This window comes from Actinosynnema sp. NPDC091369 (assembly GCF_044757065.1).
GTDB lineage: Bacteria > Actinomycetota > Actinomycetes > Mycobacteriales > Pseudonocardiaceae > Actinosynnema.
The window spans coordinates 560,716-616,853 of record NZ_JBIVUG010000006.1 but is presented as its reverse complement, the minus strand read 5'-3'; the positions used below and the strand labels follow the sequence as shown (position 1 = coordinate 616,853).

Here is a 56,138-nt window from a genome sequence, read left to right as displayed (position 1 = left end):
TAGGAGGAGATGTGGCCCGCGATCCCGACACCATCCAGCGCGAGATCGAGCAGGCTCGCAACGCGCTGGCCGTGACCCTCGACGAACTGGGGACGAGGGCGAATCCCCAGCGCTTCGTCGAGTCCGGCAAGGAGAGCGTGCGCGCGAAGCTCGACGAACCCAAGATCCGGTACTCGCTGATCGCGGTGGCCGTGCTCGTCGGGTTCGCCTTGCTGCGCAAGCTGTTCCGCTGACCGCGCCCTACTGCCCCTTGGCGACGAGGGGCACCAGCACCTGGTCCACCACGCGGTCGACGAACGGCAGGTCCAGCGGGTCACCGGTGAGCATCAGCCGGTAGATCAGGGCCGCGCCCGCGATCTCGACGGCCATGCCGCGCGGCGCGTCCTGGCGCAGTTCGCCGCGCTCTTCGGCGCGCTCCAGGATGCGCCGCAGCACGTCCCGCTGCGCGGTCAGGAACGTCTCGCGGAACGCCGAGGCGAGCTCCGGCTCGTGCGGCAGCTCGCCGACGAGCGCCTGCGCCGCCTTGCCGATCGGGCCGGACAGGAACGCGGCGAACGCGCTCAGGAACTCCCGCAGGTCGCCGGCGAGCGAACCGGTGTCCGGCTCGGCCAGGTTCTGCTGCGCCAGCTGCGTGCACGTGTCGATCACCAGGTCGAGCTTGGACTCCCACCGCCGGTAGATCGTCGCCTTGCCCGCACGGGCGCGCGCCGCGACGGCGTCCATCGTCAGCGCGCGGTACCCGACTTCGGCCATCACCTCCAGCGCGGCCTGCCGCAACGCGTCGTCCCGGCTGGCGTCCCTGGGTCTGCCCCGCTGCGGGGTCCGAGCGGCCCCGCTGTACACCGGTGTGGCCATTTCGCGCTCCTGTCGCCTTTGGCCGGACATCCTAGGCCGGGTGAGCCCGGAATCCGGTGTTGATCACCGGCCCGCGCGCCGCGCCGCTTCGGGTTCACCCCGCGGCCGGCGGCACGAGGCCCGCGCGGGTGTGCAGGTACGCCACCGAGAACGCGAGCGCGTCGCCGTCGAGCAGGTGCACGACGGCGCGCGCGGAGCGCCCGATGGCGATCTCCTCCACCAGTTGGTCGGCCGCCAGCCGGGCCGCGATCAGGCCCGGTGCGGTCGCGTCGAGTTCCTTGCCCGCGGCGCGCACGGTGACCGCCCAATCGTCGCCGGTGCGCCGGTAGTTCGCGGTGATGGGGAGTGTGGACATGCCTGGCCTTCCGTCGGTCGTGTGCTCATCTGACCGGCGTTTGGGTGTGAACGCGCGTCGTCCCCTTCTATCGAGTGAGAGACCCCGATGAGGTCGCGACGCCCCCATGCGCCACCCGATCGTGTAGTCGAAAACGCGACACACACCGTGCATGACCCGTAACGCGCCGCCACTGGGCGCCGATAGCCCATTTGGAGTAAGTCCCTTGGTCTGAGAGGTCGTCATGAGCCGTCGAGTGGTCGTTGTTGTGTGCCTGGCGCTGGGTCTGGCGGTCGCGCCCGGGGTGGCGTTGGCGGACCCCTCGTGGCACGTGCCGGACGGGTGGGGCGACCAGGGACGGGGCGACGTGTGCCGGCACCGCGGCGACCCGCCGTGCCACACCACGACCACCAACCCCACGACGACGTCGACCGGCGGCTGGTCCACCAGCGTGACCACGACGACGACCGCCGTGTCCGGCACGTCCGCGACCTCGACCTCGACCTCGACCACCACGACGGCGGTCGCCGGCACCACGACCGCGTCGACCACCACGACGTCCGCGGCGGGCACCACCGTCCCGAAGACGACCACGGCCGCCCTGGCGGTGACGACCACCGTGCCGCCGCGCGTGGTGTCGGCGTCCTCGGGGCAGGTGTTGGCCGACACGGGCGCCGCGCCGCTGTGGACCGGTGTGGGTGGCCTGGCCGCGCTGCTCGCGGGGGCGTCGCTGCTGCTGGTCAGCCGCCGCCGTCGCGCGTGACCGCCCGGCTCGCGCCGCTCAGGACGTGAGCCGGCTCGCCACGCCCCGCCACACGACGTCCATGACGTAGGCCGTCGCGAGCGCGGGCCCCACCTCGGGCCTGCGCTCGCACCACAGCGCCAGTCGTTCGGTCGAGCCGACCACGATCTCGGCGAACGCCTCGGCCTCGACCGCGTCGACGTCGGAGTCGAAGCTGCCGATCACGGCCGCGATCAGGTCGGTCTGCTGCCGCCGGATGCCCTCGACCTCCTCGACGGCCGAGGGCACGGTGATCGCCGCCTCCTGTCGCAGCAGCGACCACGACTGCTTGTGCTCGCCGATGAACTCGAAGAACGCCATCAGGCCGCGCCGCAGGATCTCCTCGGGTCCGTCCGCGCCGGTGATCGCCTGCTGCGTGCGCTCGAGCAGTTCCGTGCGCGCGCGGTGGATGCAGCCGATGAGCAGACCTTCCTTGGAGCCGAAGTACTCGTAGAGCATCGGCTTGGACACCCCGACCCGTTCGGCGATCTCGTCCATCGACGCCGCCAGGTAGCCGCGCTCGGCGAAGACGCCCTCGGCGATGTCGAGCATCTGCGCCTTGCGCTGGGCCTTGGGCATCCGCCTGCGGCGCGGCTCGGTCGTGGTCACGAAGTCGAGACTACCGGAGGTAACTTACTTCGAGTAACCTACTGAAGAGTACGTAGGCGGACTTGGAGGAGACGGGCATGCACCGAGAGGTCAAAGTCCTGGTCATCGGCACGGGCTTCTCCGGCCTGGGCATGGCGATCGAGCTGAAGCGCACCGGGGAACGCGACTTCGTGGTGCTGGAGAAGGCGGGCGACCTCGGCGGCACGTGGCGGGACAACTCCTACCCCGGCTGCGCGTGCGACGTCCCGTCCCACATGTACTCGTTCTCGTTCGAGCTGAACCCGCGCTGGTCGCGCATGTTCGCCCGGCAGCCGGAGATCTGGGACTACCTCAAGCGGGTGGCCGAGAAGTACCGGCTGCGCGACCACATCCGGTTCAACACCAAGGTCAGCGGTGCGCGGTGGGACGCCGACGACAAGGTCTGGCACGTCGCCACCGAGCACGGCGACACCTACACGGCCAAGGCCGTGGTCGCGGGTGTCGGCGCGCTGCACATCCCGAACGTCCCGACCCTGCCGGGCATCGAGAACTTCACCGGCAAGGCGTTCCACTCGGCCGAGTGGGACCACGACTACGACCTGCGCGGCAAGAAGGTCGCCGTGGTCGGCACGGGCGCGAGCGCCATCCAGTTCGTGCCGCGGATCGTGGACGAGGTCGGCGGCCTGACCCTGTTCCAGCGCACGCCGCCGTGGATCATGCCGAAGATGGACCGGTCCATCCGGACGTGGGAGCAGAAGCTGTTCCGGGCGCTGCCGTTCACCCAGCGCCTGTACCGCGACTTCGTGTACTGGACGCGGGAGTCGAGCGCGCTCGGCTTCGCCGTGAACCCGAAGATCATGGAGTTCGCGCAGAACATCGCCAAGCGGCACATGCGCAGCCAGGTGCCCGACGAGGCGCTGCGGGCGAAGCTGACGCCCGACTACACCATGGGCTGCAAGCGGGTGCTGATCAGCAACGACTACTACCCGGCGTTGAGCAGGCCGAACGTCGAGCTGGTGACCGACGGCATCGCCGAGGTGCGGGCGAACAGCGTCGTGGACGCGGCGGGCGTCGAGCACGAGGTCGACGTGATCATCTACGGCACGGGGTTCCACGTGGTCGACTCGTTCGACTACCTGGACATCACCGGCAAGGGCGGCGTCGACCTGGCCAAGCAGTGGCGCGAGAAGGGCATCGAAACCTACTACGGCATCACGGTCTCGGGCTTCCCGAACCTGTTCTTCCTGCTCGGCCCGAACACCGGCCTGGGGCACAACTCGGTGGTGTTCATGATCGAGTCGCAGATCCGGTACGTCCGCCAGTGCCTGGAGCTGCTGGACCGCCACCAGGCCGACGAGCTGGACGTGCGGCCGGACGTGCAGGCGCGGTTCAACCGGCAGTTGCAGCGCAAGCTGAGCAAGGGCGTGTGGACCGAGGGCGGCTGCAAGAGCTGGTACCTCGACGCCCAGGGCATCAACCGCACGGTGTGGCCGGGCTTCACGTGGCGCTACTGGATGCGCACCAAGACCGTCCGCGCCGAGGACTACACCCTGACCCGCGCCCGCCGCACCCGCGTCCCCGCCTGACCGGAACGCGGAACTCGCGGTACCCGAGCGTTCGACTCACGGGCGCTGAGCGTTCGACTCGCGCGGGCCGAACGTAGGACTCTCGCGAGAGTCGAACGCTCAGGCCCCGAGAGTCGAACGCTCAGGACCCCTGAGTTCTGCGTTCAGGACAGGGGGACGCCGGCGGCCTTGGCGCGTTCGGCGCGCAGGCGGGTCACGTCGGGCAGGTCGAGCGGGCCGAGCTTGGCGCCCGTGGCCCACTCGATCAGCAGGTCGGCGATCTGCGGGTTGCGCGGCAGCACGGGACCGTGCAGGTAGGTGCACAGGATCCGGCCCTGGACCGCGCCCTCCACCGAACCGTCGTTGCCGGTGCCCACCTTGACGTGCGCCAACGGCCGCGCCGACGGGCCCAGCACGGTGCGGCCCTGGTGGTTCTCGAACCCGGTCAGCAGGCCCTCGAACAGCCCGTCGGCCGGCGTCGCGATGACCTCGCCGATGGCCCGGCTGCCGCCCGCGTGCGACGTCGAGTCGATCAGCCCGAGACCGGGGTGGGTCACCTGGTCGGCCCGGGTGAACGACTCGCCGAAGATCTGGATCCCCGCGCACACCCCGAGGATCACCGCGCCGCGCGCCGCCGCCCGCTGCATGCCCGGGTGCTCGCGCAGGTGCCGCACGGCCAACGTCTGCGCCGTGTCCTCACCGCCGCCGACCACGTAGATGTCGCACGACTCCGGCACCGGCTCGCCGAACCGGATGTTGACGATCTCGGCGGAGATGCCCCGCCACGTCATCCGCTTCTCCAGCACGACCGCGTTGCCGAAGTCGCCGTACGTGCCCAGCAGGTCGGGCAGCACGAGCGCGATCTGGACCTTGCTGGTGGTCACTGGGCGGCCCTCGCGTTCAGGTCGCGGAATGCGGTGTAGTTGGCGATCACCTCGACCGGCCCCGGCGGCATGGCGTCGATCGCCAGCAGCGGGTCCGGCACGATCGTGTGCTCGACCTCGGCGTACGTCAGCCGCACGGCCAGGTCGGTGGCCCGTTCCCCGGACGCGATCACCTGACGGCCGCGCAGCCGCTCGAACGGCACGTCCCACAGCCACGACAGGTCGCGCCCGTCGGCCTCGTGCGCGTTGATCACGAGCACCGCGGGGTGGTCCGCCTCGCGCACCACGGTCAGCGTCTCGCTCCACCCGGCCGGGTTCTTCGACAGCAGCAGCCGCGCCCGGTGCCCGGACCGCTGGATCGTGCGGTACCGGCCCGCCACGTTGGACACCGCGCGCAACCGCTGCACGGCCTCCTCCACCGGCACGCCGAGCGCGACGGCGGCGGCCGTGGCCATCACCGCGTTGGCCTGGTTGAACTTGCCGGGCAGCCGCAGCGAGAGCTGCACCTTCACGCCGTTCGGCGTCACCAGGTACCCGTCGCCGGTCACCCACTGCGGCCGCGGCCGGGCCAGGTCGCACCCGGTGCAGTGCCAGTGCTCGCCCTCCCAGCGGATCGGGTCGCCGCAGCGCGGGCACGAGGCGGCGTCGTTGTGCCAGCCCGTCCCGGTCGCCACCCAGACCACGTCCGCCGAGTCGCGGGCCGCCGACGTGACCATGATGTCGTCGCAGTTGGCCACCACGACCCCGGTCACCGACGCCAGCGCCGTGCGCAGCGACCGCTCGATCGTGCGCACCTCGCCGACCCGGTCGAGCTGGTCGCGGCTGAGGTTGAGCAGCACGGCCACCGCGGGCGACGCGGCCCGCACGACCTCGGGGAAGTACCCCTCGTCGACCTCCAGCACCGCGTACGGCGCGTCGGGCTGCTTGGACAGCGCGGTCACGTGCCCGTCGGGCATGTTCGCGCCACCGTGGTTGGTGGCGACCTCGCCCAGGAACGACACGGCCCGGCTGAGCATCATCGTGCTGGTGGTCTTGCCGTTCGTGCCGGTCACCAGCGCGACCGAGCGGCCGGAGGTCAAGTGCGCCAGCGCCTGCGGGTCGAGCTTGAGCGCGACCCGGCCGCCGATCATGCCGCCCGCGCCGAGACCCATCTTCTGCGACAGCTTGGAACTCATGTTGCCCAGTCGCACGGCCGCGGCGGTGCGCAGCGGCAGGCGGGCTGGGTCTGCACCTGGAGTGTTCGGCAACCGACTTCCCGGATCTGTCAGGGGAGGGAGATCCCCCGATGCTACCGGGGCCCTTGGTGGTCGAGCTCCCGCAGGGTCCGGATCAGGTCCACCGTGCTGAGCTGGCACAACTGGGCCATGTACTCCAGCGCGGGCAGGTCGAGGTGCACCTCGGGCGGTTGGCCGGGCACCAGGTGCGCGAGCCTGCCCTGCGCCCAGCGGCGCAGCGGCATCAGTTGCGGTCGCGTGTCGGCGACGACCGTGGCCAGGTCGACCGAGAGGTGCCCGGCGGGCGTGTCACCGAACACGCGTTCGTGCACCCGTGCGAGCACCTGGTGCGCGGGCACGCCCAGCGCGACGCAGATCTCCACCAACCTGGTCACCGAGCACTGGCGGGTGCCCAGTTCGTACGTCGCCAGCGTCTGCAGCGAGATGTCGCTCTGCAGCCGGCGGTTGAGCTCCTTGCGGGTCCATCCGCGCTGCTTGCGAAGGCTGCGGAGCTCATCACCGAGCACGCGCTGGTACGCCGCTGTGTCGATCTGCACCGTCGATCCTCCAGTCCGCCGGGGCCCCGACAGACCCCACGCAGATGGAAAGCGCGACCGGACGGTTGCTTACGCGGGTTGTCCGAATTATCGCCCGATCGGGCTAGAGGAGTGGTACTGACAGTAGCGTTTCAACGCCTCAACGCGTTGGTGACGCCGGTTTCGCGCGGCCCGAGGAAGCGCGGGTCGGGCTTGGCGACGAGCCCGTCCCACATCGCCTTGCCCGCCGCGAACACCTCCCGGAAGTGCCCGTAGGACGTGGTCGCGAACCGGTCGGACGTGTCGTGGCCCACGCCGAACGCCTCGATGCCCGCCGAGCGGCACAGCGCCACGGCGCGCGGCAGGTGGAACTCCTGCGTGACCACGGTCGCCCGCTCCACGCCGAAGATCCGCTTGGCCCGCGTGCACGAGTCCCAGGTGTCCAGGCCCGCGTAGTCGGCCACCACGTGGTCCGCCGGCACGCCGCGGTCGACCAGGTACGTGCGCATCGCGGTCGGCTCGTCGTAGTCGGTGGTGCTGTTGTCGCCGCTGACCAGCAGCACCTCGACCTTGCCGCGCCGGTACAGGTCGGCGGCCACGTCGAGCCGGCCCGCCAGGAACGCCGTCGGCGTGCCCGACCTGGTCAGGCCCGCGCCGAGGACCAGCGCCACCGGCGCGTCCGGCACGTCGGCCGCGCCGTGCCGGTAGGGGGCGCTGCTGGTCTGCACCCACACCCACGGTGTGGCCGCGAGCACGGCGAGCAGGCCGAGCGCGATCAGCACCCGCTTCCAGCGGATGCGCTTGACGAGGTCACCCACGACTGCCCCCCGGGATCGGACGTCTCAGCCGGACGTCTCAGTTGACGCAGCGCACCCCGTCCGCCGTGATGGGCGGCTCGGTCGTGGTGGTGTCCGGCTGCTGCTGCCGCGCGCCGTCCAGGCCGACGAGCGGCCGACCGGCGAGGTTCTGCGCGCCCGGCCCGGCGTAGTCCGCGCCCACGAACACGCGCACGTGACCGGCCGGGATGTCGGGGTCCTCTTCCAGTTCGAGCCCGCCCAGAGCGGTCGAGACGGCTTCCGCGCCCGCCTCGCCGCCCACGCCGTAGCGGACCACCGACGCGTCCATGGGGGAGGCGTTGGCCGCGCCGCCGTCCACGAACCGCTCGGCGACGAGCGTTTGGAGCACCCGCGCGGCCAGGCCGGGCGTGCCGGAGGCGTTGCGCACCTCGACGGTCACCGTGGCGTTGTCGACCGCGGGCGTGCCGGCGGCGGTCGCGTTCGGGTCGGCGCTGAGGGTCTTGAAGAACCTCTTCACCTCGCGCTCGTTGATCTCGACCGCCATGCCGTCCTCGGGCGTGGCCAGCTCGGGGTTGCCGGTCGGGATCGTCTCGAACTTGAGGTTCCCGCCGGTCAGGTCCTTCATCTGGGTGGCGAACCGCAGCACGTCCCAGTCCTTGTCCAGCACGATGGACTTGGTCAGCGCGTCGATCAGCGAGCGCAGCTTGCCGGGGTCGGACAGCGTGCCCGCGGACAGGATCTGCTTGGCCAGGCCGGCCATGAACACCTGCTGGCGCACGATGCGGTCGAGGTCGCCGCGCAGCAGCCCGTAGCGCTGCCGGACGAACGCCAGCGCCTCGCGACCCTGGATCTTCTGCGGGCCGGCGGCGAAGTTCGCGCCGGACATGTCGTCGCGGGTGGCCTGGTTGAGGCACACGTCCACGCCGCCGACGGCCTTGGTGATCTCGTAGAAGCCGACCAGGTTGATCTCGGCGTAGTGGTCGATGGTGACGCCGGTGAGGTCCTCGATGGTGGTGATGAGGTTCTTGGCCGCGCCCTGCCTGGACCGGACCTCCAGCTGCGCCGGGTCGGTGACGCCCTCGCGCTCGAGCTTGGCGACGGCCTCGTTCTTGCCGTAGCCGTACGCCGAGTTGATCTTGTGCCGACCGTAGCCGCCCGCGATCTGCACGTAGGAGTCGCGCGGGAACGACACCGCGACCGCCTTGCCGCCGTCGTTCGGCACGTGCATCAGGATCAGCGTGTCGGTGTTCAGTCCGCCGTCGTTCTCGTTGCCCGCGTGCAGCTCGTTCAGGATCTCCTGGGGCAGCGGGTTGCCCTTGGAGTCCGTGCGGCTGTCCATGCCGACCATCAGGATGTCGACCGAGCCGTCGGCGGGCTTCTCGCCGCCGCCCGCGTCGCTGATCACGTCGGTGGTGGAGATCTCGTTGAGCAGCGTGTTCAGGTTCGCCCACGCGTAGCCGGTGCCCAGTAGCACGGCCACCGAGAACAGCGCGAGCAGCGACCGGCCGAAGATCGCGCCACCGGACGCGGGACGTGACGGCGGGCGGCGGCGTGGCGGACCGGTGCGGCCGGCCGGCGGGCGCGGGCGTTGACCGGTGGGTCGGGACGCGGGGGCGACGCGCTGGGGCGCGGCGGGGCGTCGGCCCTCGGCCCTGCGGTCGTCGGCGGCCCTGCGGTCGTCGGTGCGACGGGGGCGGCCGGGCTCGGAGCCCGCGCGCTCACCGGCGCGCGGCGGGTTCGGGCGGGGCCGTTCGCCGGACGGGGGGTCGACCGGGCGGTTCGGCCGCTCACCGGGCGCGCGGCGCTCGCCGGTGGGGCGCTCGGGGCCGCGTCGGGGCGCGTCGAACCGGCCCCCGGGCTCGGAGCGCCGCGGCGGCTCTGGGGCGCGCGGCGGCTGACCTGCGGAAGGACTCCGAGGGGGAACGGGTCGCCTGCGAAACCCGTCGGGTTCGCCTGGCCTCGGCGGCCGGTTGTCCACTCCCACTCCTCCCAAGTACCCGGGTACGTCCCAGTGGACGCATGGCAGGCGGCCCGGGTTGCCACCAGCGTCGCACAGCGGCGTCGCAGGACGTGGTGATACCGGGCCGAGGGCGGTCTGACCAGCTCGGTTACCCGATTGTAAGTTCGGCGGCGTCCCGTTCGTAGACTGCTGCCGTGCTGACCATGCAGGATGCGCTGCTCGCGCTCACCAGGTACTGGACCGAACGGGGCTGCGTCGTCGTGCAGCCGTACAACACCGAGGTCGGCGCCGGCACCTTGAACCCCGCCACCGTGCTGCGGGTGCTGGGTCCCGAGCCCTGGCGCGTGTCCTACGTCGAGCCGAGCGTGCGGCCCGACGACGCGCGGTACGGCGAGAACCCGAACCGGTTGCAGACCCACACCCAGTTCCAGGTCATCCTCAAGCCCGACCCGGGCAACCCCCAGGAGCTGTACCTGGGCAGCCTCGAAGCGCTGGGCATCGACGTCCGGGCGCACGACGTGCGGTTCGTGGAGGACAATTGGGCCTCGCCCGCGCTCGGCGCGTGGGGCCTGGGCTGGGAGGTGTGGCTGGACGGCTTGGAGATCACCCAGTTCACCTACTTCCAGCAGGCCGGCGGCATGTCGCTGGACCCGGTGTCGGTCGAGATCACGTACGGCATCGAGCGCATCATGATGGCCCTTCAGGGGGTCGGCCACTTCAAGGACATCGCGTACGCGCCCGGCATCTCCTACGGCGAGGCGTTCGGCCAGGCCGAGTACGAGATGAGCCGCTACTACCTCGACGACGCCGACGTGGAGGCGAACAAGCGGCTGTTCGAGGAGTACGCCGCCGAGGCGCGCCGGATGCTCGACGCGCGGCTGCCGGTGCCCGCGCACAACTACGTGCTCAAGTGCTCGCACGCGTTCAACGTGCTCGACGCGCGTGGCGCGATCAGCACCACCGAGCGGGCCCGCGCGTTCGGCCGGATGCGCGGCCTGGCCCGCGAGGTCGCCCAGCTGTGGGCGTCCCGCCGCGAGGAGCTCGGCCACCCGCTCGGCGTGGCGGAGGTCCCCGCCGCGGCCGCGCTGCCTGCGGAGTTCGCCGAGGTCGAGGCGCCGAGCACGCTGCTGTTCGAGATCGGCACGGAGGAGCTGCCGCCCGCCGAGGTCACCCGCACCGTCGAGGCGGTCGGCAAGGCCGTCGCGGACAAGCTGGGGGCGACCAGGCTGGCGCACGGGGCGGTCGAGGTGCACGGCACGCCGCGCCGGATCGTGGTGCTGGTGCCCGACGTCGCGCCGCGCGAGCCGGACGCGGAGAAGACCGTGCGCGGCCCCCGGGTGTCCGCCGCGTTCGACGCCGACGGCAACCCGACCAAGGCCGTGCAGGGCTTCGCCCGCGGCCAGGGCGTGGACGTGGACGCGCTCGGCCGCGTCACGGAGAACGGCGTCGAGCACGTCGCCCTGGTGCGCACCGACCCCGGTCGCGGCGCGGTGCGGGTGCTCAGCGGGCTGCTCGCCGAGGTGGTGTCCGAGCTGCGCGCCGAGAAGAACATGAAGTGGAACGACCCGAAGCTGTCGTTCACCCGCCCGATCCGCTGGCTGCTGGCCCTGCTGGGCACGACGCCGGTGCCGGTCGCGGTGTCCTCCCTGGCCGCCGAGCCGAAGACCCGCGTGCACCGCACCGCCGCCGAGCCGGTGGTCGAGGTGTCCACGGCGGACGGTTACCTGGAGTTCCTGGCCGGGCACGGCATCGACGCCTCCGCGCAACGCCGCCGTGACGCCATCGTGGCGCGCGCCGAGGAGCTGGCCGCGTCCGTGGGCGGGGTGGTGGACTTCGAGGGCGTGCTGGACGAGGTGACGAACCTGGTCGAGCGGCCGACGCCGATCCTCGGCTCGTTCGAGGAGCGCTACCTGGAGCTGCCCGCCCAGATCCTCACCACCGTGATGCGCAAGCACCAGCGGTACCTGCCCGTGCGGGCGCAGGACGGCTCGCTGCTGCCGCACTTCGTGGCCGTGGCCAACGGCGAGGTGGACGCGGACCTGGTCCGCGCGGGCAACGAGGCCGTGCTGCGGGCCCGGTACGAGGACGCGGCGTTCTTCTGGCGCGCCGACCTGCGCACGCCGCTGGAGGACATGAAGGCCGGGCTGGAAAAGCTCACGTTCGCCGACAAGCTCGGCTCGATGGCCGACCGGGCGGGCCGGATCGCGGCGCTCGCGCGGCGGCTCGCCGGGGAGGTGAGCACGGGCGAGGTCGGGCCTGAAGAGGTGAGCACCGCCGACGGGACCCTGGCGCGGGCGGGCGAGCTGGCCAAGTTCGACCTGGGCTCGCAGATGGTGATCGAGCTGTCCAGCCTGGCCGGCGTGATGGCCCGCGAGTACGCCGAGCGGGCGGGGGAGACCCCGGCGGTCGCTCAGGCGCTGTACGAGATGGAGCTGCCGCGCTCGGCCGGTGACGCGCTGCCGTCGTCCACGCCCGGCGCGCTGCTGTCCCTGGCCGACCGGTTCGACCTGCTGGCAGGGCTGTTCGGCATCGGGGCCAACCCGACCGGCAGCTCCGACCCGTTCGGGCTGCGGCGGGCGGCGCTGGGCGCGGTGAGCGTGCTGCGGGCGTTCCCGGACCTGAAGGCCATCACGCTGACGAAGGCGCTGGCGCTGGCCGCCCAGGAGCTGGAGGTGTCGGCGGAGGCGCTGGACGCGGCGCGCGAGTTCGCCGTGCGGCGGTACGAGCAGCAGCTGCTGGACGCCGGGCACGACCACCGGTTCGTCAACGCCGTGCTGCCGCTGGCCGACGCGCCCGCGGTGGCCGACACGACGTTGGCCGAGCTGACCGCGCTGGCGGGCGACGAGGGCTTCGCCGCGCTGGTGGCCGCGTTGCAGCGGGTGCGGCGGATCGTGCCCGCGGACACCGTCGGCGGGTACGACCCGCAGGCGCTGGTGGAGCCCGCCGAGGTGGCGCTGCACAAGGCGCTGGCCGACGTGCCGCCCGGCGTCACGGGCCTGGCCGCCTTTGCCGCCGCCGCGACCGGGTTGACCGGGCCGGTGAACACGTTCTTCGACGAGGTGCTGGTGATGGCCGAGGACGCCGACGTGCGGCGGGCCCGGCTGGGGCTGCTGGCCGCGATCCGCGACCTGGCCGCGCCGGTGCTGGACTGGCAGGCCCTGGGCACCGCGCTGGGCTGAGCCGTTCGCGTACGACGATCCCCCGCCCACCGGTTCGCCGGGAGGCGGGGGATCGTCGTAGCTGCCTACATGTCGCGGTTGTCGTCCAGGTTGGTGCTGGAGACGGCGACGGTGTGGTCCGGCGTGGCCTGATCGGCGGCGGCGGACCCGGCGCCCAAGGCGAGCAACGCCGCGGCGGCCACGGCCACCAGCGCTGCGGGGATGATTCTCACGCTGCTACTCCTCACACACCCGGCCAGGGTTCGGCACGCGACACCATCGCACACAATTCACCGCAACGGGAAGTCCCCTTTGGTGGCTGCCGAATCCGTGACCAATCGGGTGCGGAGCGTGATATATACCCACTGTAACGGTCCGACCAGCAGGTTCGATGTTCCGGGAAGGTCAACTGACCGAATGGCGCGGACCATTCGGAGCTGCGGGGTTGCTACGTCTTGACGAACCGCCGCCCGGGGGGTTGGAATTCCGCGACATTCCGTATTCACGCCGTCCGCGGCGGATGTGCCCGCGCAAGGGGTTGGCGAATGCGAAGGCTAGTCACGGCCGTGTCCTGCGGTCTCCTCGTCCTGCTCGCCGCCGCGTGCGGCACGTCGGACGACCCGCTCGCGCCGACCGGCGGTCGGGCGGCCAGGCCCGTCGTCGGGGTGATCCTGCCGGACCGCTCGTCGTCGGACCGGTGGGAGGAGCAGGACCGGCCGCTGCTGCTCCAGGCGCTGAACTTCGCGGGCGTCGAGGGGCTGATCGAGAACGCGGACGGTGACGAGGCCAAGTTCGCGAGCATCGCCGATGAGATGATCGCCCGCGGGGTGAAGGTGCTGATGACGACGCCGCTGAGCCCCGAGGGCGGCGCGGCGGTCGAGCGCAAGGCCCAGGACGCGGGCATCCCGGTCATCAACTACGACCGGATCAGCCTGGGCGGCCAGGCCGAGTACTACGTCTCGTTCGACAACCTCAACGTCGGCGAGTTGCAGGCCGAGGGCCTGCTGAGGTGCCTGGGCGAGAAGCCGGGTGCGCGGATCATGGAGCTCCAGGGCGCGCCGACGGACAACAACGCCACGCTCTTCTTCGACGGCCAGCGCCGCAAGCTCGGCCCCAAGTACGACACCGGGGCGTTGCGGCTGGTCGACAGCAAGGCCATCGACAAGTGGGACCCGCTGCTCGGCAAGGCCGCGTTCGAGCAGATGCTGTCGGCCAACGGCGGCTCGGTGGACGGCGTGGTCGCGGCCAACGACGGGCTCGCGGGCGCGGCCATCGAGGTGCTCAAGGCCAAGGGCCTGGCCGGTCGGGTGCCGGTGACCGGGCAGGACGCCACGGTGGAGGGCCTGCGCGCGATCCTGCGCGGCGAGCAGTGCATGACGGTCTACAAGCCGATCCGGGACGAGGCCGAGGCGGCGGCGCGGTTGGCGATCGCGGTGGCGCGCGGCGACCACAGCGGCGCGGACGACCTGGCCACCGGCAACACCCGCGACCTGGTGGCGAAGCGGGACGTGAAGTCGGTGCTGCTGGGCGCGGACCTGATCACCCGCGACAACGTGCGCGCGCTGGTGGCCGAGAGCGTGGTCAAGCCGGCCGACCTGTGCGCGGGCGACACCGCGGACGACTGCGCGGAGCTGGGCATCCTGACCAGCTAGGCGGCGCTGCCGGGGCCGGGCAGCACGTCGACGTCGGTCGGCCCCATCGGCTCGCCGCACTCCGAGCAGCGCAGCTCCACGTGCGCGACCCGGCCGCAGGCGTGGTGGCGGTAGAGCACCGGCGGGCCGGCCTCACCCGCGGTCCAGCGGTCGCCCCAGCGCACCATCACCATCAGCAGCTCGACCAGCTCCACGCCCTTCGGCGTGAGCGCGTACTCGTGGCGGGGCGGCCTGGCCGAGTACTCGCGGCGTTCCAGCACGTCCTGCTCGACCAGCCACTTCAACCGCTCGGCGAGCACCTTGCGGGAGATGCCGAGGTCGTCCTGGAGCTGGTCGAAGCGGGAGATGCCCACGTAGACGTCCCGAAGGATCAGCGGCGACCACGGCTCGCCGACGACGTCCATGGTGCGCGCGATCGAGCAGGCCATGTCGCCGAACCGGGTCCGCTGCACGGGGTCCAGCCTACCGCTAGAGGGTTCCCTCAGGGAACTATCTGCGCTACGGTCAGTTCCCTCAGGGAACTTGGAGGTGCGTTATGGCTCGACCGCCCGTCGTCACACCGCAGGAGTGGCAGGCAGCCCGCGACGACCTGCTGGTCAAGGAGAAGGAACTCACCCACGCGCTGGACGCGCTGGCCGCCCGGCGCCGCCGGCTGCCGATGGTGCGGCTGGGCGCCGACCACGAGTTCACCGCGCCGGACGGCGCGGTGGTCGGCCTCGCGGACCTGTTCGCGGGCCGCCGGCAGCTCGTCGCCTACCACCACATGCTCGCCCCGGGCGACGACCACCTGTGCGCGGGCTGCTGCTCGTTCACCGACAACCTCGCCGACCAGGTCCACCTCAACGCCCGCGACACCACGCTGATCCTGATGTCACGCGCGCCGCAGCACGAGATCGCCCCCGTGCGCGAGCGGATGGGCTGGACCGTGCCCTGGTACTCGTCCCGGCAGGCGTTCTACGACGAGCTGGGCCTGGGCGGCGGCTTCGGGCTGAGCGTCTTCCTGCGCGACGGCGACGAGGTGTTCCGCACGTACTTCACCAGCGGCCGCGGCGTGGACCGGCTGCGGATGGACTTCACCCTGCTCGACCTGACCCCGTACGGCCGCCAGGAGCGCTGGGAGGACTCGCCCGAGGGCTGGCCGCAGACCCCGACCATGGCGTGGCTGCGCCTGCGCGACGAGTACTGAGGAGGTCCCGGTGGACCGCGCCCTGACCCAGGCCGAACGCGACGAGTTCCTCGCCCGGCCGCACGTCGCCGTGCTGAGCGTCGCCGCCGGCGACCGACCGCCCCTGACCGTGCCCGTGTTCTACGCCTACCGGGACGGCCGCATCACGTTCTTCACCGGCACGCAGGGCCGCACGGCCCGCAAGACCCGCCTGCTCGAACGGGCGGGCGCGTTCAGCCTGAACGTGCAGCAACCGGCCTACCCGTACCGGTACGTGACCGCGGAGTGCGTCGTCGAACGCGCCGACCGCGCGCCGTCGGCCGACGACGTGCACGCCGTGGCGAGCCGGTACATGCCCGAAGCGGACGCGCGGGCGTTCGCCGAGTCGGAGACCACCGACCCGTCGGGCACGTTCGTCCTGTTCAGCGGCCGTCCGGTGCGGTGGCTGACCAACGACTTCGGGGAGCCGGGGGACTGAGCCCGGGTGTCATGCCTCCTCGTCGTGCCGCCCGGAGATGAACTCCTGCACCCGGATCTTCACCCGGATGAGCGGCTGGCGGATGCGGGCCTCCCGGCGGTAAGCCCGGCGCAGCTTGCGCGAGCCCTCGGTGTACCGCCAGCGGGCCCACGGCGAGCCCGGACGGGCCAGCCGCACCGCGCCGATCTCCGGCAGCACCGGCACCAGCAGCCCGAGCAGCCCGGTCCACACCTTGCCCTTGAGCAGCGCCACGATGGCGAACCCCAGGTTGACCAGGATGATCAGCACGCGCAGGGCCACGCCCTCGCCGTAGAACTCCTCGTAGCCCAGCGGTCGCGCGCCGATCAGCAGCAGGCCGGTCATGCCGATGGCGAGGAACACCGCGTCCACCGACAGCCGGCCGTCCTTGGTCCAGTACACGTCCCGCAGGTGCAGGATCAACGCGAACTCGTCGAGCACCAGGGCCGCGCCCGCGCCGAGCAACGCGGCTGCGGCAACCCGCACCCCGTGCATGTCGTCCGGCACGGCCAGCCCGATCACACCGCCGAGCAGCATGAACACCGCGCCGAACACCACGTGGTGGATGTGGGTGCCACCGGGGGTGATGTTGCCCGGCCACCAGCGGACGTTCGCCCGGATCAGGCGCACGCTGATGCGGATGAGGACGAAGGTCAGCACCAGGCCGAGGAAGAAGAACAGCAACCGGGACTGGGGCAGGTGGAGCGGGTACACCCCACCATCTTCACCCGCCGGGGTTACTTGAAGGTGATGCCGCCCTGGATGTCGCCGGCCTGCACGACGTTGCCGCTGACGGTGCCGGAGATGTTGTTGGTCACCCGGCCCGTCTGCGTCACGGCGTGGTGGGCCCGCAGTTCGGCCCCGAAGGCGGGATCGGCCCGCACGGCCCGGTCCAACGTCTCGCTCAACTCCGTGACCTGCGGGGAGTCCGGGGCCGCGCCCTCGGCCGCGGTGAGCGCCGCGGTGGCCACGGGATCGTCCGCGAACTTCACCCGGACCAGCTCGTACAGCCCGGCGACGGCCCGCGAGGCGAGCGAAGCGGCGATGGTGACCAGCATCGGTTCAGGCATCGGGGACCCCCTGTGATCGCGACCTCGCCCACGGTAGCAGTGCGACTCGCCGCATTCTTCCGCTCGACTGGCGGCGGGATCTCGTGGTTGACTGTCTTCGGTCGTACCTTTCTGTGTTCGTGTTCCACCACGCTCGCGGAACGGAGTTGCGGGCGCCGAACTTTCCTCGCCAGGAAGGGCCGGGGCCCTAGCTGACCCGGTGGTCGCAAGCGCGATCCGGCACCTGTTAGAGGAGAAGTAGCAAGATGGCAGTTCAGGGCACCGTCAAGTGGTTCAACGCGGAGAAGGGCTTCGGCTTCATCTCCCCGGACAACGGTGGCGCCGACGTGTTCGTGCACTACTCGGAGATCCAGAGCAACGGCTACCGCACCCTGGAAGAGAACCAGCGGGTGGAGTTCGAGATCGGCCAGGGCCAGAAGGGCCCGCAGGCGCAGACGGTTCGACCGCTCTGACCTAATCCGGGTCACCACCAGGACCTGGATCTTTTCGGGCCGCCACCCCTCGCAGCAGCGGGGGTGGCGGCCCGAATCGCGTGCTCAGGCCCTCAGCGCGGCCGGCCGGTCGACCTGGCCGCCGTAGACCCGCTTGCCGACCAGCCGGGCGTCGTCGAACACGAAGAACGCCGTCGTGCGCACCCGGTAGGCCCGCCCGGTGGGCTCCTCGCCGCCCAGGTGGGTGCCCCGCAGCTCCAGCTCCACGATCACCGCGTCGTCGGCGTGGTGCAGCTCCACGAGCGTGCTGCGCTGGTCCGGGAACGCGTCGCGGACGCGGGCGTAGTACCCGGCCACCTCGGCCCGGCCGTCGAACACCTGCCCGGTCGCCACGATCTCGCACCGCGGGTGGTCGAACGCGCCGACGGCGGTGTCGAACTCCTGCTCGTTCTCCGACTCCAGGTGCTCCAGCACGATCGCCTCGCGAAGGGCCCGGAGTGCCTTGGACGCGGTCATGCGCGCACGAAACACGCACGCGCACCCACCAGTCAAGACGCGGTGGACGACCGGGTATCCGCGATTCCACACCCGTTCACCCGTCGGGCGGTGCGCGTGACCGCCCACTCGGAGTCAGGGTGATTGGTGCCATTGCCGGTGCGGTCGGCCGCGCTCACCCGTTCACCTGCGGCTTTCCCGGCGGAGCGGCGGTGAATGCGCCACCACCCCGCCGGGATCGGCTCACGGGCGCATTTCGTAGGCGCCGGACAGCGCCGCCACCTCGTTCCAGACGCGGTCGAACCGGTCCCGGTCGACCACGGGCTTGCGGACCTGCTCGACCGCCCACGCCTGCTGCGCCTCGGTGGACGACGCCTTGCCGTGCAGGGCGACCGCGTAGGCCGAGAAGTCGCGCACCAGCACGTCGAACACCTGGTCCAGCACGTCGGCGTCCAGCCGGGTGATACGGGCCTGCTCCAGCACGAGTTGGCCGTAGACGACCAGCGTGAACAGGTGGCCGAGGTTGAGCAGGAAGTCCAGGTCCTCCCGCTGGTCGTCGTCCGGCGCGGCCGTGGTCAGCAGCGTGCGCAGGGCCTGGGCCTGCTCGTGGAAGCGGGCGACGTTCGGCACGTGGGCGTGCTCGCGGTAGGCGGTCTCCCAGTCGTGGAACCGGATCCGCCCGAGGCCGCGGGCCGGTCCCTGGCGCCAGAAGAACGCGTCGTCCGCCGGGTCGTGCCGGGTGGGGACCTCGGCGTAGTCGGCGGGCTGGAACAGGTAGTTCGGCATGAACTTGAGCACGAGCGCCAGGTTGACGTGGACCGTGCCCTCCAGCTTCGGCAGCGCGCGGATGTCGCGGGCGGCCATGGAGAAGTAGGTGTCCTTCTCGAAGCCCTTGGCCGCGATCACGTCCCAGAGCAGGTCGACCACCCGTTCGCCCTCGCTGGTGACCTTCATCTTGGTGATGGGGTTGAACAGCAGGTAGCGGCGGTCCTCGGGGGAGGCGCTGCGGAAGTAGTCCACCGAGCGGTCGGAGAACAGCTTCATGGCGACCAGCCGGGCGTAGGCGTCCACGAAGTTCTGCCGGACGTGCGGGAAGTCGGTGACCCTCTTGCCGTACAGGACCCGGTTGTGGGCGTGCGTGACGGCCTCGTAGAACGCGTGCTCGTTGATGCCGATCGAGGCCGTGCACAGGTTGAACTTGCCCACGTTGACCGTGTTGAGGGCGGCGCTGAAGGCTTCCGCGCCGGTGTGCAGGACGTCGTCCGCGCCGACCGGGTAGTCGTGCAGGCGGAACTCGCTGACGAACATCTGCGAGTCGACCACGTTCTTGACCAGCTCGAACTTCTCGTGCTGGGAGTCGACGGCGAAGAACACGTACCCGTCCGGGCCCTCGACGTCGGCGCGGCGGCCGAACACCGACACCATGCCGGCCACGTTGCCGTTGCCGATGTAGTACTTGCCGCCGGACGCGGTGAAGCCGGTGGCGGTGGGCGTGAGGACCATGTCGGTGGAGTAGACGTCGGCGCCGTGCTCCTTCTCCGACAGCCCGAAGGCGAAGACCGCGCCCCGGTCGAGCAGCTCGGCGGCCTTCGCACGGGCCGCCGCGTTGTCGCTCATCCAGATCGGGCCCAGGCCGAGCACGGTGACCTGCCAGGCGTACCAGTACTGGAGGCCGTAGAAGCCGAGGACCTCGCTCAGCGCGGCGTTGCGGGCGGCGTCCCAGCGCTTGTCGCCGTTGCCGCCCGCCTCGGCGGCGGGCGTGCAGAAGGTCGCGAACAGCTTCTCCCGCGCGACGAAGTCCAGGAACTCGGTGTACCAGACCTTCGCCTGGTCGTCGGCGATCAGGCGGCGCTTGCCGCGCTCCTCGAACCAGTCGACGGTCGCGCGCAGCAGGCGGCGGCTCTCCGCGTCCAGGTGGCCGAAGTCGTGGGTGTTCGGGTCGAACAGCACCGGGGTTCTCCCTTCGTCGCCGCCGCACGCTACCAGTCGGTAACTTGTGCGGCCGTCCGGCCGGGGCGCGAGTGTCGGACCCCCGGCGTAGTGTGCTGCGCGTCACAAACCGAGGAGTGGACCATGCACCTGCTCGCCATCGGCACGCGCAAGGGCCTGTGGCTCGCGACCAGCGAGGACCGCACGTCCTGGAGCCTCAGCGGACCGCACCACCCGATGACCGAGGTCTACGCGATCGCGATCGACCACCGCCGCGACCGGCCGCGGCTCCTGGTGGGCACCAGCAGCTCCCACTTCGGCCCGACCGTGGTGACCAGCGACGACCTCGGCGCGACCTGGGACGAGCCGGACCACGCGCCGATCGCGTTCCCCGCCGACACCGCGCTGGAACGGGTCTGGCAGCTCGCGCTGACCCCCGACCCGGAGGTCGTGTACGCGGGCACGCAGCCGTCCGCGCTGTTCCGCTCGGAGGACGGAGGCCGGACGTACGCGCTGGTGGAGGGCCTGTGGAAGCACCCGCACCGGGAGCAGTGGGGCGCGGGGTTCGGCGGGCAGGCCGTCCACACCGTGCTGCCCGACCCGGCCGACCCGCTGAAGCTGACCGTGGCGATGTCCACCGGCGGGGTGTACCGGACGTTCGACGGCGGGTCGTCGTGGGAGGCGAGCAACAGCGGCATCAAGGCGTACTTCCTGCCCGACCCGTACCCGGAGTTCGGCCAGTGCGTGCACAAGGTGAGCCGGCACCCGGCCCAACCGGAGCGGCTGTTCCTGCAGAACCACCACGGCGTGTACCGGTCGGACGACGCGGGGGCCACGTGGACGTCCATCGCCGACGGCCTGCCCGCCGACTTCGGGTTCCCCGTGGTCAGCCACCCGCACCGGCCGGACGTGATCTACACCTTCCCGCTGACCGCGGACGGCGAGCGGTTCCCGCCCGGCGGCCGGTGCGCGGTGTACCGCTCGTCCGACGGCGGGTCGTCGTGGGAGGCGTTGCGCGGCGGTCTGCCGGACGGCTTCTGGACGGCCGTGATGCGGGACGCGATGTGCACGGACGCGGCCGAGCCGGCGGGCGTCTACTTCGGGTCGCGCTCGGGCGAGGTGTACGCGAGCGCGGACGAGGGGGAGAACTGGCAGCGCGTCGCGGAGCACCTGCCCGACGTGGTGTGCGTGCGCGCGGCGGAGGTGTGACGTGCGGGTGCTCGTGCTGATCCCCGGGCCGTTGCGGCAGACGGCGGGCAACCAGGCCAGGCTGGAGGTCGACCTGCCCGAGCCCGCCACGCTGGGGGCGCTGCTCGACCACCTGGCCGAGCGCTACCCGTTGCTGGACCGGCGGTTGCGCGACGAACGGGCCGGTCTGCGCCGTTACGTGAACTTCTACGTCGACGGCGAGGAGTGCCGCCGGCTGTCCGGTGCCGACACGTCGCTGGGCCCGGACGCGGAGGTCCGCATCCTGCCGTCGGTCGCGGGAGGCTGACGGGTCACTCGGCCAGCCGCCGGTAGAGCGGGCGCAGCGCCTCGGTGACCGGGACGCCGTCCACGACGAGCGGGTCGAGCTGGTCGAGCAGCGCGTCCGGTCGCCGGGTCGTCGGCTCGGCCACGTCGGGCACCACCTCGGCCACCGGCGGCCGTGACCAGAAGGTCTCGAACGACTCCTCCGGTGCTTCCCGGGTCGTTTCGGGCTCCTCCGGCGGGATGGGCGCGCGCAGGTCGCGCAGCCGGTCCAGCAGGTCCTCGCGGGAGCGCCCGCGCCAGGCCAGGATCTCGAACGGGTCGGTGTCGAACGACTCGGCGAGCAGGTAGCAGGTGGCGGCGAGGTGCTTGCACGGCACCTCCCAGTCCGGGCACGTGCAGTCCATGTGCAGCTCGCGCATGGTGCTGGGGAACAGGGTGAGGCCGAGGTCGGCGAACACGTCCTCGATCTCCGGCGGCATCTCGCCCGCCAGCAGCTTGGCCGCGAAGATCGCCCGGTCGGCCAGCGCGTGCTCGATGCGCCGCCAGTCGTCGTCGTCGAACTTCCGCACCCCGATCCGCGCCCGGTACGGCTCCGGCCGCGTCCCGGTCACCAGGGCCACCACCAGGCTGGTCGACAGCGACAGGCTCATCACCTGGCCCGTGCGGGCGTAGGCGCGACCGCGGGCGAGTCGCGCGGCCATGCCGAACGACTCCAGCACCTCCAGGAACCGGCGCGACCACCACGTCTGCGCGACGTCACCCCGCTTGCTGCGCAACGTGAGCCCGCCCTCGACCCGGATCGGCCGCGACGGTGGGCGGTACCCGTGCCAGTCAGTCACCGACGGCCTCCCCGGACAGGGCGAACAGCTCGCGCAGCTCGCCGGTGGACAGCTCGGTCAGCCAGTCCTCGCCCGCGCCGACCACGAGCTGCGCCAACCCGCGCTTCTCCTCGATCATCCGGTCGATCCGCTCCTCCAGCGTGCCGACGGTGACGAACTTGCGCACCTGGACGTGGTGGCGCTGGCCGATGCGGAACGCCCGGTCGGTGGCCTGGTCCTCCACCGCCGGGTTCCACCAGCGGTCCAGGTGGACGACGTGGTTCGCGGCGGTGAGGTTGAGGCCCGTGCCACCGGCCTTCAGCGACAGCACGAAGATCGACGGGCCGTCCTGCTCCTGGAACCGCCGCACCATCTCGTCGCGCTGCCGCTTCGACGTGCCGCCGTGCAGGTAGAGGACTTCGGTGTCGAAGCGCGCGGCCAGGTGGGGCACGACCAGGGAGCCGAACGCGGTGAACTGGGTGAAGCACAACGCCTTGTCGCCGTCGGCCAGGGCTTCGTCCAGCACCTCCTCCAGCCGGGCGAGCTTGCCCGAGCGGCCGGCGACGCGCGAGCCGTCACCGAGGAGCTGCGCCGGGTGGTTGCAGACCTGCTTGAGGCGGGACATCGTGGCCAGGACCAGGCCCTTGCGCTTGACGCCCTCCGCTTCGGCGATCTTGGCCAGCATGTCGTCCACCACGGCCTGGTAGAGCGTGGCCTGTTCGGCGGTCAGCGTGCAGAGCTGCTTGACCTCGATCTTGTCCGGCAGGTCGGTGATGATCCGCGGGTCGGTCTTGAGGCGGCGCAGCACGAACGGGCCGGTGATGCGGCGCAGGCGGACGGCGGCGTCCTCGTCGTGGTGGCGTTCGATCGGGACGGAGAAGCGGGCGCGGAACGTGTTGATGGTGCCCAGGACGCCGGGGTTGACGAAGTCCATGATCGACCACAGCTCGGCCAGCCGGTTCTCCACCGGCGTGCCGGTCAGGGCGACCCGGTGCCGTGCGGGCAGCGCGCGGACCACCTTGGACTGGCGGGTGGCGCTGTTCTTGATGTTCTGCGCCTCGTCCAGCACGACCCGGTCCCAGCTGGTCCCGGCGAGCTTCCCGGCGTCGCGCGCGACGACCGCGTAGGTGGTGACGACCAGGTCGCAGTCGGTGTCCAGGGCCCGGTCGGCGCCGTGGTAGACCCGCACCTCCAGGCCGGGGGTGAAGCGGGCGGCTTCCCGCTGCCAGTTGCCGACCACCGACATCGGGCAGACCAGCAACGTCGGCAGCCGCTTGCCGTGCGCGCGGTTGTGCGCTTCCAGGGCCAGCAGCTGGACCGTCTTGCCGAGGCCCATGTCGTCGGCCAGGCACGCGCCGAGGCCCAGTCGGTCGAGGAACGCGAGCCAGGCCAGGCCGCGTTGCTGGTAGGGACGCAGGTCGGCGACCAGGCCGGGCGGCTGGGCGACCGGTTCCAGGTGGTGCTCGACCTCGCCGGACAGCAGGTCGCCGAGCCAGCCGGTGGCGCTGACGCCGTTGAGGGGGAGGGGCAGGTCGGCGTCCTCGGGGTGCAGGCCGGAGTGCAGCAGCACCTGCGCGGCCGTCATCTGCCCGCCGCCGCGCTTGAGGAACGCGAGGCCGGCGGCGAGGCGTTTCGGGTCGACGTGCACCCACTGGCCGCGGACCCGCACCAGCGGCACCTTGGCCTCGGCGAGGGACTGCAGCTCGGCCTCGGTCAGCCGTTCGTCGCCGACGGCCAGCTCCCACTTGTAGTCGACCAGGACCTTGAGCCCGAGCTCGCTCTCCTTGGCCACCTGCCCGGCCGTGCCGCGACTGGCTGCCGTGAGCCGGAGCCCGAGCCGTTGGGGCTGACGCCACCAGGAGGGCAGCATCACGCCGAAGCCCGCCTCCGCCAGCACCGCCGCGTGCTGGAGGAAGTCGTACGCGCCTTCGACGTCCAGCTCCAGCTCCACCGGCCGCTTCGCGGCGAGCGCCCGGTCCAGCGCCGGGTACAGCCGCCCCGCCCGACCCAGGTCGCCGAGCAGCACGTCCTCGGGCCGCCCGACCCACCGCCGCAACACCGCGTCCTGCTTGTGCCACAGCTGTTCGGCGGTCACCACCACACTGGGCTCGTCCACCGCCTGCAACAGGAACTCGACCCGCCACCCGTCCTTGGTCATGCCGCCCTGATCGGGTGAGCTGAGCCGGAAGCACGTGCGCACCGGGTTCTGCCGAAGGCCACCGGCCCGCCACGCCGCCAGCTTCGCCCGCAACGCCCCCGCGTCCCCCACCGCCCGCGGCTCACCGACCAACGCGTCCAACCACCGCCCGACCACCCCCTCCCCGCCGGGGCTCCCCTCGGGCAACGCGGCCCGGACCTTCCGGTCGACCGCGCGATCCAACACCTCTTCGACCAGATCCCCCGCCTCGCCGGTTGCCCGGAAGGACTGCGGCGCACTGGCCCGCAACGCCGCGTACCGCAACGCGTCGACACCGGACAAAGCCGCCCGCCACCGGGCAACCCCGTCCCCGTCGATCCCCGGCAGGACCCGCCCCCGCCGCACCACCTCGTCCGCGAACCCGAGCACGTCACCCCAGAACTTCCCGGACGCCCCCACCCGACAATCCGGCAACCCCTCCAACGCCACCCCATCAACCCACACCACGGGAACGACCCATTCCCGCCACCGAACCACCCCACGCCCACGCCCCTCCCGAACCAACTCAGGAGACTGCACGGGCCCACCGGCCCAAGACGGCAACCGAACCGCGACCTCGCCAACCACACCCCCGACCAACCGCCTCAACACCTCGCCCTCAACCGCGAACGGATGCCGAACCGCCCTCCTCGGCAACCGCCCCTCAACCCTCCCGGGCAACCCCGCCCCCTCCGCCCAAACCCCAACCCGCCCACCACCAACACCGACCGCATGCAGCACCAACACCCCAGCACTATGCGCCCCACCATCACCAACCCCGAAACCCACCCCCACCAAACCCCCCTTCCTCCCGAGCCCTCACCCACCGACCCGCGACAAACCAAACCCACCACCCGCCAACCCACCACCAACCTCAACCGGCCCCACACACCTGCGCCCACCCGAACCCTGCCCACTGACCCGGACAGCCTGCCCAACCAGTCCACTCAAGGCAGCCCGCCCGGGCCCGGCTCAACACAACCCAACCGGACTGCCCAACCTGACCCGACTGACCTGACCCACCTGGCCCGGCCGACCCTCGACCGCCCTAAGCCAGCCCGGACCGCCCAACCGCACCCGGCCCTGCCCGGTCCAAGCCAGCCAGTCGGTCCACGCCAACCCGGCAGGCCCCGCTCGTTCCAGCCAGCCCGGCCCATCCCAATCCAGTCCGACAAAGCCCAGGCTGGGCCGCTCAACTGAGGCCGATTGAGCCGCGCGGAGCGAAGCCGTTCGGTCGGGTTTGTGCAGCCCGACCCTTCCGACGCCGGCCGCCCGGCCGTCTCCGCCGCGCGGGCCGAGCCGTCGGGGTGCGCCGAAGCAGGCCGACCGCGCCCCGTTCAATCCCGCCCGCTCCCCCTCGCAAGCCTTGCGCGCGAGCCGGCGAGCGGTGGGGCAGGCCGGACGGGGTGGGACCGGGCGGCCTGCCGGGGGTCACTGGGGTTGGTGGGACCTCCTGCGGGCCAGGGTGGTGACGCCGACGGCGGCCAAGCCCACCTGCAGCGCCAGTTCGATCCAGTCGATGCCCGAGGTGTCCGAGACGCCCAGGATCGACGCGGCGAACGTGCCCACCAGGGCCGCCGCGATGCCGACCACGAGCGTCATCACCATCGAGATCTTCTGCCTGCCCGGCACGACCAGCCGTCCCAGGCCACCGACGATCACGCCGATGACCAGCGCCGAGATGAGCCCGGTGATCTCCACGAGAGGTCCTTTCCTCGCCCTACGCGTCCACCACGAGCATCACTCGACGCCCTCACCCCCCGAATCGGGTTTGCCCCTGACCCGGCCCTGATCCCGACCCTGAACCCGGAACACCGCCGCGCCCTCCTCCGACAGGGCCCGGCCCGGCACGTCCGGGTCGCACCCCACCTTCGCCAGCCGTGACCGGATCGAGGTGGGGGAGCGTTCCAGGCGTTTCGCGATCGACCGGATCAGGTCGGCGGTCGGGGTGTCGGGGGTGGCGGCCAGCCAGTCGGCGCGCAGGCCGTCGTCCAGGTCCGGGGTCCACGGTTGGTTGGCGTTCGCCGGGCGGTCGCGCGGGGAGAGCGCGGACGGTGCGCTGAGCCGGCCCAACGCCTCCAGCACCTGCGCCAGCAGCTTGCCGATCTTCGCGCCGGCCTCGGCCGGCATCCGGATCGTGCCCTCGGCCACCATGGCGCCGGCAGCGTCCACACCGGCCAGGTCGACGGAGAGGTCCGGGTCGGCGGTGGCCACCACCTGGTAGGTCGTGGAGCCGATGCGGACCGCGTTCTCGTACGTGGTTGTCGTCATGGTGATGACGCTAGCGAAGGGGTCCGACAATTCCGGGCCCATTCCTGGGAACGCGAGCGGATCAGGGGCAGAGCGGGCACGTCGGCGCGGTCGGCTCCGCGCCCGTCAGGTACGGCTTGAGGTGTTCGGCGATGGCCCGCGCCAACGACGGCGGCACGGCGTTGCCGATCTGCCGCGCCACCTCGATCTTCGACCCGCACCACTCGAACGAGTCCGGGAACGACTGCAGGCGCGCTGCCTCCAGGTGCGTGATCGGGCGGTCGACCCGGTGGCCGTCCTCGCCCGGCTCCCACTGCGGGTGCAGGTAGCGGCCCTTCTCCGGCTTGTAGAACTCGGTGCGGATGGTCAGCGACGGCTCGTCCCACCGCATCCGACCCATCACGTCGGTCGTGCCGGTCTTCTTCTCCCGCCAACACCGGGGCAGCAGCTCCGGCGGCAGGTTGAACCGGCCACCGCCCGGCGGGATGTGCCGGTACCGCTCCAGCGACAACGGCGTGGGGTTGCGGCCGATGTGCAAGTCCGGGCTCTTGAACGGACCGGGCAGCTCACGCCCGAAGAACTCCACCACCGAGTTCGGCAACGACGTCGTCACCGGCCGCTCCGGCAGGCCGCGCAGCACGTCGCCCACCGTGTGCCACCGCCCGCGCGGGTGCGTCGCGGCCGGCAACGGGATGCGCCCGATCCGCGAGCCGATCACGATCGTCCGCCGCCGCCGCTGCGGGACGCCGAAATCCGCCGCGAGCAGGATGCCGTGACTCAGCTCGTAGCCCTCGGTCTCCGCCTGCAGCAGCGCGAACTCCGTCGACGCCAGGAACCGGTCGACGTTCTCGATCACGAACACCGACGGCCGGGCCTGCCGCACGAACCGCAGGTACTCCCGCCACAGCGAGTTGCGCGGGTCGTTGACGTCCTTCGAGCCCAGGTTCGAGAAACCCTGGCACGGCGGACCGCCCACGATCACGTCCACCTCGGGGATCGCGCTGTCCGGCACGGCCGCGATGTCCGACCAGCGGATGTGGTCCTCGCCGAAGTTCGCCGCGTACGTGGCCGCCGCGTGCAGGTCCCACTCGACCGCCATGACGGGCCGGTAGCCGCCCGCCGCGGCGAACCCGGAGGTCATGCCGCCGCAGCCGGCGAACAGGTCGATCATGGACAGCACGGGCTCAGGCTAGCCGACCGCGCCGCGCGAGCACCGCCGTCCGCACCCGACTCGCCGCGACGGTCGGGTCCTCGTGCTCCCAGACCCGCACCGCGAGCCACCCCGCGTCGGCCAGCACCTGGTCGGTGTTGGCGTCACGCGCCTGGTTCGCCTCGATCTTCGTCCGCCAGAACTCCCCGTTCCGCTTGGGCCAGGTGCCGTGCTCCGGGCAGCCGTGCCAGAAGCACCCGTCCACGAACACCGCCACCTTGGCCGGCCCGAACACCACGTCCGCCTCACGCCGCACCGCCCGCACCGGCCGCTGGTGCACCCGGTAGCGCAGCCCCAGCCGGTGCAGCTCACGCCGCAACGCCACCTCGATGCCCGTGTCCCGGGACCGCTGCTTGCTCATCCGGGCGCGGACGTCGTCCGTCGTCTCCAGGTTCGGCACCCGGCCATGATGACCCATCCGCACGCCTCGCAAACGTCCACCACGGCAGAGCCCGACGATCGGCGCGAAGCCCTCCTCACGCCGGGTGCAGCACGTCCCGCAGCCTCCGCGCCGCACGGTCCAGCTGTGCTCGCGCCGGCAGCACGGCCGCACCGACCTGCGTGAACCCGGTGACCCCCAGGTCGGCGAAGAAGAACGGCGGCATCGCGTGCACCAGCAGCTCCTCCGACCGCTGCCGCCCGCCGCGCGGGTTGAGGATCAGCCGCTCCACCCACGCGTCCACCTTGAACACGGTGTCCGCCAACGGGTGCACCCGCACGTCCAACCCGTGCCCGCGCAGCACCGCGACCACGTACACGTCCCGCAGGAACCCCAGGAACTCGGACACGACCCGGTTGCGCAAGGCGGCCCGCCCCTCCGGCCCCACCTCGGCGATCACCTCGCGGGCCGGCGTCCACAACATCCCCCGCGCCTTCTCGTCGGCCTCGCAGAACTCGCGGAACTCCGGCCAGCCCGGTAATCGGCCCAGCGCCTCGACCACGTGGTGGGCGACGTGCGCGAACGCGAAGTCGGGCCGCCAACCCCGGATCTGCGGAACGTCGGTCGGACCCGGCCGCGGCGCGCTCCGGCACGCGGCCTCGACCTCGTCGGCGGTGACCCGGTGCACGGCCACGGACTCGTGCGCCATCACGTGCGCCACGACGTGCTTGCGCCCGCTGTACCAGTGGTTGAAGTGGAACCGGGTCTCCTGCGTGACGTTGAACAGCCTGCGCACTTCCATCGCGGTGGTCATGACGCGGAGAGTACGGACGACCACCGACAGTTCCGGCGACACCGCAGGTCAGGTGATCGACAGGTTCGCCCGGTCGGCCGCCGAGCGGCCCGCGTCCCACCCCGCCGCGCTGCGCACCGGCGTCGACTTGGCGACGGTCCGGCTGAACATCGAGCCGAAGTACTCCTCCACCGCCTTCTTGCGCTCCGCCAGCACGGGCAGCAGCCGGTCGTCGTCGGCGGGCACCTCGTTCGCCGCGCGCAACCGCTCACCGATCCGGTGCGCGTACGACAGCAGGAACGACTTGCGGAACGCCGCGGACCGGGCCTCGTCGCCCTTGCGCGCTTTGTCGCCCGCCGCGACCATTGCCCGCGTCGCCTGGACCAGCAACGACGCCGACAGCAGCTCCACGATCTCCAGGTCGAGCTCCTCGCCGACCAGCGCCACGAACCCCAGGTCGTACACCACGGCCCGGCAGCGGTTGGCCTCCGCGACCACGTGCACGACGTGCGCCTTGCCGTCGAAGTACCGCTTGTCCAACCACAGCCGGCGTGACGTCGTCGTCGGCGCCTCCAAGGGCATCCGCTCCAACGCGTGCCGCGTCACGAGCTCCTGCGCCTTGGTCGACAGCGCCTCCGCCTCGTCCGGGAACGCGGTCGACTCGGCCTTCGCCAGCAGCCCCCGCACCCGGTTGAGGATCTTCGGGTCGACGTGGTGGTGGTCGATCGCGGCCAGCGGCGTCCCCGGCTTCGGCACGATCACCGGCAGCGGGGGCAACGTGATCAGCACCGCCAGCACGGCCACCGCGGCGGCCACGGCGTCGTCGCGCAGCTCGATGTGCCTGGTCGCCCACTGGTCGAGGTGCGGCTGGTCGGCATCCCACCACACCGTCGCCTCGATCTCCGCCAACTGCTCCCGCCAGCGCGGGTGCAACGCGGGGTAGCGGGACGCCTCCAGTGCCAGCGAGTCGACCAGGAACGACAGCGCGCGCTCGTCCTCGTTACGCCTCACGACCTCGTACACGTCGTAAGGCAGCCAGCCGTGCTCCCACAGGTGGTCGAACGCACGCCGCAACACCGCCTGCACCGCGTCGTCCACTTCGGCCGGTGGGAGGGAGGAGGTGCGCGGCAGCCGGGCCCGGCGATTCGCCGCGGCCCGCCACAACGCTTCGCGCAGGGAGTCCACGACCGCTGATTGTCCCCTTTCGGGTGTGGTGTCGCCGCAGCCGGTGCGCGTTGCGCTCCACACGGGCCCGGACGTGCCAGCCTCGCGCGGTGAGCCGGAAGACGCAGGTCCCCAAACGGCGGCCGATCGTGGTGGTGCACCGTCCACTGGGGACGCCGCTGACCGCGGCCCAACACCTGGTCGTCCACCGCTGCCGCGCCCTGCCGCAACTGCTCGACCCGCTGGAGGCCGAGCTGACCGTCAGCAGCGCCGTCGCCGACCTCTGCCCGGACGAGGAGTTCTGGGCGGGCCTGATCGAGCACGCCGTGTCGCTGCCCAGCCGCCGCAACCACGCCCTGCTGCGCGTCCTGGCCGCCGTGCTGACCGGCCGCCCGCGCGAGTGGGCGGCCAACGCCGTGACCCCCGCGGGCCCCGCCCTGACCGTCGGCGGCGCCTGGATCTGCGACCGCTCGATCGACGCCGGCTACCTGGCCCTGATCTGCACGTACGCCTTCGCCACCGCCGAGCACGCCATGGTGTTCCTGATCGACGAGCTGTCCGGCGGCGAAGTCCGCACGGCCTTCGTGACCCGCGACGTCACCACCGCCCGCGCCCGCCTGTCCGACCAGGGCCCGCTGACCCCGATAGGAGCCGAGGCGGCCCACTGGCTGCTGGCCAAGTCCTACCACCGCCTGGACCGCAACGCCGACGCCGCCGTCGACGCCGAAGTCCGACGGACCCGTTTGCTGGCGAGCCGGCGAATAGCGCTCGCGTTCGGATGAATGACAGGTCGAATCGTTTGATTCACGTCACGCGGGCGTTGGTCTGATCGGGTTCGGAATCCCTCGGCTGGAATACTTGCGAACGCCTCGCCTCTCGTACGGTGTGTGACGTGGGTCCGAGTGACACGCCTTGGGATCGTCCGCCATCCCATTCAGGCGAAGCGCAAAACAGGTGGCACAACGTGCACAACACGTTGTCCTCTCCGACGCCCGGCGGTGCCGTGCAGGCGGGGGTGGTGCACGGAGGCGTCACGTTCCACGCGGCACCACCCGGTTCACCGATCGTGCCTCGCCAACTGTTGGCCGCTCCGGCCCACTTCACCGATCGCTCCGCCGAGTTGGCGGCTCTGGACGAGGCGCTGACCACGAGTTGGCGCGAGGGAACCCGGATGTTCGTGCTGCTGAGTGGTCCGGGCGGCGTGGGCAAGACGGCGCTCGCGCTGCACTGGGCGCACGGCGTGCTCGACCGTTTCACCGACGGTCAGCTCTACGTCGATCTCGCGGGTTTCAGCGGATCGAGTCCGGTCTTACCGGAGGACGCTCTCGGAATGTTGCTGCGCAGCCTCGGTGTTCCGGCTCGCGAGGTGCCGATCGGCGTCGCCGAGCAGGCCACCCTCTACCGCTCGCTGACCGCGGGCAAGAAGCTGCTGGTCCTGCTCGACAACGCGTTCTCGGCGGCCCAAGTGCGATGGCTCGCGCCGAATTCGCCGTTCAGCGCCGTCCTCGTGACGAGCCGCACCAGGCTGACGGGCCTGCTGCCGGACGGCGCGCAGCTGATCGGCGTCGGTTCGCTCGACAAGCTGTCGTCAGTGCGGCTGTTGGCGAAGTTGGTGGGCGGGCGCCGGGTCGGCGCCGAGCCCGAGCGGGCCGAGGTGCTGGCCGGGTTGTGCGGCGGCTTGCCCATCGCGCTCCAGGTGGCCGCGGCCCGGCTGGCCGGGAGACCCGAGTGGTCGGTGCGCAAGGTGGTCGCCGAGCTGAGCGACGACCGCAACCGCTTGTCGGTGCTCTCGGCGCCGGAGTTGTCCGTGCGGACGACGTTCGACCTGTCCTACCGCGCGCTTCGACCCACCGCCGCCGCGCTCTACCGCCGACTGGCGCTGCACCCCGGCCAGGAGTTCGGCGCTCCGGTGGCGCTGTCGGTGTCGGAGGAGCGCGTCTCGTCCGGCGTCCTGGAGGAACTAGTGGACGCCAACCTCGTCGAGCTCGTCGGGGAGAGCAGGTACCGCTTCCACGACCTGCTGCGGCTGCACGCCCGCGGCAAAGCCGACTCCGAGGAAGGGGCACGGGCCGAAGAGCGGATGGTCGAGTGGTACCTCCGGGTTGCCATGGCCGCCGACCTCGTCATCACGCCGCACCGGCGTAGACAGGACTACCGATTCGCCGCACAGCCGGAGGAGGTGCCGGAGTTCACCGACCGCGAGTCGGCGTTGGCGTGGCTGGAGGAGGAGCGGCAGAACCTGATCGCCTGCGGCCGCGTCGCCCAGGAACGTGAGTGGTGGGCGCTGGCCTGGCACCTGTCCGATGTGCTCTGGCCCCTGTTCCTGCACCACAAGCACTACCGCGACCGCTTGGAGAGCGACCGGCGCGGTGTCGACGCGGCGCGCCGGTGGGGGAACAAGGTCGCCGAAGCCGACATGCTCAAACGACTGGGCATGGTGTGCACCACCCTGGGCAGGTTCGAGGAGGCTGAGGAGCACCTGCTGGCCTCGTCCGCCCTCGCCGAGGAGGTCGGTGACCGGCGCGGCTTCGCCGACGCGGAGGAGGCTTTGGTGCTGCTGGAAGTGGCCGATGGCCGGCTCGCCGAGTCGGTCGGCTTGTTCGAGCAGCTGATCCGCGTCAACCGCGACTGGGGTGCCCAACGCAGCCTCGGTCTCACGCTGACGAACCTCGGCCGGGTGCTGGCCGAGCTCGGCCGGACCGACGAGGCGTTGGCGGCGTTGGGAGAAGCCGGCACGCGGTTCCGGGAGCTGGACCCACCGGATCCGTACAACGAGGCACGGGTCGTCCTGGCCGAAGCGGCGGCACACCTGCGCGCCTCCCACCTGCCGATGGCCGAACTGACGGCGCGTCGCGCGCTGGCGGCGTTGAGCGCGCTCGGCTCGAAACAGGGCATGGCGGAAGCCCACCAGATGCTCGCCGTAGCGGCCGACCGGCAAGGAAGCCGGGAACAGGCGGAGGAGCATTGGGCGCAGGCGCTGCGGCTCTACACGGACATCGGTTCCTCAAGGGCGGTCGACATAGCGCGACCTGGTGACGGCCGTCAGTGCTGAGGCGTCGGAACCGGTGGCACGGCGCGGTGGCGGAGCGGTTCCGGGAGGTCCAGGAGGCGGTACGCGGTTCGACGCAGTTCTCCCGCGGCCGAGCCGGCCCTGGACGTCAGCCGTTCCCGGACGGCCCCGGTCAGATCCGGGTTCGACCGTTCGAGCTGTGGCCGGATCGGCGCACCGAGGTCCAGTCGCGGCGCGGAGCGGCGCAGCAGGTCCTGCGCCGAACCGGCTGCGATCGCGACGCCCTTCGGCCCGTCGACCAGCACCACCGGCCGTCCGACGGCCGCGGCGTAGACACCGACCGACCCGTGGTCGGCCACCACGTGGTCGGAGGCGATGAGCACCGCGCGCCAGTCCACGTGCGGTCCGATGACGACCAGCCCGGCGTCACGGCAGTCCGCGAGCCACGCGTCGACCTGCCGCGAGCCGTGGGCCGACCACACCGCCGGGTGGATCAGCGCGATGACCCGGAAACCCTGAGGCACCAGTTCGCGGAGCAGTGGTGGCACGACGTCCTCGAACCGGGCGAACAGCGAGTCCGGACCCCAGGTCGAGCTGACCACGACGGTCGGCTGGTCGGGCCGCACGCCCAGTGCGGCGCGGTACCTCTCGCGGTGCGGGAGGCTCGCGACCAACCTGTCGTAGCACAGGTCGCCCGCGACGACGGCGACGTCCTGCGCCGACGGGCACTGCCGGCGCAGCACTTCCCGTTCGTCGTCGTGGGCCAGCACGAGCGCATTCGGCAACACGCGGCCGTCGTGGGTGAGCCGTTGTGCGTCCAGTCCGTAAACCACCGGCTCACCGCCTGTGTCGAACGATTTGCCGTAACCGGCGCCGTGCGGCATCACCATCAACGGGGCGTGCAGTTCGTGAAGACGGCCGTAGGCCGCTGTGATCGCCAGGTCGAACCGTTCGCGGGTGGCCTGCTCCCACGGCACCTCGATGCCGCCGGTCGAGCGCAGGAAATCGGCCACGCCGTTGCCGAACACGTCCGGCGCCCGGCTGAAGACGACCTGGACCCGAGGGTCGGCCTCCACCAGTTCGACCACCTCCAGCAACCGCTGACCACTGGTGACGGTGTGCACGACGGCGAGGACGGATCGACAACCGGTGCGACTGACCCACTGCGGGGCGTCGAGCCCGATCGGCACTCGCGGCCACTCCGGACGTGTCATGCGATTGCGCTCCCCGGTTCGGCAAGAAAGAGGACCGGTGGCCTGAAGAGTGTTAGCGACATGCGCGATAAACAGCGAGAGGGCCACCGGAATGGTGACCCTCTCGCTGTGTTGTGCGCCGCCAGGGACTCGAACCCCGAACCCGCTGATTAAGAGTCAGCTGCTCTGCCAGTTGAGCTAGCGGCGCTCGGACTTCCTTGCTCTGTCCGACGCGGAGAACATTAGCACAGCGTCTCTCCCAGCTCCCAATCGCCTGGTCAGGGCAGGTGTGCCGCCCTGGTGCAGGGGGAACTTCGCCTTGGTAACGATCCAGCATCTCGGGCAACATCGTCAACCCTCCAGGCGTCACCTTGTCAGGGGACGCCGACAGGCTCTTGTCGCGGGCTGTCAAGGCGTTCTGGGGATGAAGCGGAGGACGGGGATGTACCGCAAGCGGGGGGCGCGCAGAGCGCTGGGGATCGTCGCGATGGGGTTGGTTGCGACGTTGATCACAAGTTGTTCGTCGGGATCCGCCTCGACCGACGGCGGCGCCGGGGCCGGTGAGACCTCCGCCACGTCGGCCGCTCCGCCGCCCAAGCCCGTGTCGTTGAGCACCGGCCCCGCGGACGCGGCGGTGGACGTGGCGCCCGGCGTGCCGGTCGTGGCCACGGCCACCGACGGCAAGATCACGGCGGTCTCGCTGACCAACCCCGAGGGCAAGGCGGTGGCCGGCCAGGTGAGCCCGGACGGTCTCCAGTGGACCAACACCGAGCCGCTGGGCTACGAGAAGATCTACACGCTGGCCGTGACCGGCGAGGGCGCGGACGGCAAGCCCGTCACCAAGACCTCGACCTTCACCACCGTCAAGCCGCGCACGCAGACGCTCCTCGCGGAGGTCTTCCCGTTCGACGGCATGACGGTCGGCATCGGCCAGCCGGTGCACTTCCGGTTCGACGAGCCGGTCACCGACAAGGCCGCCGCCGAGGCGATGCTCTCCATCACCACGGAGCCGCGCGTCGAGGGCGCCTTCTACTGGTTCGACGACCAGAAGGTGCACTGGCGCCCGAAGGCTTACTGGACGCCCGGCACCAAGGCGACCATCAGCGCCAGGATCTACGGCAAGCACCTCGGCAACGGCGTGTACGGCCAGGAGGACCACGTGTCCACCTTCACGATCGGCGACGCGGTGGTGCACGAGGCCGACGGCCAGTCGCACCAGGTGATCACCAAGATCAACGGCCAGGTGGCGCGCACCATGCCGACTTCCATGGGCGACGCGCAGAACACCACCCCCACGGGCGTCTACGTCACCATGGAGAAGCACGACCACATGGTGATGGACTCCCGCACCTACGGCCTGTCCCTGGACGCGGGCGGTTACGTCACGCCGGTCGACTGGGCCGTCCGGATGTCCAACTCCGGCATCTTCTTCCACGGTGCGCCGTGGTCGATCGGCGACCAGGGCAGGCGCAACGTCAGCCACGGCTGCCTGAACCTCTCGCCGGAGAACGCCCGGTGGGTCTACGACATCTCCAAGCCCGGCGACATCGTGGTCGTGACGAACTCCGGCGGCCCGGTGCTGGAGCCGACCGACGGCTACGGCGACTGGCAGATCCCGTGGGAGGAATGGGTCAAGGGCGGCGCGAAGTAGCGCTCACAGGTCCGTGACGCGACCCGCCGCCACCACCAGGCGGCGGGTCGTGCGCACCGCGTCCAGCATCCGCCGGTCGTGCGTGACCAGCAGCAACGTGCCGGTGTAGGAGTCGAGCGCGGACTCCAGCTGCTCGATCGCGGGCAGGTCGAGGTGGTTGGTCGGCTCGTCGAGCACCAGCAGGTTCACCCCGCGCGCCTGCAACAGCGCCAACGCGGCACGCGTGCGCTCACCGGGGGACAGCGACGCCGCCGTCCGCAGCACGTGCGCCGCCTTCAGCCCGAACTTCGCCAGCAACGTGCGCACGTCGGCGGGCACCAGGTCCGGCACGGCCGCCCCGAACGCCTCCAGCAGCGGCTCGTCGCCCAGGAACAGCCCGCGCGCCTGGTCGATCTCGCCCACGACCACGCCCGACCCCAGCGACGACGACCCGGACGTCAGCGGCACGCGGCCGAGCAGCGCGGCCAGCAACGTCGACTTGCCCGACCCGTTGGCCCCGGTGATGGCGATCCGGTCCGCCCAGTCCACCTGGAGGTCGACCGGCCCCAGCGTGAACGACCCCCGCGTCACGACCGCCGCCCGCAGCACGGCCACCACCGCGCCGGACCGGGGCGCGGCGGCGATCTCCATCCGCAGCTCCCACTCCTTGCGCGGCTCCTCGACCACGTCGAGCCGTTCGATCAGGCGCTCGGTCTGCCGGGCCTTCGCGGCCTGCTTCTCGGTCGCCTCGCTGCGGAACTTGCGCCCGATCTTGTCGTTGTCGGGCGCCTTGCGGCGGGCGTTCTTCACGCCCTTCTCCATCCACGCCCGCTGCGCCCGAGCGCGCTCCTCCAGCGACGCGCGCGTGGTCGCGAACTCCTCGTACTCCTCACGCGCGTGCCTGCGGGCGATCTCCCGCTCCTCCAGGTACGACTCGTAGCCGCCGCCGTAGGTCCGCACCTGCTGCTGCGCCAGGTCCAGCTCCACCACCCGCGTCACCGTGCGGGCCAGGAACTCGCGGTCGTGCGACACCACCACGACGCCCGCGCGCAGCCCCGTCACGAACCGCTCCAGCCGGGCCAGGCCGTCCATGTCGAGGTCGTTGGTCGGCTCGTCGAGCAGGAACACGTCGTACCTGCTCAGCAGCAGCGACGCCATGCTCGCGCGGGCCGCCTGGCCGCCGGACAGGGCCGTCATGGGCAGGTCGAGCGACACGTCGAGGCCGAGGTCGGCCGCCACCTCCAGGGACCGCTCCTCGAGGTCCGCGCCGCCGAGCGCGAGCCAGCGCTCCAGCGCGTCGGAGTAACCGTCGTCACCCTCGCCCGCGGTCAACGCCTCGGTCGCCCGGTCCAGCTCGGCCTGCGCCGCCGCCACGCCCGTGCGGCGGGCCAGGAACGCCCGCACGGTCTCGTCCGGCCGCCGGTCCGGCTCCTGGGGCAGGTGGCCGACGGTCGCGGTGGTGGGGGAGAGGCGGATCACACCCTGCTCGGCGGGCAGCAGCCCGGCGAGCGTCCGCAGCAGCGTCGACTTGCCCGCGCCGTTGGCCCCGACCAGGCCGACCACGTCACCGGGTGCGACGACCAGGTCCAACCCCGAGAACAGCACGCGGTCGCCGTGCCCGGCGGCCAGTTCTTTCGCGACGAGTGTGGCGCTCACGACGACTCCAGGGCAAAAGAAGACGCCCCTCGACGGCGTCGAGGGGCGTTCCGCTTGGGGTGAGTGACGGGACTTGAACCCGCGACACCTGGGATCACAACCCAGTGCTCTGCCAGCTGAGCTACACCCACCAAGACCGGTTGACCCGGCGCGTGAAGCATACAGTGCCCTACCGCCGGGTCTGAAATCGACCCTATTTCTCCCCGTCCGCGGCCAGCAGCTCGGCGGCCACGGCCTGCGCCTGCTCCGACGTCGGCCCTGGTTGCGGCACGAACGCGGTGCGCCGGTAGTAGGCCAGCTCGCGGATCGACTCCTTGATGTCGGCCAGCGCCCGGTGGGCCAGGCCCTTGCCCGGCTGCGCGTAGTAGATGCGCGGGTACCACCGCCGGCACAGCTCCTTGATCGACGACACGTCGACCATCCGGTAGTGCAGGTGGGCGTCCAGCTCCGGCATGTCGCGGGCGATGAACCCGCGGTCGGTGGCGATCGAGTTGCCCGCCAGGGGAGCGGTGCGCGGGTCCGGCACCCACTCCTTGATGTAGGCCAGCACCTGGGCCTCGGCGTCGGCCAGCGTCACGGTGGACCGCCGGACCTCCTCGGTGAGCCCGGACTTGGCGTGCATCTGCATGACGACGTCGGGCATCGAGTCGAGCGCGGTGTCGTCGGCGTGGATCACCACGTCGACCCCCTCGCCGAGCACGTTCAGCTCCGCGTCGGTCACCAGCGCCGCGATCTCGATCAAGGCGTCCTTGTCCAGGTCGAGACCTGTCATCTCGCAGTCGATCCACACCAAGCGATCCATCACCCGCGCGAGCCTAGTCGCCCGGTCCGGCCGGCCCCGCGTCGCTTCGGGTGGCGGCCCCTTCCAATCTCATTACGCTCAGGGCGATGACGGCCCAGAACGACATCGCTGCCGGTTACGCCTCCGAGGGCGCGGCCATCGAACTCGGCGCAGTGCTCGTGGGCGGCGAGGTGGAGCCGACCGCGCACGTGCGGCTCCCGCTGGCCACGATGAACCGGCACGGCCTGGTGGCGGGCGCCACCGGCACGGGCAAGACGAAGACGTTGCAGCTGATGGCGGAGCAGCTGTCGGCGGCGGGCGTGCCGGTGGTGATGGCGGACGTGAAGGGCGACCTGTCGGGTCTGTCCCGGCCGGGCGAGCCCGGCGAGCGGATCACCGCGCGTGCCGCCGAGACGGGTGACGACTGGCAGCCGGCGGCGTGCCCGGTGCAGTTCCTGTCCCTGGGCACGGGCGGCGCGGCGGTGCCGGTGCGGGCGACCGTGACCAGCTTCGGGCCGATCCTGCTGGCGAAGGTGCTCGGGCTCAACGACACGCAGGAGTCCACCCTCGGGTTGATCTTCCACTGGGCCGACTCGCGCGGCCTGCCGCTGCTGGACATCAAGGACCTGCGGTCGGTGATCGGGCACCTCACGTCCGACGAGGGCAAGGCGGACCTGAAGGGCCTGGGCGGGGTGTCGTCGGCGACGGCGGGGGTGATCCTGCGGTCGCTGGTGAACCTGGAGGCGCAGGGCGGCGACACGTTCTTCGGCGAGCCGGAGCTGGACCCGCGCGACCTGATGCGCACCGTCGGGGGACGCGGCGTGGTGACGTTGCTGGAGCTGGCCGAGTTGCAGGCCAGGCCCGCGCTGTTCTCGACGTTCCTGATGTGGTTGCTGGCCGAGCTGTTCGAGGTGCTGCCCGAGGAGGGTGACCTGGACCAGCCGAAGCTGGTGTTCTTCTTCGACGAGGCGCACCTGCTGTTCGCCGACGCGTCCAAGGCGTTCCTGGAGCGGATCACGCAGACGGTGAAGCTGATCCGGTCCAAGGGCGTCGGCGTGTTCTTCTGCACGCAGCTGCCGACCGACGTGCCGAACGCGGTGCTGTCGCAGTTGGGCGCACGGGTGCAGCACGCGCTGCGGGCGTTCACGCCGGAGGACCAGGCGGCGTTGGCGAAGGCGGTGAAGACGTACCCGACCACGCCGCACTACGAGCTGGACGAGGCGTTGACGTCGTTGGGCATCGGCGAGGCGGTCGTGACGGTGCTGAGCGAGAAGGGCGCGCCGACACCGGTCGCGTGGACGAGGTTGCGCGCGCCGCGGTCCTTGATGGACACGATCGGGGTGGACGCGATCAAGCAGGCCGCGGGGGCGTCCGAGCTGCACGGCAAGTACGCGGAGACGGTGGACCGCGAGTCGGCCTACGAGAAGTTGACGGCCAAGGTGGCGCCCCCTCCCGCGCCGGAGGAGGCGTCACCCCGGGAGCCCGAACCCCGGGAGCCGGAACGCCGGGCCGAGCGCGAGGAGCCCGGTGTCGTGGCCCAGGTGCTCGGCAACTCGGCGGTGAAGTCGTTCCTGCGCTCAGCCGCCAGTGCGCTGGGCCGTGAGATCACCCGAGGTCTCTTCGGGACCTCCCGCAAGCGCCGGTGAGCGCTTGACCTTCATGGACAGGAAGGCCGCGCCGATGCTGAGCAGCCCGGCGACGTACCAGGCCGGCGCGTAGTTGCCGAAGTGGTCGCGGGTGAGACCGGCGGCCGTGGCGGCGACGGCCGCGCCGATCTGGTGCGAGGCGAAGACCCAGCCGAACACGACCGGGGCCGACAGGCCGAACACCTGGCGGCACAGGGCGACCGTCGGCGGGACGGTGGCGACCCAGTCCAGGCCGTAGAAGATGATGAACACGAGCATCGACGGGTGCACCGAGTCGTGGAACAGCTGCGGCAGGACCAGCAGCGACCCACCGCGCAGGGCGTAGTACACGGCGAGCAGGATCCGCGAGTCGACGCGGTCGGTGAGCCAGCCCGACAGGACCGTGCCGACGATGTCGAAGATCCCGACCAGGGCGAGCAGCCCGGCGGCGGTGGTGGTGGGCATGCCGTGGTCGTGCGCGGCGGGGATGAAGTGGGTGCCGACCAGGCCGTTCGTGGTCGCGCCGCAGATCGCGAAGCCCGCCGCCAGGAACCAGAACGGTCCGGTGCGCGCGGCGGTGGTCAGCGCGCCGACGGCCCGGCGGGCCGCGCCGCCCGTCGACGGCGGCACGGGCACGACCTCGTCACCGCCGTACGGCGGGACGCCCAGGTCGGCGGGGTGGTCGCGCAGGAACAGCAGCACCAGCGGCACCACCGCGAGGGCCGCCACCGACACCACGAGGGACGCGGTCCGCCACCCCGACGACTCCGACAGCGCCGCCACCACCGGCAGGAACACGAGCTGGCCGGTGGCGCCGCCCGCGCTGAGGATGCCGGTGACCAGGCCGCGGTGCTTGACGAACCAGCGGCCGGTGATCGTCGCCACGAACGCCAGCGCCATCGAGCCGGTGCCCAGGCCGACCAGCACGCCCCAGAACAGCACCAGCTGCCAGGCCGCGGTCATGAACACGGTCAGCCCGCTGCCCACCGCGACCAGCGTCAACGCCGAGGCCACGACCTTGCGCACGCCCAGCCGCTCCATCAGGGCGGCGGCGAACGGCGCGGTCAGGCCGAACAACATCAGGTTGACCGACACGGCGAAGCCGACCGTGGCGGTGGACCAGCCGAACTCGCGTTGCAGCGGTTCGATCAACGCGCCCGGGGTGGCCCGGAACGCCGCGGCCCCGACCAGCGCGATGAAACCCACGCCCGCGACCACCCATGCCCAGTTCTGCCTGCTGCGAATCACGCGATCAAGCGTCACCGATCCGGTCCCGATCAGGAAGTGGCTCGATGGCCATCATGTGCAAGAATCCGGCCATGGATCGCCGTCACCTGGTCGCCGTGCTCGCGCTGGACGAGGTGGTGTCGTTCGACCTCGGCACGCCGACCCAGGTCTTCCACTCCGCCCGCGACGGGCACGGGCGGCGGTACTACCGGGTGCGGGTGTGCACGCCCGGCGCCCGACCGGTGCGCAGCTCGGCCGGGTTCACCATCACCCCCGACCACGGGCTGGAGCTGCTCGCCGAGGCCGACACGGTCATCGCGGTGGGGGTGAGCCACGGCGCCCGGGTGCTGGAGGACGGCACGCTGGACGAGCCGGTGCGCGCGGCGCTCCGGGCGGCGGCGAGCCGGGGCGCGCGGGTCCTGTCGATCTGCACGGGCGCGTTCGTGCTGGCCGCGGCCGGTCTGCTGGACGGCCGCGTGGCCACCACGCACTGGGCGCACGCGGACAACTTCCGCCGCCTGTTCCCGGCCGTCGACCTGGACCCGGACGTGCTGTTCGTGGACGGCGGCGACGTGCTCACCTCGGCGGGCGTGGCCGCGGGCGTCGACCTGTGCCTGCACCTCGTGCGGCAGGACCACGGCAGCGAGGCGGCGAACATGGCCGCGCGCCGCTGCGTGGTGCCGGCGTGGCGGCCGGGCGGTCAGTCGCAGTTCATCGTGCGGCCGATCCCGGACCACGCCGACACGTCCACCGAGCCGGCCCGCGCGTGGGCGCTGGAGCACCTGAGCGAGCCGCTGGACCTGCGCGCGCTGGCCGCGCACGCCCGGATGAGCGTCCGCACGTTCACCCGCCGGTTCCGCGAGGAGGTCGGCGTGAGCCCCGGGAAGTGGATCACGCAGCAGCGCGTCGAACGGGCGCGACACCTGCTGGAGACCACGGACCTGGCCGTCGACCAGGTGGCCCGGCACGCGGGCTTCGGCACGGGCGCGGCGCTGCGGCAGCAGATGAGCGCGACGCTCGGCGTGTCGCCCAGCGCCTACCGCACCACGTTCCGCTCAGTCGGCTAGCTCCAGGAACGGCCGCAGCAGGTCCGGCACCGCCTCGGCGGCCAGCGCCAGGCCGTCGGCCTCGGCCACGTCGACCACGTGGTACGCGCCGTCGCCCGCCGCGGTGGTGGCGGTGATGGTGACCAGGCCCGCGCGGCGCTGGAAGAACGAGCGGGACACGCGCCAGCCGATGATGCCGGTGCGTTGCAGCGCCACGGTTTCCCGCACCGCCGAGCCCGCGCGGGCGAGCAGGTACCGGTCGGTCAGCGCGTGGCCGAGCGAGCGGTACCGGTCCCAGCCCAGGGCCGCCGAGAACGGCACCAGCACCAGCACGACCTGCCACGTCCAGCTCGGCGCCGGCCAGGCCAGCACCGCCGCGAGCACGAGCAGCGGCACGACGGCGCGCACCATCCGGCGGCGCAGGGCGGCCATCGGGTGCCGCTGCAACGGCGTTCGCGTCGGCGGTTCGCCGGTGCGCAGCACTTCCGCCGACACCCGGTGCGCCTCGGCGACCGGAGCGGGCGGCAGCAGCAGGTTGCTCTCGCCCTTGCGCCCCAGACCGGTCGTCACGGTCTTGGCGTGCGCGCCCCGCCCGGCGCGCAGCAGCAGCGGCTCGACCAGCTCGACGCCGCGAAGTCGTTGCTCGGCAACGGAAACCGAGCGGGTGGTGAGCAGGCCGCGGCGCACCCGGACCGTGTCGTCCGGCTCGCGCGTGAGCCGGTAACCGTGGAACTGCACCACGTACACCAGCACCGAGCCGAGCGTGGCGACCAGCAGCACGACACCGGCGAACACCGCGATGGTCAGCCCGAGCGGCTGCCCGGCGACCCAGTGCGCGGCCTCGGTCATCGGCTCCAGCACCTCGATGTCGAGCTCCCGCGCGAAGTTCACCACGAACCCGAACAACGCGCCGGCGGCCACCAGGCCGGACAACGTCAGCGGCGCGTACCGCAGCCACTGGTTGTCCCACTTGGACAGCTCCGCGCTCGGCCGCTCCTCGGCCTGCTCGGCCGGCGCGGCGGGGGCCTTGGCGATGGTGAGCAGCAGCACGCGCAGCCGTTCCGCCTCGGCCGACGACACCGCGTCCAGCGTCAGGCCGTCCTCGCCGGGCTGGTCGCGCTGCCCCGTGCCGACCCGGATCGCGGACAGCCCGAACAGCCGGTGCCCGAGCTTCGCGGTCAGGTCGACGGTGCGGATGCGGTCGCGCGGCACGGCCAGGCGCTTGCGCACCAGCAGCCCGGTGTGCATCTCGACCTGCTCGGAGGTGATCCGGTACCGGGTGGTGATCCAGCGCAGCAGGCCGAACAGCACGATCGCGACGATCACGCCGACGCTGGCCAGGATGCGCCACGTCTCGCCCTTGCCCAGCACGAGCAGGCCGACGAACACCGGCACCAGGCCCAGCAGCTCGTTCAGCGGCCGGACGACGAGCATGCGCACGTCCAGCCGGTGCCAGTCCACGACCGGCTCGGCGTACTCCGGCGCGGCGGGCAGCTCGGTGGTCACGTGGCATCACCCGGCGTGGCCTGGGTGGTGGTGGTCAGCTCGTCGGCCAGCCGCACCGCGTCGCCGTGCTCCAGCCCCTCGATGAGCACGGGCCCGGCGGCCGAGGCGGTGGTGACGGTGACCGTGGACAGGCCGAGCAGCTGTTGCAGCGGGCCGCGCTTGGTGTCCACGGTCTGGATGCGCGAGACCGGCGCGATCCGCCACTCCTGGTTCAGCCAGCCCGCCAGCGTGTAGACCGCGTCCGGGGTGGCCTCCCAGCGGTGCACCCGGTAGCGCCAGCGCGGCATGACCAGGGTGTGCGCCGTGCCCAGCACGAGGGTCGCGATGGCGGCGGTGACCTGCCACGGCGTCGAGGTGAAGACCAGCACGACCACTTGCGGCACCAGCAGCACCGCCCAGCCGATCAGGGCGTGCAGGGTCCAGAGGGTGATCGACTTGCGGCTCACCCGGTGCCGCGGCGCACGCAGGCGCAACACTTCGCTGCTCACGCCGTCCACTGTGCCTCAAGGCCGAGCCCGCGTGCGCGCGAACCCGGCCGGGTCACCGACCGGTCAGGGTTGGGGTGAGTACGGCGCCTGGAAGACCCGGGCGTCGGCGGCGCTCTCGCCCAGCACGGCCACCGCGGTGGGCACACCGACGACGACCGCGAGACCGGCGCAGACGGCGAGCGCAGCCATGATCTTGTGCAGGGAGTGCACAACCATCGTCGAACTCCGTTCGATCGTAGCGGCTTTGTCGGCAGGGGGGAGCCGGACCAGATCCGCGGGTGACGCCCGGAAGCGTCCAAGCGGAGCATGGCACACAGGTGTCGTCACGGTCATCACCCACTTCTGCCTCTGCCCGCTGGGCAATACCCCCGGAGCGGTCGCCCCGATCGTCGGGGACATCCCACCACCACCGGTAACGAGCCGGAAAGGCGGAAGTGACTCAGTCGACCACCGCGCGTGGGCGCGTCTCGTCGTCCAGGTCGACCCACCACACCGCCGCGCCCGCCCGGTCGCGCACGTCGATGGTCCGGTAGATGCGCTGGAGGTGGTTCTGCACGGTCTTCGGCGACAACGACAGCTCGGCCGCGATGGCTGCGGTGCTCTCACCTGCGGCGACGCGCCGCAGCACCTCGATGCCGCGCCGGGTCAGCCCGGCCCGCAGCGCCCGCGCGATGCGCCGGTTGTCCTGTTCCGCGGTGGCCGAGCTGCGCAGCGGGTCCGGCGCGGACCGGCCGTCGCGGCGCAGCCCGAACGTGCGCTCGGCCAACTGGTCGACCAGCCGGGCGGACAGGTCGTGCTCCCGCATCCGCAGCAGGTCCCGGCCTTCCTGGAGCTCCCACAACCGGTACTGCTCCAATTGAGACCGGGCGTGTCGCAACGCCGGTTCCAGCTTCCCGACCCGCTCGTAGGCCACGCTCAGCGCGCCGTGCGCCCGGACCGCGACCTCACGGGCCAGCACGCCCATCGCCAGCTCCGCCGCCCGGGTGAGCTGCCGCACCTGGTCGTCGCACCGGCCGCGGGCGCCGCTGATCCGGGCCCGCGCCATCAGCAGCTCGGCCCGCAGCACGGGCCGGTCCTGCCCGGCCAGCAGCCGGTCGGCCCGCTGGCACGAGCGCAGCGCCCGGTCCACCTCGCCCAGGTCCAGCCGCACGTGCGTGAGCAGCAGGTTCAGCCGGGCCATCCGCAACGGCTGGTCCAGGTGCTTCCACCGGTCGCGGACCTGCGCGCACAGCGCCTCCGCGCGGCGCAGCTTGCGCGTGCACGGCTCGCCGTCGGGGCTGCACCGGCTCGCGGGCGAGCGCACCATGCAGTGCTCGTGGTACTGCGTGCGCAGCACGTTGGCCTGCTCGTACAGGATCGAGCCGATCAGCTCGACGTCCTTGGTCAGCTCGGCCAGGCCCAGCGCGCGGGCCAGCGAGTGCAGCGACCGCTCCCGCGAGTCCAGCCGCAGCTCCACCACGGCCTGCGAGAAGCTGCACCACGCCTGCAAGCCGACGTGCCGGTTGGCCGTCGCGATCGCCTGCACCCGGTCGATGGTGTCCAGCGCGCCCGGCAGCAGCCCGCGCTTGCCCAGCGCCACCGACTGGGCCAGCACGCTGTGCGCCACGCCCTCGGCGTCGTCCAGCCAGGAGAAGGCGGCCACGGCCTTCTCGGCGGACTCCAGCGCGTCGCCCGGGCGTCCCTCGTCCAACGCCAACCGGGCCTCGCGCAGGTTGGACACCGCGGCCTCGCGCGGGTCGGCCGCTCGCTGGACGGGAATCGTCATCGTTGCCCCCGCGCCGAGGGTACTCACCCCAGCTCGCGCTTGAGCACCTTCCCGGTGGCGTTGCGCGGCAGGGAGTCGAGGAAGACCACCTCCCGCGGCACGGAGAACTTGGCCAGGTTGCCGCGCACGTGCTCGCGCACCGCGTCCTCGTCCAGCGCGCCCGGCTCCTCGCACACGACGTACGCGGCGAGCCGTTGGCCGAACTTCTCGTCCGGCACGCCGACCACGGCCACCTCGCGCACCCCGGCCAGGCCCGCCAGCAGGTCCTCGACCTCGCGCGGGTACACGTTCTCGCCGCCGGAGATGATCATCTCGTCGTCCCGGCCGGCGACGAACAGCAGGCCGTCCTGGTCGCGATAACCGACGTCGCCGGTGGACATCAGGCCGTCGCGGACCTCTTTGTTGCTGCCGTTGGTGTAGCCGTCGAACAGCATCTCGTTGGCCACGAAGATCCGGCCGGTCGTGCCCGCGGGCACCCGGTTGCCGTCGTCGTCCAGGATCTCCAGCCGGGTGCCGTGCGGCGGCCTGCCCGCGGTGTCCGGGTGCCGGGCCAGTTCGTCGGGCCGGGCGATGCTCACCCACGACACCTCGGTGGAGCCGTAGAGGTTGTAGAGCACCGGGCCGAAGTCGGCCAGGCACCGCCGCGCCACCGGTGGTGGCAGCGCCGACCCGCTGGACGCGATCACCCGCAGCTTCGGCAGGTGGGGCCGCCCGGTCAGCTCCAGCACGCGTTGCAGCATCACGGGGACCACGAACAACGCGTCGCTGCCGTGCCGGCGGGCGTCGGCGAGCACGTGCGCCGGGTCGAACTTGCGGCGCAGCACGAACGTCGCGCCCAGCACCAGCCCGATCTGGAACGCGGCCAGGCCCCACGTGTGGAACAGCGGCGCGGGCACGGAGAACCGGTCGCCCGCCTTGAGCGGGATGCGGGACAGCAGCGCGGCGGCGGGCGTGAGGCTCGCCGGTTCCGGTCGCTTGGCGCCCTTGGGGGCGCCGGTGGTGCCCGACGTCAGCACGATCATCCGGCCGCGCGGCGGCCGCCGGGGCAGCGGGGTGGCGGGGGAGCCCGCGATCAGCTGCTCCAGCGTCTTGCTCTTCGTGGCGCCGTCCACCCAGGCGATCACGCGACGCACCTTGCGCGGCGCGTTGGTCAGCAGGTCGCGGAACTCGGTGTCGGCGACGACGACGGACACGTCCTGCTCCCGCAGCACCACGGCGATCTGCGCCGCGCTCAACCCGGTGTTGAGCAGCACGGCGTGCGCGCCCAGCTTCACGCACGCGGCCACGGTCTCCACGAAGCCGCGGTGGTTGCGGCACAGCACGGCGACCTTCGAGCCCGCGCGCACGCCCAGGTCGTGCAGGCCGTGCGCGAGCCGGGTGGTGCGCTCGTCCACCTCGGCGTAGGTGAGCGTGCCCGCGTCGTCGATGATCGCCGGCCGGTCGGGGTGGCGCGCCGCGCCGGTGGCGAAGCCGAACGCGACCGTGATGTCCCACCGGAGGAAGGCGTCCACGACGCCGAGCAGCCGACCGGGGCCCATCGGCCGCACGACACCGGCGCGCACCAGCGTCGCCAGCGCGCGCAGCGCTCCCACGACCCGGTTCACCGCGTCGCCCGCAGGGCCAGGCGGGTGGCGCCCGCGGCGACGGAGGCGAGCGGTGACGTGCGCGGCGCGCCCTGCTCCGGCATGGCCCGGTAGACCAGGTGCAGCAACGACCGCACGGTTTTCGGCGCGGCCTTGCGGGCCAGCTCGGCCAGCACCCCGGCCGGGAGGTTGACCTCTTCCGGACGGCGTTCCAGCGCGCGGACCACCCACTGCGCCGCGCGTTCGGGCGTGGCCGCCGGGAACGCGTCGTAGACCTTCGTCGGGCCGATCATCGGCGTGCGCACCAGCGGCATCCGCACCGAGGTGAACGTGACGCCGTCGGCGACGGTCTCACTGGCGGCCACGCGGCTGAACGCGTCGAGCGCGCTCTTCGAGGCGAGGTAGGCGGAGAACCGGGGTGTGTTGATCTGCACTCCCATGCTCGAGATGTTCACGATGTGGCCGAACCGCCGTTCCCGCATGTGCGGCAGCAGGCCGAGGACCAGTCGCAGCGGTGCGAAGTAGTTCAGCGCCATCGCGCGCTCGTAGTCGTGCAGCCGGTCCACGCTCAGGTGCACGCTGCGCCGGATCGACCGGCCCGCGTTGTTGACCAGCGCGTCGACGCCGTCGTGGTCGGCCAGCACCTGCTTGAGCAGCGCGCCCACCGCCTCCGCGTCGGTCAGGTCGCACGGGTAGGTGTGCGCCGTGCCGCCCTCCGCGCGGATCCGCTCGGCGACCTCCTCCAGCTCGTCGGCGCGCCGGGCGACCAGCAGCGGCACGGCGCCCTTGCGCGCCACGGCGAGCGCGGTGGCCGCGCCGGTGCCCGACGACGCGCCGGTGATGAGCACGGTCCGCCCGGCCAGGCCGTGCCCGCGGGCGGCGCGCAGCGGGTCGAGGTGGTCGGCCCAGTACCGCCACAGCGTGCGGGCGTAGGTCGTGAAGTCGGGCGGTTCGAGGCCGGTGACCGCGCGGGTGGCGGTCGAGTCGAACTCGGCGTGCAGCGCCAGGTGGGGCACGAGCCGCGGCGGGATGCCCAGCTCGGTGAGCACGCCGGTGACGATCGCGCCGGTGGGCGCGGCGGGCAGCGGCAGCGGCACGCTGAACCGGACCTTCGGCGCGCCGGCGGCGTCGGCCAGCGCGTTGTAGACCTCGTCCATCCGCTGCGAGCGGCGGGCGGTGAGGTGGAACGTGCTGGCGGCCGGCACGTCGGCGTGGATCAGCCGGTCCAGCGCGGCCACCACGTAGTCGACCGGGACCAGGTTCGCGGCCCCGAAGTGCGGCGCGACCAGCGGCAGCCGGCGCGGCAGGCGGGCGAGCGCGGCCAGCGCGGGGAAGAAGTGGTACGGGCCGTCGGCCTTGTCGATCTCGCCGGTGCGCGAGTCGCCGACCACCGCGCCCGGCCGGTAGATCCGCCAGGGGACGCCGTCCTGCCCGCGCACGACCGCCTCTGCCGCGTGCTTGGTCGCGTGGTACGGCGAGCCGAGGTGCTGGCCGAGGTCGAAGTCGTCCTCGGTGAACGGGCCGCGGTGATCGCCCGCGACCGCGATGGACGACACGTGGTGCAGCAGGCCCGAGCCGGTGCGCTCGGCGTACTCGACGACCCTCCTGGTGCCCTCGACGTTGACGGCGTGGTGCGCGTCCGCGGACGCGGTGAAGTCGTAGACGGCGGCCAGGTGCACGACGTGGTCGACCCGGTCGGCGTCGATCGGCGAACCCAGGTCGCCCAGCACCGGCGTCAGCTTGTCGTGCCGGTCCAGCTTGTCTGCCGAGTGTGGCCTGACCAGCGCGAACACCCGTTCGCAGTCCGGTCGCCGCAGCAGCTCGGCGACCAGGCGCCTGCCGATGAAACCCGTCGCGCCGGTGACGAAGTAGGTACCCACGCCCCCGATACTGACATTACCTACCCGCGAGTAGGAAGAGGCGGGGGTGAAATCGGAACGCTGGTGATCAGCTTTCCGGCGTGCCGGAGGCGTTCACCACCGCGTCGCGCAGGGCCGCGCGCAGCCGGCCCACCTCCAACGGCGTCAGCACGGCCGCCTCGCCCGGCGGCACGGTCACCACGACGTGGCCCTGGCTGACGAAGACGGTCATGTCACGGCGACGTGACGCGATGTCGCGGCAGGAGACCTGCCACTCCTTGCCTGTGCTCACGGCACCCAACCTCCAGCTGTGTCGACACGGGGTGCTCGGACCGATCCGGGCGTTCTCGGGGAGGGGACGCACGAGAGTTGGTGCCATGACGGGACTTTCCGCCGGGCGACCGTGCCGAGCTGTCGCTAGCGTCGCATGAGGCTGTCCTCGCAGTCACCTGAAGGGGTGAGAAAATGGCTGAACCGCAACGGATCGTGATAATCGGGTCGGGCCTGGCCGGTGCCGCGGCGGCAGGTGCGTTGCGCGCCCGGGGTTACACCGGCGACCTCGTCGTGTTCGGCCGCGAGCGCCACCGGCCCTACGAGCTGCCGGCGCTGTCGAAGCAGCTCCTGCTGGGTGAGGCCGACGAGCCGAACCGCGTGCACGAGCCCGACTTCTACGAGGCCCACCAGGTCGAGCTGCGGTTGGGCGTCGAGGTCGTCCGCGTGGACGTCGCCGGACGGGCCGTCGAGGACGCCGGCGGGGTGTCCCACTCGTACGATCGGCTGATCCTCGCGACCGGCTCGACACCGCGTCGGCTGCCGGTGCCGGGCGGAGAGCTCCCAGGTCTGCGGACGCTGCGCACGGTGGAGGACTCGCTGGCGTTGCGGGCCGAGCTGACCGAAGGGGCCGAGGTCGTCATCGTCGGCGCGGGGTGGATCGGCTGCGAGGTCGCCGCCGCGGCCCGCCGGCACGGCGCGTCGGTGACCGTGGTCGACCCGGTGGACCTGCCGCTGCGCCGCGTGCTCGGGCCGCGCATGGGGGAGGTGTTCCGCGACCTGCACGCCGAGCACGGCGTGACGTGGCGGCTCGGCGCCGGCGTGGACGGCTTCACCGAGCACGGCGTCCGGCTCGCCGACGGCGGCTCGCTGACCGGTGACGTCGTGGTGGTCGCGGTCGGCGCCGCGCCGAACCTGGACCTGGCGCGCGACGCAGGGTTGGCCCTGGTCGAAGGCGGGGTGGCGGTGGACGGCACGCTGCGCACGTCCGCGCCGGACGTCTTCGCCGTCGGCGACGTCGCCGCGCACGACCACCCCCGCTACGGCCGGCGGGTCCGGGTCGAGCACTGGGCGAACGCCAAGGGCCAGGGCGAGCACGTGGCCGGCCCGGTCCTGGGCTCGGACGAGCCGTACGAAGCCTCGCCGTACTTCTTCACCGACCAGTACGACCTCGGCATGGAGTACCGGGGGCTCGCCGACGCCGAGCACGACGAGCTGGTGGTGCGCGGCGACGTGGACGCGCGCGAGTTCACCGCGTTCTGGCTGCGCGACGGGCGGGTGCAGGCCGCGATGAACGTCAACCAGTGGGACGACGGCGAGGCGTTGCAGCTGCTGGTCGACGCGCGGGCCGAGGTGACGCCGGAGCAGCTGCGCTAGGCGTCACATGCAGGAGCCGTGGTCGGGTCCGTTGCCCGACGCGATCAGGCGCTCCAGCAGCACGCGCAGCGTGTGCGCCTCTTCCGGCCCGAGCCCGGCGGTGAACTCCCGCTCCACCGCGGTGTGCAGCTTCTCCACCTCGCGCTGGACGGTCCGGCCCTGCTCGGTGATCACGGGCACGCGCACGCGCCGGTCGTTCGGGTCGGGCTTGCGCATGATCAGTCCCGCGCGTTCGAGCCGGTCCAGCTCCGCGGTCAGGGTGGTCTTGTCCACGCCCAGCGCGTGGCCGAGCGCGAGCTGGGTGCGCTGGAACTCCTCGCTGACCAGCGCGGTCAGCACGATCTGCCCGCGCGTGGTGATGCCGTGCCGCACCGCCGCTTCCTGCGCGACCGCGCCCAGCTTCTGCGCCGCGCGGTGCAGCAGCCAGTTCAGGCCCGCGCGGCTGGTGCAGCCGAGGTCAGGGGCGAGGTCCATGCCGTCGAGCATACCTGCCGTGTGAGATATTCCCGGCTCGGAACATCTTGACTCGTAACTCCTCTACCCATATGTTCCGAGTCAAGAACTTCTAGGGGGGACCATGGCGCACTTGTTGCACATCGACACCAGCCTGCGGACAGACGGCTCGGTGTCGCGCGAGGTCAGCGGGGCCTATGCGCAGGCGTGGCGGGCGGCGCGCCCGGACGGCCGGTACACCTACCGCGACCTGGCCGTGGAACCGCTGCCGCACGTCGACGCGGCGGCGCTGGCCACGCGCGAGGCCGACGGCGACCGGCCGCTGGAGCGGCAGCTCGTCGCCGAGGTGAAGGCGGCGGACACCGTCCTGCTCGGCGTGCCGATGTACAACTACGGCGTGCCGTCGAGCCTCAAGGCGTGGCTCGACTGGATCCTGGTGCCCGAGCTGTTCGCCGACCAGGAGACCGGGGAAGGCGTGCTGACCGGCACGCGGGTGGTCGTCGTGACCGCGCGGGGCGGTTCCTACGCGCCCGGCACGCCCCGGCACTCGTTCGACTTCCAGGAGCCCTACCTGCGGGCGGTGTTCGGCATGCTCGGCGTGGCGCCGGAGTTCGTGCACGCCGAGCTGACGCTGGCCGGCGTCGTGCCGCACCTGGCGCAGTTCAAGGAGTTGGCGGCCGCTTCGCGGGAGGACGCGCACCGCTTGGTGCGCGAGCTGGCCGTCACCTGAGGGGGAGGCGGGTGACGGGCCGTCGTCGAGGGGGCGGCCCGTCACCCGATAGTGCAAGCCCGATGGGCCTGCCACGATGTGGGCCATGTCGGAGCCGATCGCCGCGGTCGTGGTGCGCGCCGCCGAGCTGACCGCACGCGGGTTGCCGCGCAAGGCGATCGAACTGCTCCAGCCGGCGCTCGTGGTGAACCCCCTGCACGGTGAGGCGTGGTGCCGACTGGCCGCCGCCCACCTCGACGCGGGCGAACCCGACCCGGCCCTGAACGCGGCCAAGCGCGCCCTGGTGCTCGACGGCGACCCGGCGTGGGCGCAGCGGCTGACCGCGCTGGCGTTGAGCGAACTGGGCCGGCACGCCGAGGCGGTCGTCGCGGCCCGGGAGTGCGTGCGCCGCAAGGCCGGCGACTGGCGCTGCCAGGTGGTGCTGGCCGAAGTGCTCGCGAACAGCCCCGACGGACGGCCGGAAGCCGTCGAGGTCGCCCGGCAGGCCGCGCACCTCGCGCCCGGCCAGGCCCGCGCGTTCCAGGTGCTCGGCGACGCCGCCCTGCGCGTGCGCGACTGGGGCACCGCCGAACGCGCCTACCGCACCGCGTTGCGCCTGGACCCCGAAGCCGACGACGTGCGCGCCAACCTCGACACCGTGCGGCGCAAGCGCGGCGGCGCGCCCATCCCGCCGCCGTCCGGCGAAGCCCTCCAGGCCGCGCACGCGCTGGTCTGGCCCGCCTTGTCGCGGCTGGCCGCCCTGCTCGTCGCGGGCGGGCTGGTGCTGCTGCTCGCGGGCATGCCGCGGCCCACGCCGCTCCTCGGCTGGTTCTCCGGCCTGCTGGTCGTCGCCTGCGGCGCGGTCGTCGGGCTGGTGCTGCTCAAGGCGCGGCGCGGGGTGCGGCGGGCGCTGCTCCGGCTGCCGCGGCACCGGCCCAAGGTCGCCTTCACCGCGACGATGTTCGCGCTGTCCGCGGCCGTCCTGGCCGGTTGGACGGTCGCGCTCCTGCTCGGCGCGACGACGATGCAGCCGCTCGTCATCGCCTGGCTGTGCGCCCTGATCGGCGGAGCCGTCGTCGTCCTGGCCGGCGGTCGCTAACCTGGACGTCGGGAAGGAGGCCGATGACCCGACGCGCACTGCTCGCGATCCTGGCGTTGATCGCGGGTTTCGTCGTGTCCGGACCCGGCCCCGGCACGCCCGTCGACGTGGTCGCCGTCTCGTCCACCGTGGACGCCGCCCACCTGCCCGGCACGGCCACGCGGGGCACGAACGTCTCCCACCCCGTGCAGGTGCACGTGGGTCAGCCGCTGGACGGCGTCCAGCCGCCCGTGCACGTCACACCCGCCCCACCCGTGCGGGTGAACGTGATCGACCCGACCCACCACGTCGTCGAGCGCAACGGCCAGACCCCGCTCGGCGAACGCGCGCCACCCGCGACCTCCGGTAGCTGAACCCACCCCGTTCACCTCACCCGGAGGTTCCTTCGCCATGCCGCGCCCCAGTGCGCGGCGAGCTCTCGTCGTCCGCGGGCTGCTTGCCCTCGGCGTGCTCGTCGCGTCCGCGTTCACCCTGCTCACCGTCCAACCGCGCCTCGGTCTCGACCTGCGCGGCGGCACCCAGATCGTGCTCGAAACCCCGTCCGAAGCCACCTCCGACGCCACCGACCGGGCGATGGAGGTGCTGCGCCGCCGGGTCGACGAGCTCGGCGTGGCCGAACCCGTGCTGGCCCGGTCCGGTGATCACCGCATCGTGGTCGAACTGCCCGGCGTGCAGGACCCGACCGAGGCCATCGAGGTGCTCGGTCGCACCGCCCAGCTGCGCGTGCAGCCGGTGACCGGGCTCGGCGACGTGCCGACGCTGGCGGGTGACGCGGTCAGCCTCGGCGAGGTCGTGATGACCGGCGAGGGCATCGAGGACGCCCGCGCCACGCCCAACTCCCAGGGCGTCGGCTACCTGGTCGGCGTCGACTTCCAGGGTGACGCCCCGCAGGCGTGGCAGCGGGTGACCGCCGAGGCCGCGTGCTCGCCGCCGGGTGACCCGAAGCGGCGGGTGGCGTTCGTGCTGGACGGCGAGGTCGTGTCCGCGCCGCAGGTCGACCCGTCGGTCGTGTGCGGCACCGGCATGATCGGCGGCAGCACGTCGATCACCGGGCAGTTCAGCCAGGCCGAGGCCGAGGAGCTGGCGCTGGTGATCCGGTCCGGCGCGCTGCCCGTGCCGGTCGAGGTGGTGGAGCAGCGGACCGTCGGGCCCACGCTCGGCGCCGAGGCGATCGAGGCCAGCGCCCGTGCGGCGATCATCGGCGTCGCGCTGACCGGGCTGTTCCTGGTGTTCGCGTACCGGCTCGCCGGGCTCGTCGCGGTGGTCGCGCTGGCCGGTTACGCGGCTCTGGCGTACGCGGCGATGCTGGCGATCGGGGCGACGTTCACCTTGCCGGGGCTGGCCGGGTTCGTGCTGGCCATCGGCATGGCGGTGGACGCGAACGTGCTGGTGTTCGAGCGGTCCCGGGAGGAGTACGCCCGCCGCAAGCGCTTGCCCCGGTCGGTGGACCAGGGGTTCCGCGGCGCGCTGAGCGCGGTCGCGGACTCGAACGTGACCACGCTGCTCGCCGCCGGTCTGCTGTTCTGGCTGGCCACCGGGCCCGTGAAGGGCTTCGGCGTCACGCTGTCGATCGGTGTGCTGGCGTCGTTGTTCAGCGCTCTCGTGCTCAGCCGGGTGCTGCTGCAACTGGTGATGCCGTTGCTGGAACGGCGGCCGACGTGGAGCGGCCTGCACTCGTTGGGACGGGTGCGCACGTGGCTCACCTCACGCGGGATCACCCTGTACCGGCGGCCCCGGCGGTGGCTGCTCGCCGCGGGCCTGGTGGTGCTGGCGGCCGTCGGCGGCCTGGTCGTGCGCGGCTTGGAGCTGGGGGTCGAGTTCACCGGCGGGCGGATGCTGGAGTTCACCGCCTCCTCCGCGGACACCGGCCGGGTGCGGGCCGAGCTGGCGTCCGCCGGGTTCGGCGACGCGGTCGTGGTGAGGTCGGGCTCCGACGGCCTCTCGGTGCGCACCGGTCCCATCGACTCGGCCGCCGCCGTGCGGCTGGGTGAGGCCGTCGACCGCGCGACCGGTGGCGCGGAGCAGGTCAGCAACGAGCTGATCGGCCCCAGCCTCGGCTCCGAGCTGCGGCGCAACGCGCTGATCGCGCTGGCCATCGCCGTCGCGGCGCAACTGGTCTACCTGGCCGTGCGGTTCGACTGGCGGCTCGGCGTGGCCACCGTGGTCGCCCTGGTCACCGACGTGGTCGTGCTCGTCGGCGCGTTCGCGTGGCTGGGCAAGACGGCCGACGCGGTGTTCCTCGCCGCGCTGCTCACCGTGATCGGGTACTCCGTCAACGACTCGGTGGTGGTGTTCGACCGGGTGCGGGAGCTGAGGCGGACCAAGGCGCCGTTCCCCGATGTGATGAGTTCGGCGGTGCTGCAAACCCTGCCGCGGACGGTGAACACGGGCATCGGCGTGCTGTTCGTGCTGGCCGCGCTGCTGGTGCTCGGTGACGGCTCGCTGGCCGACTTCTCCACCGCGCTGCTGATCGGGCTGGTCGCCGGTACGGTCTCGACCGTGGTGACGGCGGCGCCCGTGGCGATCGCGTTGGAGGACCGATGAACACAGGCCACGCGTTGCTCGCGGTCGGCGGGGCGTTCCTGGCCGCCGGCGTCATCGCGCGGGCGGGAGTCCGGATCGGACTGCCCACCATCCCGCTGTTCATGGTCGCCGGAATCCTGTTCGGACCGAACACACCCGGTCTGT

The 56,138-nt window shown here is 72.1% G+C and carries 55 protein-coding genes and 2 tRNA genes (1 of these 57 running past the window's edge); 21 read left to right on the top strand and 36 right to left on the bottom strand.

The features are described from left to right. Window positions 1-11: 11 nt before the first annotated feature. Window positions 12-233, top strand: coding sequence for a DUF3618 domain-containing protein (locus ACIQMJ_RS26125; RefSeq protein WP_380724627.1), 222 nt, complete (start codon window positions 12-14; stop codon window positions 231-233). Between the two features lie 7 nt (window positions 234-240). On the opposite strand, the gene ACIQMJ_RS26120 is transcribed toward ACIQMJ_RS26125, so the two are convergent. Both ACIQMJ_RS26120 and ACIQMJ_RS26115 read right to left on the bottom strand, forming a co-directional pair. Beyond that, window positions 241-855: a TetR/AcrR family transcriptional regulator gene (locus tag ACIQMJ_RS26120; RefSeq protein ID WP_387489243.1), complete on the bottom strand. Its 615-nt coding sequence runs from the start codon at window positions 853-855 to the stop codon at window positions 241-243. Between the two features lie 94 nt (window positions 856-949). Continuing rightward, window positions 950-1,210: a hypothetical protein gene (locus ACIQMJ_RS26115; protein ID WP_499763604.1), complete on the bottom strand. Its 261-nt coding sequence runs from the start codon at window positions 1,208-1,210 to the stop codon at window positions 950-952. A gap of 235 nt (window positions 1,211-1,445) precedes the next feature. On the opposite strand from ACIQMJ_RS26115, the gene ACIQMJ_RS26110 reads away from it, so the two are divergent. Next, window positions 1,446-1,952, top strand: a complete 507-nt coding sequence (locus ACIQMJ_RS26110; RefSeq protein ID WP_499763603.1) for an LPXTG cell wall anchor domain-containing protein — start codon at window positions 1,446-1,448, stop codon at window positions 1,950-1,952. An 18-nt stretch (window positions 1,953-1,970) separates the two neighbouring features. Here ACIQMJ_RS26110 and ACIQMJ_RS26105 read toward each other — a convergent pair whose 3' ends face one another. Next, window positions 1,971-2,579, bottom strand: coding sequence for a TetR/AcrR family transcriptional regulator (locus tag ACIQMJ_RS26105; protein ID WP_499763602.1), 609 nt, complete (start codon window positions 2,577-2,579; stop codon window positions 1,971-1,973). A 77-nt stretch (window positions 2,580-2,656) separates the two neighbouring features. Between ACIQMJ_RS26105 and ACIQMJ_RS26100 the strand changes: the two genes are divergently transcribed. After that, a complete protein-coding gene (locus ACIQMJ_RS26100) occupies window positions 2,657-4,144 on the top strand; it encodes a flavin-containing monooxygenase (RefSeq protein WP_499763601.1) in 1,488 nt (495 codons plus the stop codon). Between the two features lie 143 nt (window positions 4,145-4,287). Here the strand turns inward: ACIQMJ_RS26100 and ACIQMJ_RS26095 are convergent, their stop codons facing one another. The 5 genes from ACIQMJ_RS26095 to ACIQMJ_RS26075 all read right to left on the bottom strand — a co-directional run bounded on the left by ACIQMJ_RS26095 (window position 4,288) and on the right by ACIQMJ_RS26075 (window position 9,034). Continuing rightward, window positions 4,288-5,007 carry a type 1 glutamine amidotransferase gene (locus ACIQMJ_RS26095; protein WP_499763600.1) on the bottom strand — a complete coding sequence of 240 codons (720 nt, stop codon included), beginning with the start codon at window positions 5,005-5,007 and terminating at the stop codon, window positions 4,288-4,290. Continuing rightward, window positions 5,004-6,182: a Mur ligase family protein gene (locus tag ACIQMJ_RS26090; protein WP_499763599.1), complete on the bottom strand. Its 1,179-nt coding sequence runs from the start codon at window positions 6,180-6,182 to the stop codon at window positions 5,004-5,006. The genes ACIQMJ_RS26095 and ACIQMJ_RS26090 overlap by 4 nt, the downstream gene beginning before the upstream one ends. A 113-nt stretch (window positions 6,183-6,295) precedes the next feature. Next, window positions 6,296-6,778: a helix-turn-helix domain-containing protein gene (locus ACIQMJ_RS26085; RefSeq protein ID WP_499763598.1), complete on the bottom strand. Its 483-nt coding sequence runs from the start codon at window positions 6,776-6,778 to the stop codon at window positions 6,296-6,298. A 131-nt stretch (window positions 6,779-6,909) separates the two neighbouring features. Then, on the bottom strand, window positions 6,910-7,575 hold the full coding sequence (locus ACIQMJ_RS26080; RefSeq protein WP_499763597.1) for a SanA/YdcF family protein: 666 nt from the start codon (window positions 7,573-7,575) through the stop codon (window positions 6,910-6,912). A 37-nt stretch (window positions 7,576-7,612) separates the two neighbouring features. Continuing rightward, the gene (locus tag ACIQMJ_RS26075; RefSeq protein ID WP_499763596.1) at window positions 7,613-9,034 is read right to left on the bottom strand and encodes an LCP family protein; all 1,422 of its coding nucleotides are present in this window, start codon (window positions 9,032-9,034) and stop codon (window positions 7,613-7,615) included. Window positions 9,035-9,717: 683 nt separating this feature from the next. Between ACIQMJ_RS26075 and ACIQMJ_RS26070 the strand changes: the two genes are divergently transcribed. Next, the gene (locus ACIQMJ_RS26070; RefSeq protein ID WP_499763622.1) at window positions 9,718-12,693 is read left to right on the top strand and encodes a glycine--tRNA ligase; all 2,976 of its coding nucleotides are present in this window, start codon (window positions 9,718-9,720) and stop codon (window positions 12,691-12,693) included. A 65-nt stretch (window positions 12,694-12,758) separates the two neighbouring features. Here ACIQMJ_RS26070 and ACIQMJ_RS26065 read toward each other — a convergent pair whose 3' ends face one another. Continuing rightward, window positions 12,759-12,905, bottom strand: coding sequence for a hypothetical protein (locus ACIQMJ_RS26065; protein ID WP_499763595.1), 147 nt, complete (start codon window positions 12,903-12,905; stop codon window positions 12,759-12,761). A 312-nt stretch (window positions 12,906-13,217) separates the two neighbouring features. On the opposite strand from ACIQMJ_RS26065, the gene ACIQMJ_RS26060 reads away from it, so the two are divergent. Then, window positions 13,218-14,324, top strand: a complete 1,107-nt coding sequence (locus ACIQMJ_RS26060; RefSeq protein WP_499763594.1) for a sugar ABC transporter substrate-binding protein — start codon at window positions 13,218-13,220, stop codon at window positions 14,322-14,324. On the opposite strand, the gene ACIQMJ_RS26055 is transcribed toward ACIQMJ_RS26060, so the two are convergent. Beyond that, window positions 14,321-14,776: a winged helix-turn-helix transcriptional regulator gene (locus tag ACIQMJ_RS26055; protein ID WP_499763593.1), complete on the bottom strand. Its 456-nt coding sequence runs from the start codon at window positions 14,774-14,776 to the stop codon at window positions 14,321-14,323. The genes ACIQMJ_RS26060 and ACIQMJ_RS26055 overlap by 4 nt on opposite strands. A gap of 83 nt (window positions 14,777-14,859) precedes the next feature. On the opposite strand from ACIQMJ_RS26055, the gene ACIQMJ_RS26050 reads away from it, so the two are divergent. Together ACIQMJ_RS26050 and ACIQMJ_RS26045 are read left to right on the top strand one after the other, a co-directional pair. Beyond that, window positions 14,860-15,510: a DUF899 domain-containing protein gene (locus ACIQMJ_RS26050; protein ID WP_499763592.1), complete on the top strand. Its 651-nt coding sequence runs from the start codon at window positions 14,860-14,862 to the stop codon at window positions 15,508-15,510. Window positions 15,511-15,520: 10 nt separating this feature from the next. Continuing rightward, entirely contained in the window at window positions 15,521-15,967 is a 447-nt protein-coding gene (locus ACIQMJ_RS26045; protein WP_499763591.1) for a pyridoxamine 5'-phosphate oxidase family protein, read from the top strand. Window positions 15,968-15,976: 9 nt separating this feature from the next. Here ACIQMJ_RS26045 and ACIQMJ_RS26040 read toward each other — a convergent pair whose 3' ends face one another. After that, window positions 15,977-16,699: a hypothetical protein gene (locus tag ACIQMJ_RS26040; RefSeq protein WP_499763590.1), complete on the bottom strand. Its 723-nt coding sequence runs from the start codon at window positions 16,697-16,699 to the stop codon at window positions 15,977-15,979. Window positions 16,700-16,722: 23 nt separating this feature from the next. Further along, window positions 16,723-17,055, bottom strand: coding sequence for a hypothetical protein (locus ACIQMJ_RS26035; protein ID WP_499763589.1), 333 nt, complete (start codon window positions 17,053-17,055; stop codon window positions 16,723-16,725). A 245-nt stretch (window positions 17,056-17,300) separates the two neighbouring features. Between ACIQMJ_RS26035 and cspE the strand changes: the two genes are divergently transcribed. Further along, window positions 17,301-17,507 carry a transcription antiterminator/RNA stability regulator CspE gene (gene cspE / locus ACIQMJ_RS26030; protein WP_053717138.1) on the top strand — a complete coding sequence of 69 codons (207 nt, stop codon included), beginning with the start codon at window positions 17,301-17,303 and terminating at the stop codon, window positions 17,505-17,507. Between the two features lie 84 nt (window positions 17,508-17,591). On the opposite strand, the gene ACIQMJ_RS26025 is transcribed toward cspE, so the two are convergent. Together ACIQMJ_RS26025 and ACIQMJ_RS26020 are read right to left on the bottom strand one after the other, a co-directional pair. After that, window positions 17,592-18,002, bottom strand: a complete 411-nt coding sequence (locus ACIQMJ_RS26025) for an ester cyclase (RefSeq protein WP_499763588.1) — start codon at window positions 18,000-18,002, stop codon at window positions 17,592-17,594. 222 nt (window positions 18,003-18,224) lie between these two features. After that, window positions 18,225-19,931, bottom strand: a complete 1,707-nt coding sequence (locus ACIQMJ_RS26020; protein ID WP_499763587.1) for an acyl-CoA dehydrogenase family protein — start codon at window positions 19,929-19,931, stop codon at window positions 18,225-18,227. Window positions 19,932-20,054: 123 nt separating this feature from the next. Here ACIQMJ_RS26020 and ACIQMJ_RS26015 point away from each other — a divergent pair, with 123 nt between their 5' ends. Both ACIQMJ_RS26015 and ACIQMJ_RS26010 read left to right on the top strand, forming a co-directional pair. Next, window positions 20,055-21,119, top strand: coding sequence for a WD40/YVTN/BNR-like repeat-containing protein (locus ACIQMJ_RS26015; RefSeq protein ID WP_499763586.1), 1,065 nt, complete (start codon window positions 20,055-20,057; stop codon window positions 21,117-21,119). A 1-nt stretch (window position 21,120) separates the two neighbouring features. Then, the gene (locus tag ACIQMJ_RS26010) at window positions 21,121-21,405 is read left to right on the top strand and encodes a MoaD/ThiS family protein (protein WP_499763585.1); all 285 of its coding nucleotides are present in this window, start codon (window positions 21,121-21,123) and stop codon (window positions 21,403-21,405) included. A gap of 4 nt (window positions 21,406-21,409) precedes the next feature. Here ACIQMJ_RS26010 and ACIQMJ_RS26005 read toward each other — a convergent pair whose 3' ends face one another. From ACIQMJ_RS26005 to ACIQMJ_RS25970, 8 genes are all read right to left on the bottom strand, one after another. Further along, entirely contained in the window at window positions 21,410-22,222 is an 813-nt protein-coding gene (locus ACIQMJ_RS26005; protein WP_499763584.1) for an SWIM zinc finger family protein, read from the bottom strand. Further along, window positions 22,215-24,845, bottom strand: coding sequence for a DEAD/DEAH box helicase (locus ACIQMJ_RS26000; RefSeq protein ID WP_499763583.1), 2,631 nt, complete (start codon window positions 24,843-24,845; stop codon window positions 22,215-22,217). The genes ACIQMJ_RS26005 and ACIQMJ_RS26000 overlap by 8 nt, the downstream gene beginning before the upstream one ends. A gap of 963 nt (window positions 24,846-25,808) precedes the next feature. Continuing rightward, window positions 25,809-26,078 (bottom strand): GlsB/YeaQ/YmgE family stress response membrane protein, encoded by a 270-nt coding sequence (locus ACIQMJ_RS25995; protein WP_499763582.1) that lies wholly within the window; start codon window positions 26,076-26,078, stop codon window positions 25,809-25,811. 39 nt (window positions 26,079-26,117) lie between these two features. Next, window positions 26,118-26,648: a hypothetical protein gene (locus tag ACIQMJ_RS25990; protein WP_499763581.1), complete on the bottom strand. Its 531-nt coding sequence runs from the start codon at window positions 26,646-26,648 to the stop codon at window positions 26,118-26,120. Between the two features lie 61 nt (window positions 26,649-26,709). Beyond that, entirely contained in the window at window positions 26,710-27,798 is a 1,089-nt protein-coding gene (locus tag ACIQMJ_RS25985) for a DNA cytosine methyltransferase (protein WP_499763621.1), read from the bottom strand. A 13-nt stretch (window positions 27,799-27,811) separates the two neighbouring features. Then, entirely contained in the window at window positions 27,812-28,255 is a 444-nt protein-coding gene (locus ACIQMJ_RS25980) for a very short patch repair endonuclease (RefSeq protein ID WP_499763580.1), read from the bottom strand. 58 nt (window positions 28,256-28,313) lie between these two features. Then, window positions 28,314-29,030, bottom strand: coding sequence for a hypothetical protein (locus ACIQMJ_RS25975; RefSeq protein WP_499763579.1), 717 nt, complete (start codon window positions 29,028-29,030; stop codon window positions 28,314-28,316). A 48-nt stretch (window positions 29,031-29,078) separates the two neighbouring features. After that, complete coding sequence (locus ACIQMJ_RS25970) at window positions 29,079-30,194, bottom strand: DUF2786 domain-containing protein (protein ID WP_499763578.1); 1,116 nt, start codon at window positions 30,192-30,194, stop codon at window positions 29,079-29,081. Between the two features lie 89 nt (window positions 30,195-30,283). Here ACIQMJ_RS25970 and ACIQMJ_RS25965 point away from each other — a divergent pair, with 89 nt between their 5' ends. Together ACIQMJ_RS25965 and ACIQMJ_RS25960 are read left to right on the top strand one after the other, a co-directional pair. After that, a complete protein-coding gene (locus ACIQMJ_RS25965; RefSeq protein ID WP_499763577.1) occupies window positions 30,284-30,955 on the top strand; it encodes a hypothetical protein in 672 nt (223 codons plus the stop codon). A 182-nt stretch (window positions 30,956-31,137) separates the two neighbouring features. After that, window positions 31,138-33,225 (top strand): ATP-binding protein, encoded by a 2,088-nt coding sequence (locus tag ACIQMJ_RS25960; RefSeq protein ID WP_499763576.1) that lies wholly within the window; start codon window positions 31,138-31,140, stop codon window positions 33,223-33,225. Here ACIQMJ_RS25960 and ACIQMJ_RS25955 read toward each other — a convergent pair. Continuing rightward, window positions 33,216-34,397 (bottom strand): hypothetical protein, encoded by a 1,182-nt coding sequence (locus ACIQMJ_RS25955; RefSeq protein WP_499763575.1) that lies wholly within the window; start codon window positions 34,395-34,397, stop codon window positions 33,216-33,218. The two genes, ACIQMJ_RS25960 and ACIQMJ_RS25955, sit on opposite strands and share 10 nt — an antisense overlap. A 114-nt stretch (window positions 34,398-34,511) precedes the next feature. Then, window positions 34,512-34,584: transfer RNA gene (locus ACIQMJ_RS25950), tRNA-Lys, on the bottom strand. A gap of 393 nt (window positions 34,585-34,977) precedes the next feature. Between ACIQMJ_RS25950 and ACIQMJ_RS25945 the strand changes: the two genes are divergently transcribed. Further along, window positions 34,978-36,027, top strand: coding sequence for a L,D-transpeptidase (locus tag ACIQMJ_RS25945; protein ID WP_499763620.1), 1,050 nt, complete (start codon window positions 34,978-34,980; stop codon window positions 36,025-36,027). A gap of 3 nt (window positions 36,028-36,030) precedes the next feature. Here the strand turns inward: ACIQMJ_RS25945 and ACIQMJ_RS25940 are convergent, their stop codons facing one another. The 3 genes from ACIQMJ_RS25940 to orn all read right to left on the bottom strand — a co-directional run bounded on the left by ACIQMJ_RS25940 (window position 36,031) and on the right by orn (window position 38,467). Then, entirely contained in the window at window positions 36,031-37,662 is a 1,632-nt protein-coding gene (locus ACIQMJ_RS25940) for an ABC-F family ATP-binding cassette domain-containing protein (RefSeq protein ID WP_499763574.1), read from the bottom strand. A 55-nt stretch (window positions 37,663-37,717) separates the two neighbouring features. Then, window positions 37,718-37,793 (bottom strand) — tRNA-His (locus ACIQMJ_RS25935). A 62-nt stretch (window positions 37,794-37,855) separates the two neighbouring features. Further along, window positions 37,856-38,467, bottom strand: a complete 612-nt coding sequence (gene orn, locus ACIQMJ_RS25930) for an oligoribonuclease (RefSeq protein WP_499763573.1) — start codon at window positions 38,465-38,467, stop codon at window positions 37,856-37,858. Between the two features lie 83 nt (window positions 38,468-38,550). Between orn and ACIQMJ_RS25925 the strand changes: the two genes are divergently transcribed. After that, entirely contained in the window at window positions 38,551-40,089 is a 1,539-nt protein-coding gene (locus tag ACIQMJ_RS25925; protein ID WP_499763572.1) for a helicase HerA-like domain-containing protein, read from the top strand. Here ACIQMJ_RS25925 and ACIQMJ_RS25920 read toward each other — a convergent pair. Continuing rightward, window positions 40,021-41,331, bottom strand: coding sequence for an MFS transporter (locus ACIQMJ_RS25920; protein WP_499763571.1), 1,311 nt, complete (start codon window positions 41,329-41,331; stop codon window positions 40,021-40,023). The two genes, ACIQMJ_RS25925 and ACIQMJ_RS25920, sit on opposite strands and share 69 nt — an antisense overlap. 56 nt (window positions 41,332-41,387) lie before the next feature. Here ACIQMJ_RS25920 and ACIQMJ_RS25915 point away from each other — a divergent pair, with 56 nt between their 5' ends. After that, on the top strand, window positions 41,388-42,362 hold the full coding sequence (locus ACIQMJ_RS25915) for a GlxA family transcriptional regulator (RefSeq protein ID WP_499763570.1): 975 nt from the start codon (window positions 41,388-41,390) through the stop codon (window positions 42,360-42,362). On the opposite strand, the gene ACIQMJ_RS25910 is transcribed toward ACIQMJ_RS25915, so the two are convergent. The 7 genes from ACIQMJ_RS25910 to ACIQMJ_RS25880 form a co-directional block, all read right to left on the bottom strand. Beyond that, on the bottom strand, window positions 42,351-43,775 hold the full coding sequence (locus ACIQMJ_RS25910) for a PH domain-containing protein (protein WP_499763619.1): 1,425 nt from the start codon (window positions 43,773-43,775) through the stop codon (window positions 42,351-42,353). The two genes, ACIQMJ_RS25915 and ACIQMJ_RS25910, sit on opposite strands and share 12 nt — an antisense overlap. Window positions 43,776-43,843: 68 nt before the next feature. Continuing rightward, the gene (locus tag ACIQMJ_RS25905) at window positions 43,844-44,335 is read right to left on the bottom strand and encodes a PH domain-containing protein (RefSeq protein ID WP_499763569.1); all 492 of its coding nucleotides are present in this window, start codon (window positions 44,333-44,335) and stop codon (window positions 43,844-43,846) included. 63 nt (window positions 44,336-44,398) lie between these two features. Next, window positions 44,399-44,551, bottom strand: coding sequence for a hypothetical protein (locus ACIQMJ_RS25900; protein ID WP_499763568.1), 153 nt, complete (start codon window positions 44,549-44,551; stop codon window positions 44,399-44,401). Window positions 44,552-44,774: 223 nt separating this feature from the next. Beyond that, on the bottom strand, window positions 44,775-46,100 hold the full coding sequence (locus tag ACIQMJ_RS25895) for a response regulator transcription factor (RefSeq protein ID WP_499763567.1): 1,326 nt from the start codon (window positions 46,098-46,100) through the stop codon (window positions 44,775-44,777). Between the two features lie 23 nt (window positions 46,101-46,123). Continuing rightward, window positions 46,124-47,692, bottom strand: coding sequence for an AMP-binding protein (locus ACIQMJ_RS25890; RefSeq protein ID WP_499763566.1), 1,569 nt, complete (start codon window positions 47,690-47,692; stop codon window positions 46,124-46,126). 8 nt (window positions 47,693-47,700) lie between these two features. Beyond that, window positions 47,701-49,563, bottom strand: a complete 1,863-nt coding sequence (locus ACIQMJ_RS25885; protein WP_499763565.1) for an SDR family oxidoreductase — start codon at window positions 49,561-49,563, stop codon at window positions 47,701-47,703. A gap of 67 nt (window positions 49,564-49,630) precedes the next feature. After that, on the bottom strand, window positions 49,631-49,834 hold the full coding sequence (locus ACIQMJ_RS25880) for a hypothetical protein (RefSeq protein ID WP_499763564.1): 204 nt from the start codon (window positions 49,832-49,834) through the stop codon (window positions 49,631-49,633). 173 nt (window positions 49,835-50,007) lie between these two features. Here ACIQMJ_RS25880 and ACIQMJ_RS25875 point away from each other — a divergent pair, with 173 nt between their 5' ends. Then, window positions 50,008-51,189 carry an NAD(P)/FAD-dependent oxidoreductase gene (locus ACIQMJ_RS25875; RefSeq protein ID WP_499763563.1) on the top strand — a complete coding sequence of 394 codons (1,182 nt, stop codon included), beginning with the start codon at window positions 50,008-50,010 and terminating at the stop codon, window positions 51,187-51,189. Window positions 51,190-51,192: 3 nt separating this feature from the next. On the opposite strand, the gene ACIQMJ_RS25870 is transcribed toward ACIQMJ_RS25875, so the two are convergent. Continuing rightward, window positions 51,193-51,663, bottom strand: a complete 471-nt coding sequence (locus ACIQMJ_RS25870) for a MarR family winged helix-turn-helix transcriptional regulator (RefSeq protein WP_499763562.1) — start codon at window positions 51,661-51,663, stop codon at window positions 51,193-51,195. Between the two features lie 103 nt (window positions 51,664-51,766). Between ACIQMJ_RS25870 and ACIQMJ_RS25865 the strand changes: the two genes are divergently transcribed. From ACIQMJ_RS25865 to ACIQMJ_RS25845, 5 genes are all read left to right on the top strand, one after another. Beyond that, window positions 51,767-52,372 (top strand): FMN-dependent NADH-azoreductase, encoded by a 606-nt coding sequence (locus ACIQMJ_RS25865; RefSeq protein ID WP_499763561.1) that lies wholly within the window; start codon window positions 51,767-51,769, stop codon window positions 52,370-52,372. Between the two features lie 85 nt (window positions 52,373-52,457). Beyond that, window positions 52,458-53,450 (top strand): tetratricopeptide repeat protein, encoded by a 993-nt coding sequence (locus tag ACIQMJ_RS25860; protein ID WP_499763560.1) that lies wholly within the window; start codon window positions 52,458-52,460, stop codon window positions 53,448-53,450. Window positions 53,451-53,473: 23 nt separating this feature from the next. After that, window positions 53,474-53,803: a hypothetical protein gene (locus tag ACIQMJ_RS25855; protein WP_499763559.1), complete on the top strand. Its 330-nt coding sequence runs from the start codon at window positions 53,474-53,476 to the stop codon at window positions 53,801-53,803. A 37-nt stretch (window positions 53,804-53,840) separates the two neighbouring features. Then, a complete protein-coding gene (gene secD, locus ACIQMJ_RS25850; protein WP_499763558.1) occupies window positions 53,841-55,994 on the top strand; it encodes a protein translocase subunit SecD in 2,154 nt (717 codons plus the stop codon). After that, window positions 55,991-56,138: the beginning of a cation:proton antiporter gene (locus ACIQMJ_RS25845; RefSeq protein WP_499763557.1), read on the top strand. The gene runs 1,022 nt beyond the window's last position; only the first 148 of its 1,170 coding nucleotides appear in the window; it begins with the start codon at window positions 55,991-55,993; its stop codon lies off the right edge, out of view. The genes secD and ACIQMJ_RS25845 overlap by 4 nt, the downstream gene beginning before the upstream one ends.

Bases quoted from the DNA above. Each gene is read 5' to 3' on its own strand.
- ACIQMJ_RS25985 (WP_499763621.1), bottom strand. From the start codon at position 27,798: ATGATCGACCTGTTCGCCGGCTGCGGCGGCATGACCTCCGGGTTCGCC.
- cspE (WP_053717138.1), top strand. From the start codon at position 17,301: ATGGCAGTTCAGGGCACCGTCAAGTGGTTCAACGCGGAGAAGGGCTTC.
- ACIQMJ_RS25855 (WP_499763559.1), top strand. From the start codon at position 53,474: ATGACCCGACGCGCACTGCTCGCGATCCTGGCGTTGATCGCGGGTTTC.
- ACIQMJ_RS26115 (WP_499763604.1), bottom strand. From the start codon at position 1,210: ATGTCCACACTCCCCATCACCGCGAACTACCGGCGCACCGGCGACGAT.
- ACIQMJ_RS26120 (WP_387489243.1), bottom strand. From the start codon at position 855: ATGGCCACACCGGTGTACAGCGGGGCCGCTCGGACCCCGCAGCGGGGC.
- ACIQMJ_RS26015 (WP_499763586.1), top strand. From the start codon at position 20,055: ATGCACCTGCTCGCCATCGGCACGCGCAAGGGCCTGTGGCTCGCGACC.
- ACIQMJ_RS26050 (WP_499763592.1), top strand. From the start codon at position 14,860: ATGGCTCGACCGCCCGTCGTCACACCGCAGGAGTGGCAGGCAGCCCGC.
- ACIQMJ_RS26100 (WP_499763601.1), top strand. From the start codon at position 2,657: ATGCACCGAGAGGTCAAAGTCCTGGTCATCGGCACGGGCTTCTCCGGC.
- ACIQMJ_RS25860 (WP_499763560.1), top strand. From the start codon at position 52,458: ATGTCGGAGCCGATCGCCGCGGTCGTGGTGCGCGCCGCCGAGCTGACC.
- ACIQMJ_RS25975 (WP_499763579.1), bottom strand. From the start codon at position 29,030: ATGACCACCGCGATGGAAGTGCGCAGGCTGTTCAACGTCACGCAGGAG.
- ACIQMJ_RS25865 (WP_499763561.1), top strand. From the start codon at position 51,767: ATGGCGCACTTGTTGCACATCGACACCAGCCTGCGGACAGACGGCTCG.
- ACIQMJ_RS25955 (WP_499763575.1), bottom strand. From the start codon at position 34,397: ATGACACGTCCGGAGTGGCCGCGAGTGCCGATCGGGCTCGACGCCCCG.
- ACIQMJ_RS25915 (WP_499763570.1), top strand. From the start codon at position 41,388: ATGGATCGCCGTCACCTGGTCGCCGTGCTCGCGCTGGACGAGGTGGTG.
- ACIQMJ_RS25875 (WP_499763563.1), top strand. From the start codon at position 50,008: ATGGCTGAACCGCAACGGATCGTGATAATCGGGTCGGGCCTGGCCGGT.
- ACIQMJ_RS26035 (WP_499763589.1), bottom strand. From the start codon at position 17,055: ATGCCTGAACCGATGCTGGTCACCATCGCCGCTTCGCTCGCCTCGCGG.
- ACIQMJ_RS25870 (WP_499763562.1), bottom strand. From the start codon at position 51,663: ATGGACCTCGCCCCTGACCTCGGCTGCACCAGCCGCGCGGGCCTGAAC.
- ACIQMJ_RS25900 (WP_499763568.1), bottom strand. From the start codon at position 44,551: ATGGTTGTGCACTCCCTGCACAAGATCATGGCTGCGCTCGCCGTCTGC.
- ACIQMJ_RS26070 (WP_499763622.1), top strand. From the start codon at position 9,718: ATGCAGGATGCGCTGCTCGCGCTCACCAGGTACTGGACCGAACGGGGC.
- ACIQMJ_RS25910 (WP_499763619.1), bottom strand. From the start codon at position 43,775: ATGCTCGTCGTCCGGCCGCTGAACGAGCTGCTGGGCCTGGTGCCGGTG.
- ACIQMJ_RS25980 (WP_499763580.1), bottom strand. From the start codon at position 28,255: ATGGGTCATCATGGCCGGGTGCCGAACCTGGAGACGACGGACGACGTC.
- ACIQMJ_RS25895 (WP_499763567.1), bottom strand. From the start codon at position 46,100: ATGACGATTCCCGTCCAGCGAGCGGCCGACCCGCGCGAGGCCGCGGTG.
- ACIQMJ_RS25925 (WP_499763572.1), top strand. From the start codon at position 38,551: ATGACGGCCCAGAACGACATCGCTGCCGGTTACGCCTCCGAGGGCGCG.
- ACIQMJ_RS26090 (WP_499763599.1), bottom strand. From the start codon at position 6,182: ATGAGTTCCAAGCTGTCGCAGAAGATGGGTCTCGGCGCGGGCGGCATG.
- ACIQMJ_RS26025 (WP_499763588.1), bottom strand. From the start codon at position 18,002: ATGACCGCGTCCAAGGCACTCCGGGCCCTTCGCGAGGCGATCGTGCTG.
- ACIQMJ_RS25990 (WP_499763581.1), bottom strand. From the start codon at position 26,648: ATGACGACAACCACGTACGAGAACGCGGTCCGCATCGGCTCCACGACC.
- ACIQMJ_RS26060 (WP_499763594.1), top strand. From the start codon at position 13,218: ATGCGAAGGCTAGTCACGGCCGTGTCCTGCGGTCTCCTCGTCCTGCTC.
- secD (WP_499763558.1), top strand. From the start codon at position 53,841: ATGCCGCGCCCCAGTGCGCGGCGAGCTCTCGTCGTCCGCGGGCTGCTT.